At 59.7% G+C, this 57,671-nt stretch carries 52 protein-coding genes, 1 tRNA gene and 1 pseudogene (1 of these 54 running past the window's edge); 25 read left to right on the top strand and 29 right to left on the bottom strand.

The features are described 5' to 3' along the window. The 3 genes in view from sctC to AOA62_RS16750 are tightly spaced (each overlapping or abutting the next) and all read left to right on the top strand, a layout consistent with a single transcriptional unit that may run on beyond the window. On the top strand, positions 1 to 1,940 hold the 3' portion of the coding sequence (gene sctC, locus AOA62_RS16760; RefSeq protein ID WP_099549217.1) for a type III secretion system outer membrane ring subunit SctC. It extends 202 nt beyond the left edge of the window; 1,940 of the gene's 2,142 nt are visible here — the last part of the coding sequence; its start codon lies beyond the left edge, outside the window; its stop codon occupies positions 1,938 to 1,940. Next, positions 1,937 to 2,140 (top strand): HrpT family type III secretion system protein, encoded by a 204-nt coding sequence (gene hrpT, locus AOA62_RS16755; protein WP_017137653.1) that lies wholly within the window; start codon positions 1,937 to 1,939, stop codon positions 2,138 to 2,140. The genes sctC and hrpT overlap by 4 nt, the downstream gene beginning before the upstream one ends. Beyond that, a complete protein-coding gene (locus AOA62_RS16750; protein ID WP_017137654.1) occupies positions 2,137 to 2,508 on the top strand; it encodes a hypothetical protein in 372 nt (123 codons plus the stop codon). The genes hrpT and AOA62_RS16750 overlap by 4 nt, the downstream gene beginning before the upstream one ends. Here the strand turns inward: AOA62_RS16750 and sctU are convergent, their stop codons facing one another. From sctU to AOA62_RS16695, 11 genes are read right to left on the bottom strand one after another with little or no spacing between them, the layout of a single operon-like run. Next, positions 2,509 to 3,606, bottom strand: a complete 1,098-nt coding sequence (gene sctU, locus AOA62_RS16745) for a type III secretion system export apparatus subunit SctU (protein WP_099549216.1) — start codon at positions 3,604 to 3,606, stop codon at positions 2,509 to 2,511. Then, complete coding sequence (gene sctT / locus AOA62_RS16740; RefSeq protein ID WP_099549215.1) at positions 3,603 to 4,391, bottom strand: type III secretion system export apparatus subunit SctT; 789 nt, start codon at positions 4,389 to 4,391, stop codon at positions 3,603 to 3,605. The genes sctU and sctT overlap by 4 nt, the downstream gene beginning before the upstream one ends. Positions 4,392 to 4,401: 10 nt before the next feature. After that, positions 4,402 to 4,665 carry a type III secretion system export apparatus subunit SctS gene (gene sctS, locus AOA62_RS16735; RefSeq protein ID WP_099549214.1) on the bottom strand — a complete coding sequence of 88 codons (264 nt, stop codon included), beginning with the start codon at positions 4,663 to 4,665 and terminating at the stop codon, positions 4,402 to 4,404. 7 nt (positions 4,666 to 4,672) lie between these two features. Continuing rightward, positions 4,673 to 5,326, bottom strand: coding sequence for a type III secretion system export apparatus subunit SctR (gene sctR / locus AOA62_RS16730; protein WP_017137657.1), 654 nt, complete (start codon positions 5,324 to 5,326; stop codon positions 4,673 to 4,675). Next, on the bottom strand, positions 5,323 to 6,333 hold the full coding sequence (locus AOA62_RS16725; protein WP_099549242.1) for a FliM/FliN family flagellar motor switch protein: 1,011 nt from the start codon (positions 6,331 to 6,333) through the stop codon (positions 5,323 to 5,325). The genes sctR and AOA62_RS16725 overlap by 4 nt, the downstream gene beginning before the upstream one ends. Next, the gene (locus tag AOA62_RS16720) at positions 6,333 to 6,788 is read right to left on the bottom strand and encodes a type III secretion system HrpP C-terminal domain-containing protein (RefSeq protein WP_099549213.1); all 456 of its coding nucleotides are present in this window, start codon (positions 6,786 to 6,788) and stop codon (positions 6,333 to 6,335) included. Before AOA62_RS16720 ends, AOA62_RS16725 begins: the two co-directional genes overlap by 1 nt. Beyond that, positions 6,785 to 7,213, bottom strand: a complete 429-nt coding sequence (locus tag AOA62_RS16715; RefSeq protein ID WP_099549212.1) for a YscO family type III secretion system apparatus protein — start codon at positions 7,211 to 7,213, stop codon at positions 6,785 to 6,787. The genes AOA62_RS16720 and AOA62_RS16715 overlap by 4 nt, the downstream gene beginning before the upstream one ends. Then, positions 7,200 to 8,555: a FliI/YscN family ATPase gene (locus AOA62_RS16710; RefSeq protein ID WP_017137661.1), complete on the bottom strand. Its 1,356-nt coding sequence runs from the start codon at positions 8,553 to 8,555 to the stop codon at positions 7,200 to 7,202. The genes AOA62_RS16715 and AOA62_RS16710 overlap by 14 nt, the downstream gene beginning before the upstream one ends. Then, positions 8,552 to 9,463, bottom strand: a complete 912-nt coding sequence (locus tag AOA62_RS16705; RefSeq protein WP_026013747.1) for an FHA domain-containing protein — start codon at positions 9,461 to 9,463, stop codon at positions 8,552 to 8,554. The genes AOA62_RS16710 and AOA62_RS16705 overlap by 4 nt, the downstream gene beginning before the upstream one ends. A 37-nt stretch (positions 9,464 to 9,500) precedes the next feature. Further along, entirely contained in the window at positions 9,501 to 11,594 is a 2,094-nt protein-coding gene (sctV, locus tag AOA62_RS16700) for a type III secretion system export apparatus subunit SctV (protein ID WP_099549211.1), read from the bottom strand. After that, complete coding sequence (locus tag AOA62_RS16695) at positions 11,591 to 12,688, bottom strand: TyeA family type III secretion system gatekeeper subunit (RefSeq protein WP_026013748.1); 1,098 nt, start codon at positions 12,686 to 12,688, stop codon at positions 11,591 to 11,593. Before AOA62_RS16695 ends, sctV begins: the two co-directional genes overlap by 4 nt. A gap of 263 nt (positions 12,689 to 12,951) precedes the next feature. Between AOA62_RS16695 and AOA62_RS16690 the strand changes: the two genes are divergently transcribed. The 7 genes from AOA62_RS16690 (at position 12,952) to pgeF (ending at position 18,896) form a co-directional block, all read left to right on the top strand. After that, the gene (locus AOA62_RS16690) at positions 12,952 to 13,503 is read left to right on the top strand and encodes an RNA polymerase sigma factor (RefSeq protein WP_017137665.1); all 552 of its coding nucleotides are present in this window, start codon (positions 12,952 to 12,954) and stop codon (positions 13,501 to 13,503) included. 335 nt (positions 13,504 to 13,838) lie between these two features. Next, a tRNA-Met gene (locus tag AOA62_RS16685) sits at positions 13,839 to 13,915 on the top strand. Between the two features lie 95 nt (positions 13,916 to 14,010). Further along, entirely contained in the window at positions 14,011 to 14,577 is a 567-nt protein-coding gene (gene rimJ / locus AOA62_RS16680; RefSeq protein ID WP_176991527.1) for a ribosomal protein S5-alanine N-acetyltransferase, read from the top strand. Next, positions 14,574 to 15,407: an EamA family transporter gene (locus tag AOA62_RS16675; protein WP_099549210.1), complete on the top strand. Its 834-nt coding sequence runs from the start codon at positions 14,574 to 14,576 to the stop codon at positions 15,405 to 15,407. Before rimJ ends, AOA62_RS16675 begins: the two co-directional genes overlap by 4 nt. Before the next feature lie 96 nt (positions 15,408 to 15,503). Next, entirely contained in the window at positions 15,504 to 16,283 is a 780-nt protein-coding gene (locus AOA62_RS16670) for a PhzF family phenazine biosynthesis protein (RefSeq protein ID WP_099549209.1), read from the top strand. 35 nt (positions 16,284 to 16,318) lie between these two features. Next, positions 16,319 to 18,148, top strand: coding sequence for a gamma-glutamyltransferase (ggt, locus tag AOA62_RS16665; protein WP_099549208.1), 1,830 nt, complete (start codon positions 16,319 to 16,321; stop codon positions 18,146 to 18,148). Between the two features lie 25 nt (positions 18,149 to 18,173). After that, entirely contained in the window at positions 18,174 to 18,896 is a 723-nt protein-coding gene (gene pgeF / locus AOA62_RS16660; protein ID WP_017137669.1) for a peptidoglycan editing factor PgeF, read from the top strand. A 179-nt stretch (positions 18,897 to 19,075) separates the two neighbouring features. Here pgeF and ddlA read toward each other — a convergent pair whose 3' ends face one another. After that, complete coding sequence (ddlA, locus tag AOA62_RS16655) at positions 19,076 to 20,170, bottom strand: D-alanine--D-alanine ligase (protein WP_099549207.1); 1,095 nt, start codon at positions 20,168 to 20,170, stop codon at positions 19,076 to 19,078. 44 nt (positions 20,171 to 20,214) lie between these two features. Next, complete coding sequence (locus tag AOA62_RS16650; protein WP_017137671.1) at positions 20,215 to 20,853, bottom strand: LysE family translocator; 639 nt, start codon at positions 20,851 to 20,853, stop codon at positions 20,215 to 20,217. A gap of 136 nt (positions 20,854 to 20,989) precedes the next feature. On the opposite strand from AOA62_RS16650, the gene AOA62_RS16645 reads away from it, so the two are divergent. Beyond that, positions 20,990 to 21,799, top strand: a complete 810-nt coding sequence (locus tag AOA62_RS16645; protein ID WP_017137672.1) for an AraC family transcriptional regulator — start codon at positions 20,990 to 20,992, stop codon at positions 21,797 to 21,799. A 172-nt stretch (positions 21,800 to 21,971) separates the two neighbouring features. Here the strand turns inward: AOA62_RS16645 and AOA62_RS16640 are convergent, their stop codons facing one another. The 3 genes from AOA62_RS16640 to AOA62_RS16630 form a co-directional block, all read right to left on the bottom strand. Further along, entirely contained in the window at positions 21,972 to 22,547 is a 576-nt protein-coding gene (locus AOA62_RS16640; protein ID WP_017137673.1) for a flavin reductase family protein, read from the bottom strand. Between the two features lie 60 nt (positions 22,548 to 22,607). After that, positions 22,608 to 23,924, bottom strand: coding sequence for a PAS domain-containing methyl-accepting chemotaxis protein (locus AOA62_RS16635; protein ID WP_099549206.1), 1,317 nt, complete (start codon positions 23,922 to 23,924; stop codon positions 22,608 to 22,610). Positions 23,925 to 24,029: 105 nt separating this feature from the next. Then, complete coding sequence (locus AOA62_RS16630; protein WP_017137675.1) at positions 24,030 to 24,362, bottom strand: DUF2790 domain-containing protein; 333 nt, start codon at positions 24,360 to 24,362, stop codon at positions 24,030 to 24,032. A gap of 226 nt (positions 24,363 to 24,588) precedes the next feature. Here AOA62_RS16630 and AOA62_RS16625 point away from each other — a divergent pair, with 226 nt between their 5' ends. The 3 genes from AOA62_RS16625 (at position 24,589) to AOA62_RS16615 (ending at position 28,316) form a co-directional block, all read left to right on the top strand. Next, positions 24,589 to 25,908 carry an OprD family porin gene (locus tag AOA62_RS16625; protein WP_017137676.1) on the top strand — a complete coding sequence of 440 codons (1,320 nt, stop codon included), beginning with the start codon at positions 24,589 to 24,591 and terminating at the stop codon, positions 25,906 to 25,908. A gap of 342 nt (positions 25,909 to 26,250) precedes the next feature. After that, positions 26,251 to 26,925 (top strand): heavy metal response regulator transcription factor, encoded by a 675-nt coding sequence (locus AOA62_RS16620; RefSeq protein WP_017137677.1) that lies wholly within the window; start codon positions 26,251 to 26,253, stop codon positions 26,923 to 26,925. Next, positions 26,922 to 28,316, top strand: coding sequence for a heavy metal sensor histidine kinase (locus tag AOA62_RS16615; RefSeq protein WP_099549205.1), 1,395 nt, complete (start codon positions 26,922 to 26,924; stop codon positions 28,314 to 28,316). Before AOA62_RS16620 ends, AOA62_RS16615 begins: the two co-directional genes overlap by 4 nt. Before the next feature lie 651 nt (positions 28,317 to 28,967). Here AOA62_RS16615 and AOA62_RS16610 read toward each other — a convergent pair. The 4 genes from AOA62_RS16610 to AOA62_RS16595 all read right to left on the bottom strand — a co-directional run bounded on the left by AOA62_RS16610 (position 28,968) and on the right by AOA62_RS16595 (position 35,483). Continuing rightward, entirely contained in the window at positions 28,968 to 32,102 is a 3,135-nt protein-coding gene (locus AOA62_RS16610; RefSeq protein WP_017134519.1) for a CusA/CzcA family heavy metal efflux RND transporter, read from the bottom strand. Between the two features lie 18 nt (positions 32,103 to 32,120). Next, positions 32,121 to 33,227: an efflux RND transporter periplasmic adaptor subunit gene (locus AOA62_RS16605; protein ID WP_099549204.1), complete on the bottom strand. Its 1,107-nt coding sequence runs from the start codon at positions 33,225 to 33,227 to the stop codon at positions 32,121 to 32,123. A gap of 18 nt (positions 33,228 to 33,245) precedes the next feature. Next, positions 33,246 to 34,466: a TolC family protein gene (locus AOA62_RS16600; RefSeq protein ID WP_099549203.1), complete on the bottom strand. Its 1,221-nt coding sequence runs from the start codon at positions 34,464 to 34,466 to the stop codon at positions 33,246 to 33,248. A 111-nt stretch (positions 34,467 to 34,577) separates the two neighbouring features. Continuing rightward, positions 34,578 to 35,483, bottom strand: coding sequence for a cation diffusion facilitator family transporter (locus AOA62_RS16595; protein WP_017134522.1), 906 nt, complete (start codon positions 35,481 to 35,483; stop codon positions 34,578 to 34,580). A 216-nt stretch (positions 35,484 to 35,699) separates the two neighbouring features. On the opposite strand from AOA62_RS16595, the gene AOA62_RS16590 reads away from it, so the two are divergent. Both AOA62_RS16590 and AOA62_RS16585 read left to right on the top strand, forming a co-directional pair. Continuing rightward, on the top strand, positions 35,700 to 37,070 hold the full coding sequence (locus AOA62_RS16590; RefSeq protein ID WP_099549202.1) for a gluconate:H+ symporter: 1,371 nt from the start codon (positions 35,700 to 35,702) through the stop codon (positions 37,068 to 37,070). Between the two features lie 150 nt (positions 37,071 to 37,220). Then, positions 37,221 to 38,225: a DUF4917 family protein gene (locus tag AOA62_RS16585; protein WP_017134524.1), complete on the top strand. Its 1,005-nt coding sequence runs from the start codon at positions 37,221 to 37,223 to the stop codon at positions 38,223 to 38,225. A gap of 93 nt (positions 38,226 to 38,318) precedes the next feature. Here AOA62_RS16585 and AOA62_RS16580 read toward each other — a convergent pair whose 3' ends face one another. Then, positions 38,319 to 39,608 carry an MFS transporter gene (locus AOA62_RS16580; RefSeq protein ID WP_099549201.1) on the bottom strand — a complete coding sequence of 430 codons (1,290 nt, stop codon included), beginning with the start codon at positions 39,606 to 39,608 and terminating at the stop codon, positions 38,319 to 38,321. Positions 39,609 to 39,794: 186 nt separating this feature from the next. Between AOA62_RS16580 and AOA62_RS16575 the strand changes: the two genes are divergently transcribed. Beyond that, positions 39,795 to 41,213, top strand: coding sequence for a short-chain fatty acid transporter (locus AOA62_RS16575; RefSeq protein ID WP_099549200.1), 1,419 nt, complete (start codon positions 39,795 to 39,797; stop codon positions 41,211 to 41,213). Between the two features lie 33 nt (positions 41,214 to 41,246). Here the strand turns inward: AOA62_RS16575 and AOA62_RS16570 are convergent. Beyond that, positions 41,247 to 41,590, bottom strand: a pseudogene (locus AOA62_RS16570) (DUF86 domain-containing protein). Further along, positions 41,587 to 41,877: a nucleotidyltransferase family protein gene (locus AOA62_RS16565; RefSeq protein ID WP_017134527.1), complete on the bottom strand. Its 291-nt coding sequence runs from the start codon at positions 41,875 to 41,877 to the stop codon at positions 41,587 to 41,589. The pseudogene AOA62_RS16570 and the gene AOA62_RS16565 overlap by 4 nt, the downstream one beginning before the upstream one ends. Before the next feature lie 231 nt (positions 41,878 to 42,108). Between AOA62_RS16565 and AOA62_RS16560 the strand changes: the two genes are divergently transcribed. The 4 genes from AOA62_RS16560 to AOA62_RS16545 all read left to right on the top strand — a co-directional run bounded on the left by AOA62_RS16560 (position 42,109) and on the right by AOA62_RS16545 (position 46,194). Continuing rightward, the gene (locus tag AOA62_RS16560) at positions 42,109 to 42,429 is read left to right on the top strand and encodes a hypothetical protein (RefSeq protein WP_017134528.1); all 321 of its coding nucleotides are present in this window, start codon (positions 42,109 to 42,111) and stop codon (positions 42,427 to 42,429) included. 101 nt (positions 42,430 to 42,530) lie between these two features. Then, entirely contained in the window at positions 42,531 to 44,231 is a 1,701-nt protein-coding gene (gene acpA / locus AOA62_RS16555; RefSeq protein ID WP_099549199.1) for an acid phosphatase, read from the top strand. Positions 44,232 to 44,353: 122 nt separating this feature from the next. Beyond that, positions 44,354 to 45,523 (top strand): hypothetical protein, encoded by a 1,170-nt coding sequence (locus AOA62_RS16550; RefSeq protein ID WP_099549198.1) that lies wholly within the window; start codon positions 44,354 to 44,356, stop codon positions 45,521 to 45,523. A 146-nt stretch (positions 45,524 to 45,669) separates the two neighbouring features. After that, positions 45,670 to 46,194 (top strand): SET domain-containing protein-lysine N-methyltransferase, encoded by a 525-nt coding sequence (locus AOA62_RS16545; RefSeq protein WP_099549197.1) that lies wholly within the window; start codon positions 45,670 to 45,672, stop codon positions 46,192 to 46,194. On the opposite strand, the gene can is transcribed toward AOA62_RS16545, so the two are convergent. Then, positions 46,191 to 46,835, bottom strand: coding sequence for a carbonate dehydratase (gene can, locus AOA62_RS16540; protein WP_099549196.1), 645 nt, complete (start codon positions 46,833 to 46,835; stop codon positions 46,191 to 46,193). The two genes, AOA62_RS16545 and can, sit on opposite strands and share 4 nt — an antisense overlap. 139 nt (positions 46,836 to 46,974) lie before the next feature. Here can and AOA62_RS16535 point away from each other — a divergent pair, with 139 nt between their 5' ends. Continuing rightward, entirely contained in the window at positions 46,975 to 47,379 is a 405-nt protein-coding gene (locus AOA62_RS16535; RefSeq protein WP_099549195.1) for a serine kinase/phosphatase, read from the top strand. A 149-nt stretch (positions 47,380 to 47,528) separates the two neighbouring features. Here the strand turns inward: AOA62_RS16535 and rimI are convergent, their stop codons facing one another. Together rimI and AOA62_RS16520 are read right to left on the bottom strand one after the other, a co-directional pair. After that, complete coding sequence (gene rimI, locus AOA62_RS16525) at positions 47,529 to 47,981, bottom strand: ribosomal protein S18-alanine N-acetyltransferase (RefSeq protein WP_005784514.1); 453 nt, start codon at positions 47,979 to 47,981, stop codon at positions 47,529 to 47,531. Beyond that, positions 47,974 to 48,717 carry a hypothetical protein gene (locus AOA62_RS16520; RefSeq protein ID WP_026013484.1) on the bottom strand — a complete coding sequence of 248 codons (744 nt, stop codon included), beginning with the start codon at positions 48,715 to 48,717 and terminating at the stop codon, positions 47,974 to 47,976. The genes rimI and AOA62_RS16520 overlap by 8 nt, the downstream gene beginning before the upstream one ends. Positions 48,718 to 48,904: 187 nt before the next feature. Here AOA62_RS16520 and mksB point away from each other — a divergent pair, with 187 nt between their 5' ends. The 3 genes from mksB to mksF are packed head-to-tail and all read left to right on the top strand — an operon-like array spanning position 48,905 to position 53,716. After that, on the top strand, positions 48,905 to 50,182 hold the full coding sequence (gene mksB, locus AOA62_RS16515) for an Mks condensin complex protein MksB (RefSeq protein ID WP_017134535.1): 1,278 nt from the start codon (positions 48,905 to 48,907) through the stop codon (positions 50,180 to 50,182). Continuing rightward, positions 50,172 to 50,879 carry an Mks condensin complex protein MksE gene (gene mksE / locus AOA62_RS16510; protein ID WP_017134536.1) on the top strand — a complete coding sequence of 236 codons (708 nt, stop codon included), beginning with the start codon at positions 50,172 to 50,174 and terminating at the stop codon, positions 50,877 to 50,879. Before mksB ends, mksE begins: the two co-directional genes overlap by 11 nt. Then, on the top strand, positions 50,876 to 53,716 hold the full coding sequence (mksF, locus tag AOA62_RS16505) for an Mks condensin complex protein MksF (RefSeq protein ID WP_017134537.1): 2,841 nt from the start codon (positions 50,876 to 50,878) through the stop codon (positions 53,714 to 53,716). The genes mksE and mksF overlap by 4 nt, the downstream gene beginning before the upstream one ends. 171 nt (positions 53,717 to 53,887) lie before the next feature. Here the strand turns inward: mksF and AOA62_RS16500 are convergent, their stop codons facing one another. The 3 genes from AOA62_RS16500 to AOA62_RS16490 are packed head-to-tail and all read right to left on the bottom strand — an operon-like array spanning position 53,888 to position 57,453. After that, the gene (locus AOA62_RS16500; protein ID WP_099549194.1) at positions 53,888 to 56,191 is read right to left on the bottom strand and encodes a PqiB family protein; all 2,304 of its coding nucleotides are present in this window, start codon (positions 56,189 to 56,191) and stop codon (positions 53,888 to 53,890) included. Continuing rightward, positions 56,184 to 56,807 carry a paraquat-inducible protein A gene (locus tag AOA62_RS16495; protein WP_017134539.1) on the bottom strand — a complete coding sequence of 208 codons (624 nt, stop codon included), beginning with the start codon at positions 56,805 to 56,807 and terminating at the stop codon, positions 56,184 to 56,186. The genes AOA62_RS16500 and AOA62_RS16495 overlap by 8 nt, the downstream gene beginning before the upstream one ends. Next, positions 56,794 to 57,453, bottom strand: coding sequence for a paraquat-inducible protein A (locus AOA62_RS16490; RefSeq protein WP_017134540.1), 660 nt, complete (start codon positions 57,451 to 57,453; stop codon positions 56,794 to 56,796). Before AOA62_RS16490 ends, AOA62_RS16495 begins: the two co-directional genes overlap by 14 nt. Positions 57,454 to 57,671: the final 218 nt, after the last annotated feature.

Raw genomic sequence — 57,671 nt, 5'->3', positions numbered from 1 at the left:
AAGACTTCGCCCAGACCTTCGGCACCCAACTGCAAATCGAGGGCCTGCTGGAGGGCGTGGTCAATGGCAAAATACGCGCTAATACTCCCCAGTCCATGCTCGACAGGCTGGGGGTCGAACACCGCTTCCAGTGGTACCTGTACAACAACACCCTGTACATCAGCACGCTGGATCAGCAAGAGTCTGCGCGGCTGGAAGTTTCGTCGGAAACGATCGCAGACCTTAAAAAGGCCCTGACCGATATCGGCCTGCTCGACAGCCGATTTGGCTGGGGTGAATTGCCGGATGATGGCGTTGTACTCGTCTCCGGTCCTAAACGCTATATCGAGCAGATCAAACAGTTCAGCAGCCAACGCAGATCTCCGGATGAAAAACAGAGCGTGCTGACTTACCCGCTCAAGTACGCCAACGCGGCGGACCGGATCATCGATTATCGCGGAGAGAAGCTGACCATCGCGGGCGTGGCCAGCGTGCTGCGTGGGTTACTGGAGCCGCGCTCCACCTCCACAGTCGCCAACGCCACCCAATCTTCCGGCGCTTCTTCACCGTCGGCCCTGATTACGCCCAACGTCCCGCGGTTGAACAACCCTCTGCTGGAGCAGATGCTCGCCAACCCCACGAATGCAGGAGGGCTGTCGACGGGCGCCTCACTCGGCCCTCGCGCCCCACGCGCAACCAGCCGAATCCGGGTCGAAGCCGACGTGCGTAATAACGCGATTCTGATCTACGACCTGCCTGAGCGCCAAACGATGTACCGCGAGTTGATCACCCAACTCGACGTTGCACGCAAGTTGGTGGAGATAGACGCCATCATCCTCGACATCGAACGCACAAAGTTGCAAGAGTTCGGGGTTGAATGGGGCTTTCAAAACAGCCGCTGGCGCGGCGGCGTCAACGTGGCACCGGGCACGACTTCTCAGTTGTCGATTGGCAACCCCGGGCGCTTCTACGCTCACATACGTGCCCTGGAATCCCAAGGGCTGGCAACCCTGGTCTCCAACCCTTCCGTGCTCACCCTGGAGAACCAGCCGGCGGTCATCGATTTCAACCGCACGCGATACCTGAAGGCCGGCAGAGACTACGCAACCATTTTACCCGTGACCGTCGGCACCAGCTTTCAGGTGGTGCCACGGGTGATCACCAGCCGTGGTGGCCACCAGATCCATTTGGTGGTGGATATTGAAGACGGTAACTTCGACGAACTCAACCTACAGCCCGATGACCTCGATGTTCGCCGTGGCAAGGTGAGCACCCAGGCGGTAATGGCGGAAAAGCGCTCATTGGTGGTCGGTGGTTTCCATGTCACAGACAACAAGGACAAACAAAGCAAAGTACCGCTCCTGGGCGATATTCCTTTGCTGGGCAAGGCATTGTTCTCCTCGACTGAACGACAGAACAGTCGACGCGAGCGACTGTTCATCCTCACCCCACGGGTCATCGGCGACCAATCTGACCCTTCGCGTTACTTGCCCCAGGAGGACCAGGCCCAATTGCAGGCTGCCCTCAAGCCTCTGGCGCGCCGGCAAGCCGCCCATCAGCCACCCATAAACCGAAGCGATATCACCAGCACCCTGGCGCACCTGGTCAGCGGCGAAGTCCCAGACGGTTTCAAGGCAGGGCCAATGCCCCTGCAACTGGACACGTTGTGCGCCACGCGCGATCTGTTGGCGCTCAACAGCGAGCGCAGCCAGTGGTATACAGGCGCGCAGTTCAATGTGGCGGTGGTGGTCGTGCGCAACCAGATCAAACGCAACGTGCGCATCGATGAAAAAGAATGCAGCAACTCACAAACGCTGGCGGTCAGTGTCTGGCCACGCGCCTGGCTTAAACCGGGTGAAGAAGCTGAAGTGTTTATCGCCATGCGGCCCGTTGTGAAAGATGAACACATCGGCGTACCCCGCCCTTCACTTCTCACCGCCCCCTTGAAGACCACGCCATGAAGCACGGACTCCTGAGTATTATCCTGATCGGCGCAGCAATGATCGCCGCCGGCTGTACGCCAACCTGCAAGGGCGACTCCTGCACGCGCCCGCAATCGAGCAGTGACAAAATGGTGGTCTGGTGGCCACCAGAGATGCGCGTAGATTCCGGCCCCTCTGGGGAGCGGGCAGACTACCAGACCATTTCCCTGGAACGATGAGCCTCACGACACAGCCTGACGATGCATTGCATCGTCAGGTTTTTTTGGCCGACGTGCGCAGAGGCGTTGCCGCCCACCTGCAACTCCTCCCAGGTATCCACCTGTGTACGCTGCAAGCCGGCACCCGCCCGGGGTTAGCCTTGCACATCGCGCGCGAAGCATTGCAAGCCGGGCAGGTGCAGCGGGCACTGGAGCGACGTTTTGAACAAGCAGTGAGGTACGACGGTTGCTTTGTCTATCTCGACGCCCAAGGGACCCTGGTCATCTGGCGCTCGCTGCCTACGCACCACAACGCGCTTGATAGTGCCGTCAGCCGCTTGCTTTCACTGGCCAACCTTGATGCATTGGATGCCCGCGCCACGCGTTGATCAGCGTTGTTCCAGCTCAGGCAACTCCAGGGTTTCGCGCTTGGCTTCATCATCCAACTCACGCAAGGTGCGGTAGATCAGCGCGACAGCCTGCAGGGTTTCACGAGGGATACTGGCGCCGAGCTTATTGGTGTAGAGCGTGCGGGCCAGCCATACACACTGAATGACCGGCACGTCAGCCGCTTTAGCCCTTTTGATCAGTGCACGCGCGTCGGCATCCGTGCCTTTGTCCACCAGCAACGGCAGCGGTGTCTTGCCGGGGCGGTAATACAACGCGACGGCAAAGTGCGTCGGGTTGACGACCAACATGTCGGACTCTTCCAGCTTGGGCAACTTGACCTTTGGCTCCTCCTGAGCCAATTGCTGCGCCAGCGACCGTCGCTGGCCCTTCACATGGGGGTCGCCTTCCATGTCCTTGTATTCCTTGACCACCTCGACCTGGGTCATGCGCATGCGCTTGGCAAAGAAGTGTTTCTGCAGCGTCAGGTCGAGAAGTGCCAACACCAGCAACAGGCCCAGGCACACATGCAACAGGTAACGAAACAGATCAATCAGCGCCAGGATATAACTGGACAGGTCGCTGTTGGCCAAGTTGATCAAGGCCCCAAGGGAAGGACCGATCACCGCGTACAACACCACGCCTAACAACACCGCCTTGGCGACCCCCATCAGCAGGTTCATCAGCGACTGGGCGGAGAACATCTGTTTGAGCTGACTAAGGGGGTTGAGGCGCTTGAAATCCAACTTCAGGATTTCCGGCGCGAACAGCAAGCCGAACTGCATCCAGCTACTGAGCAGCTTGACGGCGATTGCCACTGAAGCCATCAGCAACGCAAAGGAAAAAAACACCACCATGGCGTCGAGCAGCACCTCTTCCAAGGCTGACACAAAGGGTCGGCTGATGCGGGATATCGGCAGCAGCATCATTTCCTGAAACCGCTGCAGGCTGCGGTCAGCGGTCCATAGCGCGATCTCGCTGATGGCTGTCAGCACCAGAAGCTTGCCGACATCCTGGCTTTGGGCAACCTGGCCTTTCTTGCGTTGATCACGCAGTTTCTTGGCACTGGCCGGGTGTTTTTTCTCACCGGAATCACTCATGGCATCGCCACCTTGAACATCAGCCCCAGGGCGTGCTTGAGCTCGCCCAGCAGGCTTAAGCGGCCGACGATCAGGTCCTGCAACAGTTCAAAATACAACAGCAAAATACCAATACCCGCCAGGCACTTGACCGGTGGGGCCAGCGTACTCACCTGCAACTGCGGGCTATAAAGTCCTAACAGGGCAACGCCAAACTCCAACAACAGCAGCACCGCGATAAAAGGTGCAGCGTAGAGCATCATGTGGGTGAACGTGTCGCCGAGCAGGTTGAGAAACATGCCAAACCCATTGGCGTGCGGAAGTGGAAACCAAACGGTAGGCGGCCAGACCGAGTAGCTGTCCCAGATCACCTGCGTCAGTGCTCCAAGCCCCAGGGTGGCCATCAACAAAAAAATCGCCAGCTCCTTGAACAGATGCCCGATGGGTGTGGCATCCGGGCCAAGCGAAGGGTTGAGCTGACCACCCGCCAAGGCTCCCCGCTGGTTATCCAGCAGCGCCCCCACCGCCTCGAACATCCAGAACGGCATCGACAGTAATACGCCCAGCAAGGTCCCCAGGGCCGCCTCCTTGAGCACCAACGCGCTGAGCATCAGCGTAGAGAGTTCCTGGTCGGCGAAGGTGGCATATATACCCGGTGCAGGCAGCAGTGCCAGTACTGCCACAATGGCGTGGCGCGGCATCCCGCGGATATGTTGAAAACAAAACGCCGCGACCAGAAAGGCACAAGGGTAGATTCGCGCCATGCCAATCAACAGGCTGGGCAGGTAGTCAAGATACTGCAGCACAGGCAAGACCTCAGTTCAGCGCAGAGCGAGAGATCATGTCGAATGTCAGATTGATCAGCTGAATCAACTCCACACCGATCCAACGCCCCGTCATGACCAGCGTGACACCCACTGCCACCAGCTTTATGCCAAACGGCAAGGTCTGGTCCTGTACCTGCATCAGCGCCTGTACAAGGGAGGTCAATACGCCGACCACCACCGCCACAATCAACGGCGGTGCCGACAACACCACGACCAGCAGCATGCCCTGCTTGAACAGCACGATCGGTTCCATACGCCACTCAGAGATAAGAAAAGAAGAGGCTGTCGAGCAGCCGTGACCACCCGGAAACCATCACGAACAACAACAGTTTGAGCGGCAAGGAAATGGTCATCGGCGAGACCATTTGCATGCCCAATGCCAGTAGCAAATTGGAGACAATCAGGTCGATCACAATGAACGGAATGTAGATGAGGAAGCCGATCTCGAACCCCGCCTGCAATTGCGACAGCACAAAGGCAGGCACCAACAGAATCAAGTCTTCTCGCTGGACTTCCTGCGCCATGGCTGCCGGCCACAGGCGCCCGGTGTTTTCCAGCAAGTGCGTCAACACATCCGGGTCAATATTGCGCAGCATGAATGCACGCAAGGGTTTGATTGCCTCACCGCCGGTGTGCAGAGCCATCTGCACACTGCTCAAATCCAGCGGCGAAACCTTGACGCTCTCGGCGATCTCGTAACCCACAGGCGCCATGATAAACAGCGTCGCCGCCAGCGCGATGCCATTGATAGCCATGCTGGGAGGCACTTGCTGCACGCCGATAGCGTTGCGGGTGATCATCAGTACAATGACAATCTTCAAGAACGCCGTACACACGATCAGCAGCATGGGCATCAGCGACAATGCCCCCAGGAACAGCGCAAGTACGAAGGGATCTATGCCCTGAATACTCATCGAGAAAAAACCACTCGCGTCACTTGCAGGCCCAAGCGCCCATCCACTTCCACCAACTGCCCCTGGCCGATCGGCCGATCGCCGTAGTACAGGCCGGCCATTCCCGGCGCATAACCGGTAATACCCAATACTGAACCCTCAACCAGGTTGCGCAGTTCGCCCAGGGTCAGGTTCAGCACACCGCAACGCACGCTCAGCGACATGCTCAGCTCATCGAACGGTTCATGCCCGAACACTTCCATCACTGGTTCGTCTTCCGGCTCAGCGTAATAGGCTGCTGAAAAGTCCTCGTCCACACTCGTGTCCTCTATAGAAGTCAGGGTCAGGCACAGCGGCCCGGTGTCGTCGTCAATGCAGCCATGAAGGCGCTGCCTGCCAACCTGCACGTAGCCATTGCCCTGGGGTTGAAAAAAAGCCTGCTCAAGCACCAACACATCGCCAGCCCGCAGGTTGCGCACTTGTGCCAGCGGTAACTGCACGCGCCCAAGGGGCACGGCAATGGCCAGCTTGAACGACGCCGGCATCGGCGCGGCGATAGAGCGCCAAGGTGCGGCATCGCACAACGCTAGAAAGCTCTGGTGAGCCAGCCACACATAACCTACGACCCGAGAGGCCCCCAACGTCACGCTCAACCTGCAGCCGAAACCTGCGGGACGCGCAGTCACCAGCAATCGCATATAGCCAAACAGCGCTTTGACTTGGGGACTGAGGTGCTGCTCAAACAGCGGCCAGAACCAAGAATGTGGATCGTTGCCTGCCTTGGCCAATGGCACAGGGCATTCGCCCAGCAGGCTCAACAGCGGCCCCGCTTCAGCGAGCGCCAATACACCGAGGGCGGTTTCGAAGCACAACGCCTCGCCGCCAACAGGGGCACGCCCGGGTTCAATGAGCAGTTCACCCTCTTGCCCGGCGACCTTAAACGGCAAGCGCAGCCCACGCCCCAGCCTTCGGCGCGCAGCGACCGTGCTGTGCTTGACCACAGGCAATGTCAAAAAGGGCACCTTCATCATGAACGGGTACCTGGCAGGTAGAACTTGACGGGCTGCCCCAAGGCTTGCGTGCATCGTTCCTGGCATTGCTGCCGCACGCCACGCAGCCAACGGTTGGTTGCCTCTTCCTCTGCGTCCAGCTCAATGGCCCAGGTGTTCTGCTCACGGTGTACAAGTGCGTTAACCCGCCCCAGGCGCGGCATGCACAGCACAAACTGCAGCGGCCACTGCCCACCGGCCTGTATAGGCGCCACCAATTGTTCGACCAACATATCGGCCCTGGCTGCCTCGACTGAGACCTTGATGTCCATGCGCGAATGTCCGAAACGTTTCTCTGCAGTACCGCCTGCAAGCAGATAAGCAAACAGTCGCCCTTGCTCCACGGGAACGTAGGCCGCCACGGAGGGTTCGCGCTCCTCCCGGAGTTCGCGCATGCGTCGCTGCTCAGGAGCGGCATTTGAAACCTGTTTCATATCGATTCCTGAGCGAGCAATTTGGACAGTTCCTGAAGTTTTTCCACCTGGCGCAAACACTCCGTGGCGTACTTCTGGGCACTGCCAACCTCTATTTCCTTTTCCGTGTGCTGCGCTCGCAGTGCTTGCACCTGGCCTTCGTCCCGCAGGGTGCTTGCCGACAATGAACGTTCTTGTAACCCCCAGGACTTCAGCGCTTTGAGCGTCAGCACCTGGCCCTGATGCTGGCTGAGCAACTGCGCACTTTGCCGAGCCTCCTCCTGGCGGGTTTGCTCAAGGGTTTGCTGGGCATCCTGGATATGTACCTGCAGGGTTTGCCGTGCTCGCTTGGCCTCACGCAATGCACGCTCAGCGCGGTCGGCCCGATGACGGCGCAGGCGCCGCAGGGTCTCGATTTCGGCCATCGACACGTCAGAATGGGACATAGGCCGTCAGCTCCTTGAGTTGCTCCAGTGTTTCCGCCATTGGCGAGGGTTCACGCAAGTCCTGGCGCAGAAAACTGTCCACTGCGCTGCGACTGTCTACCGCCAAGTCGGTCAATACATCGCTACCCGGCTGGTACTCGCCCAGCTTGAGCATCAGCTCGATCTGCTGGTACGCCGACAACAGCCGACGTAACGCCGTGCCAGCCTGGATATCCCCAGGCTCGGCGACGTTGCTCAAGATCCTCGAAAGGCTGGCCAATACGTCCACCGCCGGATAGTGCCCACGCTCGGCCAGCTTGCGAGACAGCACGATATGGCCGTCGAGCAGCGAGCGAACTTCATCGGCCACCGGGTCGCTCATGGAGTCCTGCTCGATCAGCACCGTGTAGATCGCCGTGATCACGCCTTCGCGCGTCAACCCGGCACGCTCGACCAACCGCGGCAGCAGGCTGTATACCGAAGGTGGCAGGCCACCACGGCCCAGAGGCTCGCCGGCGGCGAGGCCAATTTCTCGCTGGGCCCTGGCGAACCGTGTGAGGGAATCGATCAAAAGCAGCACGCGCTTGCCCTTGCTTCGGAAGCCTTCGGCCAAGGCTGTCGCCGTGAAGGCTGCGCGTGCCCGCTCCATGCTCGAACGATCAGAGGTGGCACACACCAACACCGCTTTGGCGCGCAGTTGATCATCGAGTTCATGATCAAGAAACTCGCGCAGCTCTCGGCCTCGCTCGCCGATCAGGCCGAACACAATCACGTCACACTCAACGTTGCGGGCTATCTCCGCCAGCAATGTGGTCTTGCCGCAGCCGGCCCCGGCAAACAGGCCGACACGCTGCCCCTCCCCCAGCGTCAACAGCCCATCGATCGAACGCACGCCGGTGGCCAGCGCGCGGTTGATTCGCGGCCTATCGGTGGGCAAAGGCGCTTCGCACAACACAGCGCTGGTATCCGGTGAGTCGACCAGTGCAAAAGCGCTGGCGCCTTCGCCGGTAATTGGCCGCCCAAATCCATCCAGTACCTGGCCCAGCAGCTTCTCGCTGACCTGTACCTGATGGGATATGCCCAGGCGCTCTACGCTGGCCCCCACACGCACACCTTCCAGGTTACCCAGCGCACTGAGCACGGCATCCTGCTGGTCGAAACCAATAATTTCGGCGAGCATGTAATCGCCTTGTTTTTCCACCTGGCACAAGTCGCCTATACGTGCCTGAGGCAGCCGACATTGCAGTAACATGCCGTTCACACGCTGCACGCGCCCGCGCATTGTCACCGGAGCAAAACCTGCCAACGTCTGGGTCTGGTGCCGCTGCCAAGTGTCGAGACGCGCCTGCAAATCCTTAATCACCAGCGCACCTCATAACGCTGCGCGCCTTCGAAAACCACCTTGCTGTTGTCAATCATCACCAGGCGCAAGTCGTCCACTTGGTCCCCCACAAACAGTCGGGTTCCGTCCTCCAGCACAACGTGACCGTTCGCCCCTCCGATAATCTGAACGATCTTGAACGGCAACTCATTGTTACGCGCACGCACCCGGCTGATCACCGGTACAACGCTGTCGAACTGCTCACCAAAGCGGTCGAGCATGCGCGTCACCAACGCCAGATCCTCCTCGGAAACATCGCCGTTGAGTGCAACCTGGCCATTGATGACCTGCAAACTGACCCGCTGGCTCAAATCACGCTCACTGAGCATATTCAGCAACTGCTGGCGCACCTCGAATGGCGAGGCCAGCTCGACTCTGTGGGGCACTGCCGGCATCAACGAGGCCTGGGGATCACGCTCGCCCGTGGAAGCAATACCCACCACCATGAGGATGACGGCAACCACCAGCACCACACTGATCAGGCGCTTTTGCTGCGAGTGTCCCAACGACGACAACGTCAACGGCGGGGACGTTTTCCTGGCCGTCACCTTGGCCGAAACCTTGGCCGGTGTGGCCGGGGCGGGTGCTTCGGGCCAGGGCTGATCCGCCACGGCGACATACAACCGTATGGCGCCCACGCCAAACTGTTCGCCCAGCGCCAGATTCGTGATCTGTGCCACTACCTGCTCTTTCGCATCCTGCAACAGCCCTGCCTGGGCCTGCACCGACCAACTGGATCCGACCAGCCGCAACAACGCATGCTGCTCGGCGATCCCCGGATCGCTGAGCACCAAGTCAGCCTCTGCATGAGCACCGATGCTCCACTGTTCACCAAACAGCGGCAGCGCAGCCCCTTGGTGCAGGCCATCGAGAACACGCAGCTCAAACATCATTGAGCGCTCTCCTGTGCAGAAACTGGCGCACTTCTCATGCCGCAGTACCACGCATCAGGTCAGTCTGACCGAGGTCAAAACGCCCCAACACTTTTACCTTTGAGGTGCTCCCCAATTCGGCAAAAGACATCACAGGTACATGGTTGAATTCTTCGAGCAAAAGAGTGCGCAAAGGGCTGCGTAAATCCTGTGCAACCAACATCACGCTTTTGCTTTTTGGCCGGGCCACGAAGGCTTGGTTGAGCAGGTTGATCAGTGAAGCACTGCTGTCATTATCAAGGGCGAAAAACACCCCGGTCTGGGTTTGGCGCAGCGATTCGCGCAGCACGTTTTCGGTCTGTGGGGACAGCAACCAGGCATGCAGCCCGTCGGCCTCACTGTATTGGTGAAAAATCTGCGCTTTAAGCGCAATGCGCGCGTAGTCCGCCAACGCGTCCGGCTCTCGCTCATGCTGGCCGTATTCAATCAGCGACTCGACGATCAGCCTCACAGCACGCAGCGGTACGCCTTCGCCTGCCAGGCGTTGCAGGACTGCCGAGAAACGCGACAGCGGCATGATTCGCTGCAGTTCCTGTACCAATTCCGGCTGGTTATGTTCAAGCCAACTGAGGATCGACTTACTCTCCTGGATTCCCAGAAACTGGGGGCCGGACAGCATCATCGCTTGCTTCATGCGTTCGACGATCAAGCTCGTCGCACTGAAGCGCTCCAGCAGGGGGTCATCGAGCAAAGGATCATCCTGCGCCAACCACACCCAATCTTGCTCATCGCGTTCAGCCAGGCCTGGTATTGCGTGCTCAGGCACCTGTGCCAAGGCTTTACGCTCTACGGCCACATTGGTGACAACCGAGGCCTTGATCATCGGCACCTCGTGTACGCAGAAGCGCATTTCGTCGTCCGCCAACGAGTCGTTGAGTTCGACTTCAAACGGCGGCAGCGTGAGCCCGATATTCGCAACGAGTGCATTACGCGTCTGACGAAGGCCATGAACCAGCTCGATCACCTCAGGCGTTCCGCGCAAGACGGGAGAAAATTGCAAGAGATAGGGGCGCGACGGGTCAAACCCGCGCAAGTCCTCGTCACCGTTTTCTTCCGGGCGCACGGCCTGCGTGGCCTCGGCCTCGGGCGCCTCTTGCCGTTGACGTTGGCGCGCAAGGTAATAGCCCAGGGAGCCGGTCATCAGTGAGATAAGAATAAATACCAGGGTCGGCATGCCGGGCAACGCCGCAAACGCGAGCATGCCCACTGACGCAATCATCCAGCTCTTGGGTTCGCTGGTCATCTGACGGGCAATTTCTGCGCCCATGTTAGTCACGCCCCGGCGCCCATCCGGTGCGGCGCGGGTGATGATCATGCCCGCCGTCAGCGAGATCAGCAGCGCAGGGATTTGCGCAATCAAACCATCACCGATGGTCAGCACCGAATACAACGCAATGGATTCGCTGGCGCTCATGCCATGCTGGAACATACCCGTGGAAAAACCGCCCAACAGGTTGATCAGCACGATCACAAGGCCTGCAACAGCGTCACCCTTGACGAACTTCATGGCGCCGTCCATGGCCCCGAACAACTGACTCTCGCGGGACAACTGGTCACGCTTGTCCCGCGCCTGATTGCCGTCGATCAGTCCCGCACGCAAGTCGCTGTCGATGGACATCTGCTTGCCGGGCATCGCGTCCAGGCTGAAGCGTGCGGCCACTTCGGCAACCCGCTCCGAGCCCTTGGTGATGACCAGGAAGTTGACCAGGGTGAGGATCATGAAGATCACCAACCCTACCGCCAGGTTGCCACCGACCACAAAGTTGCCGAACGCCTCGACGATGTCGCCGGCGTCCTGCTCCAGCAGGATCAGACGCGTGGTCGCGATAGACAGTGCCAGGCGAAACATCGTGGTCAACAGCAGAATCGAGGGGAACGACGAAAACGCCAAAGGCCCGGGCAGGTACAACGCCAGCACAATCAACAAGCAGGCAATACAGATATTGAGCGCAATGAGGATGTCCACCAGCCAGGTCGGCAGCGGCACGATGAAAATAAAGACGATGGCCAGTACCACCACAGCACCAAGGACTTCAGCACGTTGCGCAACCTTGAGCAGCCAGTGGTTGATAAACGCCAGCACCGTCACATCAACGCCCTCGGCTCAATCTGGCCCTTCTCCAGGCGCGTGAACTCATCCATCACCAGCAGGAAGTTATGCAAAGCCTCCTCGCGCCCCCGCGAGTCGCGCCATAAGGCCGCAGGCAAACCTTTGATCACGGGATAGAGCGCATTGAGAGAGGCCAGTTGGCGGGCCGCCGCATCCCCAGCCAATTCATCCGCCAGCAGTTGAACCTCGGAGGGGGCTATGCCATTGCCGGCATAACCCAACAGACGCTGCAACAGGTCAACGGCGTCGTGCTCAACGTTCAGACGCTGAACCAGGTCCTGGCAATTGGACAGTACCCCGCCCAATTGACCGCAGCTCTGTAACCCCAACAAAAGCGTGCGCAATTTGGCGGTGGGAATCGATGAGACGTACGCCGCAATATCATCCGCCAGGGCCCGGCGCATGAGGTTGAGCCCGACCGTAAACTGCTCGCCACCGTACTCTTTCAAAAGCGCCTGCATCATGCTGGCCAGGGATTGGCGCACGACCACATTGGCGTAGTAGAGCGTACGTATCGCCTGGCATTGCGCCGGATCGTCACTGCCTGACTGCAACGCCAGGGCAATATTAAGGCCCGCCTGTATTTCCCTCTTGTACTGAATCTCCAGCCTCGCCAGCGCTGCCCGAGCCAGCGCTGCCTCGCTCTTGACTTGCGCATCACGCGTCAACGCGGATTGTGTCTGGCGCACCTGCGCCTCGGCCTGCGCCGTAAGCTGACGAAGCACGACATAGGTACGTGCAGGGTCTCCACCCGTGAGGTCCACCAATTTTTCGAGACTAAGCTGGCGCTCCAGATACTGCCTGGCCACGATGACCATCTTTGCCAGGCTTTTCTGGGCGGGATGGCCCAGTCGATCATACAACTGCGCGAGCTGCTCGACCGGCGTGACAGGCCCCCCAATGGCACGTCGGGTCAACGCAGTGCCATGGGCCGCAGCTTCCTGGCTGAAGATGCCCGCGAGCGCATCAAAACCTGGCGCGGCATCCTGCGATGGGGTCGTGGCGACCTTCTCTGAAACGGATGGGTCCAAGCGCTGGATTCTGTGCAGATCGGGGTTGAATTCGACTTTCATGGGCATGCCAGGACAGGGAGTTTGTGTCTCTATGTGGCAACCCGGTGCCATACGGTTCCATAAAAACCACCCACACTCCCCGCTTTGAAAATACCTGCACAAAGCCGCCAATCGTTTTGCAAGTACCTGCGCAAAATCACACTATTTCAATTTATTTATATATATAAATCAGCAAGTTATAAGATTTTTTTGTTTGGCACAGCCAGTGCTAAAGGGGTTCCCGTCGAAATTATTTCGATAGCGTCTACCCTGAGGAAAAAATCGTGAATATTCCTATTGAAGCTTTAGCGCAGCTCGTTGGCGACTCGCCTCAATTCATGCTCCAACTGACGGACGACCAGCAAAAAAAACTCCGGCGTTTTATTCATAAACGCGTACTCAATCCCGAAGACGCCGACGACATCCTGCAACTGACCTACCTGGAGGCATGGCGTAACAGAGAGCGGTTCAGTGGCCAGGCTACCCTCAGTACCTGGATGTGCGGCATTGCGCAGAACCTGGTCCGCAACCATTTCCGGCGCCTGTATGCCAAACCGGTGCATTGCGAGTTCGATGAATCGCTGTGGCACGGCCAGGAAGAAAACAAGAATCTGGATTGGGAATTCGAGGTCAACCGCCGGCTGGAAAAAACCTTGAACGCCATCGATCATTTGCCGGCTGAGATGCGCAAGACGTTATATGCCTCCCTGGAAACCGATGGCAGTTACCAGGACACCGCCGACGTGCTGGACATCCCCATCGGTACCGTTCGCTCACGTCTGTCACGGGCGCGCGAACACCTGAAGCGCGTCACCCACACACCGCAGCATCCGTAAGCAAGCCCTGGGGGGCAAGCGTTGGGCGGCAGGGATATCTGCCCAACCGAATGACGCTTTACCGTGCGCAGAACAGGATCACAAGCCGCGCCGAATGGCACCTTGGGGATCATCGTCAAAGTGTTTACAGCGCCACACCCTTGCGACCACGCGTTGAATACCGTCAGCAGAACACCGCAAAACCCATGTGGGATCTTCGTGGCTGAAATACCCGTATCCGCCACACCACTCGTCGCCGTTTGGCCTTATTCTGTTTAAACAGTTGAAAGCGTAGATAAATTTTTAAAATAAACGCTTGACGCATATGCGTTCTACGCGAATAATGCGCGCCACTTGGCTACGTAGCTCAGTTGGTTAGAGCATAGCATTCATAATGCTGGGGTCCGGGGTTCAAGTCCCTGCGTAGCCACCAAGTACTAAAAACGGCTTACCGAAAGGTAGGCCGTTTTTTTATGCCTGCAGAAAAGCCCTCAGGCATACTCGCCCCCAACCACAAGGAGGCGATACGTGAACCCCCTCTTCCCCACCCATGGCATCACCACCGAACGGCTGACACTGCACGCAGCTCACCCTCGTCACGCTCAAGACTTGCAAACGCACCTGGTGCAAAACCGCGCCTACCTTCAACCCTGGGAACCGACTCGCGATGATGACTTCTTCGAACTCGGCGCCATTACCCAGCGCCTCGAAGCCATGGCCGAGAAAACCACCAGCGGCGAAGCCTTGCATCTGCTGATACTGCGCGACGACCGGATAATCGGCAGCTGCAACTTCAGCAACATCGTGCGCGGCGCATTCGAGGCCTGCCATCTGGGCTACGCCCTTGATGAGACGGCCCAAGGCCAAGGGTTGATGCGCCAAGCGCTGAGCGCCGCGATTGACTATGTGTTCGCAGAGATGAAACTGCACCGTATCATGGCCAACTACAGGCCAGAAAACCAACGCAGCGCACGCCTGCTTGAGCGGTTGGGCTTTGAGCGTGAGGGGCACGCGCGGGCCTACCTGAAGATCAATGGCGTGTGGGCGGACCATGTATTGACGTCGCTGATCAACCCCACGAACGGTGACGCATGAGCCTCAGCGTATTCGCAATCATCCTGCTGGGCGCCGCCCTCCACGCCACGTGGAATGCGATGGTCAAAGGCGGCGTCGACAAGCTGCTGACCACCTGCATGATTGCATCCGCCGCTTCATTGATTGCGCTGGCGGCCATCCCGTTTCTGGCGCTACCGGCCAGAGAAAGCTGGCCCTTCATCGGCGCATCGGTGGTTTTGCAGGTGTTGTATTTCGTACTGGTGGCCTCGACCTACCGCATTGCCGACATGAGCCAGACCTATCCGATCATGCGTGGCACTGCGCCGCTGCTGGTGGCGTTGGTGAGTGTGCTGGTGTTGCACGAGCCACTCTCGGCGTTTGCCTGGCTTGGCATTGGGGTGATCTGCCTGGGTATCTTGAGCATGGCCGCAGCGCCCTCGGCCGGTCATAAAAAAGGGCTGGTGCTCGCGCTGATAAACGCCTTGGTGATAGCCGGCTATACGCTGATTGATGGCCTTGGCGTGCGCAAGTCCGGCGCACCCGCGGCTTACACGCTGTGGATATTTTTGCTGACCGGCATCCCGCTCGCCGCGTGGGCCTTAGCCGCGCGGCGTGCAGCGTTCTGTCGCTACGTCGCCCGTAACTGGCAGCTTGGCGCCGTCGGGGGCGCAGGCACTGTGGCGTCATACGGCCTGGCGTTGTGGGCGATGACACACGCGCCCATAGCGACGGTTTCGGCCTTGCGTGAGACCTCGATCCTGTTCGGCGTAGTGATTTCGGCGTGGGTGCTCAAAGAGCATTTAACGCAGGCTCGCATCATTGCCGCCGGCATTATTGCCGTCGGGGCGATGGTGTTGCGCCTGGGCTGACCAGGACACATGCGCGCAAAAAAACTGAGGATCTGTACTTTGACGCTCCACGTAACCCACTGCTAGTGTCCTGCCTCCCTACATGGAGCACCTGTGATGAAACTGGATATCTATCAAGTCGACGCGTTCAGCCAACAGGTCTTCGGTGGTAACCCGGCGGCCGTCTGCCCGCTGACCGAGTGGTTGCCCACAGAGCAGCTGCACCACATCGCCGCCGAAAACAACCTTTCCGAAACCGCATTTTTCGTGCCTCGTGGCGAGGTGTATGAGCTGCGCTGGCTCACCCCCGAAGTCGAAGTGGACCTGTGTGGCCATGCGACGTTGGCCGCTGCCTGGGTGCTGATTCACAAACTCCCGAATCCCCCTGAGATCTTGCGTTTTGCCACCCGCAGCGGTGAGCTTCGCGTGACGCGCAATGGCGACGAACTGGCAATGGACTTTCCGACCAAACAGCCCGAGCGTTGCGAGCCGCCAGCCGGCATGTTGAGCGCGCTGGGGCTCGAACACGCCGAGGTGTATGCCACTGATGACTATATCGTTGTCGTTGATGACGAAGCCCAGGTCGCGGCACTCACGCCAGATTTTGCACGCCTCAAGGGCCTGCCCAAACGCGGGATAGCAGTGACGGCCAAAAGCACGCGCTTTGATTTTGTTTCCCGTTGGTTTGGCCCGAATGTGGGCGTCAATGAAGACCCGGTCACCGGCTCGGCACACACCTCGCTGGCACCGTTCTGGGCCGAGCGCCTGGGCAAGTCGCAGTTGAGCGCCGAACAGGGCGGCAGGCGCCGTGGGCAACTGCGGTGTGAACTCAAAGGTGACCGCGTGATCATCTCAGGCCATGCAGCACTCTACCTGCAAGGCACGATTTACCTGTAAAAGGGATTGCCCAAGGACAACAGATCATTCTCAAAATGAACGGAGTTCAGCGCGTGTTCACGATTTCCCGCCGTCAACTGTCGATGGTTGCCGCAGCCCTGGTGCTGGCCGGCTGCCACACACCTGTCAACGAACAGCCTCCGGCACCGGAACTGGGCTCGGGTTACCGCACCGACCTCACCACCCGCCACGCCGAACGCCATATGGCCGCCGCCGCCAACCCGCTGGCGGCCGAAGCCGGGCGGGAGATGTTGCGCCAGGGAGGTTCGGCGATTGACGCCGCGATAGCGATGCAGGCGGTGCTGACCCTGGTGGAACCGCAGTCTTCCGGCATCGGCGGCGGCGCGTTCATCATGCTGTGGGACGGCAAGAACGTACACGCCTATGACGGCCGTGAAACGGCACCCGCCGGCGCGACTGAGCGCTTGTTCCTGAAGGCCGACGGCACGCCGATGGCGTTTCCCGAAGCGCAGATTGGCGGACGTTCGGTCGGCACGCCGGGCGTCTTGCGGGCACTGCAGATGGCGCATCAAAAGACCGGGCACCTGCAATGGGCCAAGTTGTTTGAACCGGCGATCAGGCTGTCGGAGCAAGGCTTCGCGATTTCCCCACGCTTGCACGCACTGATTGCGGCCGACCGCTACATTCCCCAGTCGCCGGAAATGGCGGCTTACTTCCTGAACGCCGATGGCTCGCCTAAAGCCACCGGCACACTGTTGAAAAACCCGGCGCTGGCTGCTGTGTTCAAGCGCATCGCCAAGGAAGGCCCAGACGCGCTGTACCACGGGCCGATTGCCGATGAAATCGCGCGCAAGGTCCAGGGCAATCGCAATGCGGGCAGCCTCTCGCAGGCTGACCTTAAGGGCTACACCGCCAAGGAACGCACGCCGTTGTGCACCGACTACAAGCAATACCGGGTGTGCGGCATGCCGCCGCCGTCGTCGGGCGGGATAGCCGTCGCACAGATCCTCGGCACCTTGCAGGCAGTGGAGGCCCGTGACCCGCGCCTGGCCATCGCGCCGATGAAACCGGTGAAGAGTGCATCGCCTGCCGGCCTTGAGCCTGTGCCCGAAGCCGTACACCTGATCGCCGAAGCCGGCCGCCTGGCGTTTGCCGACCGTGCGCTGTATGTGGCCGACTCGGACTTCACCCCAGTACCGGTCGCGGGCCTTGTCGCCCCCAACTACCTGGCACAGCGCGCCACATTGATTGGCGAACGCAGCATGGGCATTGCCAAGCCGGGCACACCAGCGGGCATCCAGGTGGCCTACGCGCCGGACCGCTCGCCGCTGCGCATCTCCACCTCGCAAGTGGTGGCAGTGGATGACCAGGGCGGCGCGGTGTCGATGACCACCACGGTAGAAGCGGCGTTCGGCTCCCACGTGATGGTTCAGGGCTTTTTGCTCAACAACCAGATGACCGACTTTTCGTTTCTCCCTGAAGAAAACGGCCAGCCCGTGGCCAACCGCGTCGAACCCGGCAAGCGCCCTCGCTCAGCCATGGCGCCTACCCTGGTGTTCGACCGCAAGAGCGGCGAGCTGCTGGCGACGGTGGGTTCACCGGGCGGTTCGCAAATCATCGAATACGTGAGCAAATCCCTGGTGGCAATGCTCGACTGGAACCTCGACCCGCAAGCCGCCATCAGCCTGCCCAACTTTGGTAGCCGCAACGGCGCGACCGAGTTGGAGGCCGGCCTGTTCAGCCCTGCGTTGAAACAAGCGCTGCGTGACAAGGGCCACGCGTTGAGCGAAATCGATATGACCAGCGGCATCCAGGCCATTGTTCGCACGCGCGATGCTCAAGGCAAGGTAACCCTGAGCGGCGGCGCCGACCCTCGGCGTGAAGGCGAAGCGGTCGGTGACTGAATGTTCTACGAACGGAGAGCGTGCTGTGCAACAGGCCGATAACCTCGGCGCCCTTGGCGGCGTCGACCATGGTTTTTGCTCGATCAATGACCCGCAGCGCCCGGACGCAGTGTTCATCTGCAAGCAGGTACACAGCGCGACGGTGATTGAATGGCAGGCGCAGTTGGCAACCAACAGCGTGGCGGCGGATGGCGTGTTCACGCGCGAGCATCAGCCGATTGCGGTGATCACAGCCGATTGCCTGCCCATTCTTATCGCGGCTGAAGACGGTGCGACGGTCGCAGCGGTGCATGGCGGTTGGAAGGGGTTGCAAGGCGGGATCATCGCCAATGCCGTGCAGCAATTTGCCGACAAAGGCATCGCCGTGGAGCAGTTGCAGGTGGCAATCGGGCCGTCAATCAAACCGTGCTGCTATGAAGTGAGCGAGGACTTTATTGCGCAGTTTCAGGCGGATCAAGGCCATCTGTGGCCTGACGACCGGGCACCGTGGAGCTTCGTACAACCGGCGCCATTGCTGCCCCCCGAAATTGCCCCGCCCTATGCCAGGCAAACGGGAAGTGCCTGGTTTGATTTGAGCGGCTTCGGGGTAATGTTGCTGTTAGCAGCAGGGCTTAAGCGTGAGCAGATCGAAGTCAGTGAAGTGTGTACGTATTGCACATCCTCCACTTTCGCCAGCTATCGCAGGCGCACGCATCACCCTGAAGAAGCAAAGACGTTGATCTATTCGTGGATTGCTCGCAACCCCTGATCAGTGCCAAGGGCGCTTTTGTGGCGAGCGGGCTTGCCCCGCGTTGGGCTGCGCAGCAGCCCCGATTTAGCCACTACGTTATTTCAGGGTAGAACCATGCTGTCTGGTTTTGGGGCCGCTTCGCGCCCCAACGGGAGCAAGCTCCCTCGCCACAGAGGCCACATGTTACTCGAGTCATTTCATCGGCTGATCTTAAGCCCCTTACGCCCGGCATGCCGCTCCAGCGCCAGCTCGATCAACCGGCTCACCAGCTCGCTGTAACTCATCCCCGCCGCCTGCCACAGCTTCGGGTACATGCTGATACGTGTGAAGCCTGGCAGTGAGTTGATCTCGTTGATCAGCACTTCACCGTCATCGGTGAGGAACACATCAACCCGCGCCAGGCCGGCGCAGCCCAGCACCTCAAACGCCTCAATGGCGAGGTGGCGAATACGCTCGCGGGCTTCGACGCTGATATCGGCCGGCACCACCACTTGGGCCGCCTGGCCGTCGATGTATTTGCTGTCGTAGGAATAGAAGCCGTTGCTCACCACAATCTCGCCACAGCCACTGGCGATGGGGTTGTCGTTGCCCAATACGGCGCATTCGATTTCACGGCCCTGGACCGCGGACTCCACCAGCACTTTTTCATCGAAGCCCAAGGCCAGTTCAACAGCGGCGTGGTACTCGGCCTCGTTGCCAACCTTACTCACACCCACCGAAGAACCCTGGTTGGCGGGTTTGACGAACATCGGCAAACCGAGCTTGTTCACAGCCGCTTCAAACGAGGTACGCGCCGCGTTGCGGCGAGTCAGGGTGATAAACGGTGTGACAGCAATACCGGCATCGCGCAGCAGACGCTTGCTGATGTCTTTGTCCATGCAGACCGCCGAACCCAGCACGTCGGAGCCGACGAAAGGCAGGTCGGCCATGCGCAGCAGGCCTTGCAGGCAGCCGTCTTCGCCGAGGGTGCCGTGGACGATGGGGAAGATCACGTCGATATGTTCCAGCAGGCCCTGACCGGAGGTTTCCACCACTTGCTGGTTGGCCTTGCCCGGCACCACTGCAAGTTCACGGTTGGATTGGTTAAGAGCGATGAGCGCCGGGTTTTCCTGGTTGATCAGAAAGTTCGACGTGTCGTTGAGGTGCCAGTGGCCGGCCTTGTCGATGCCGATCAAGACCGGCTCAAAGCGCGAACGGTCCAGCGCATCGACGATATTGCGCGCCGACTGCAACGAGACTTCGTGCTCGGCCGAACGGCCACCAAAAATAATACCTACACGCACCTTGCTCATGACCCGGCCTCACTGTTGAAAGTAAGGCTTCTTACCATGAGCGGTCAGCGATTCGCTACCAGATGTGCGCCGAACAGCAGGTAGCAACCACCGGCAAAGCGGTCGAGCCATTTGCGTGAACGCGCGTAAAGGCTGGCCATGCGCTCGCTGGAAAACACCAGGGCAACACTGGAATACCAACTGAACGACAAGGTGGCCATGGTGATGACGGCCAGGGTAAGCAGCGCGGGCGAAGGAGATGGCGGCATGGTCGAGGCAAAGGCCGTCGCGACGAACAGCGCAGCCTTGGGGTTGGACAAGTTGCCCAGTAACCCGAACCGCCAGGCAGAGAACAATGAGCGGCGCGGTGCGTCGGGCAGAACCGTCTGGCCCGCAGCCGGAGCCGAGCGTTTGAACAACTTGAGCCCAAGGTAGATCAGGTAGCAACCGCCGATGATCTTGAATGCCAGGTAGAGCATCGGCGCGGCGGTAAACAGCGACTTGATGCCCAAGCCGCCCGCCAAGCCCCAAATGATCGTGCCGCTGGCTACACCCGCCGACGCCACAACGCCATGGCGCCTGGAGCAGCTGGCAGCCAACTGCGCGGTGTTGAAAAAGTTCGGCCCAGGCGTTACGACAGCGACTGTCCACAGCAGCGCCAGCGAGACCAGCGGGGCCACATAGGCAGGGTTGATAACGTCCATGGGCAGCTCCGTCAGCGCAGTACACGAACCCGGATCATAGGCCTCGCCCAACGCCTGCACAATCGTACAAGACCTCGGCAGACAACCGATGCAGACTCGGTTAACGTGTTTCCACCTCTACATGTGACAAGTCATCATGGGCCAACCCACTTCCACCCTCGACTGGCTGCACCGCGCCCCGCACGCCAGCGGCCTGGACCGTATCGAGGCGTACTTTGCAGGCTTTGCGTTTGACCCGCATCGCCACGACACCTACGCCATCGGCCGCACCTTGTTTGGCGTGCAAAGCTACCACTACCGTGGCTGCATGACCCATAGCCTGCCGGGCAGGACCATGGTGATTCACCCCGATGAATCCCATGACGGCCGCGCCAGCAGCGTGGAGGGGTTCAAGTACCGGATGATTTATGTGGAGCCGGCGCTGATCCAGCAGATTCTCGGTGGTCGGCCACTGCCGTTTATCCACAACGGTTTGTCGACTGACCCACGCCTTTTCCGCGCCAGCGAAGTGTTGCTGCAAAACCTCGACTGCCCGGTTGACCCGATGCAGGAACAGGACGCCCTGTTCGACCTGGCACACGCGCTGAACGCGGCATCCGGCGCGATCATCAGCCGCAAGTCGTTCGATTATGTGGCTGCCGAGCGCGCCCGCGAGTTTATCCACAGCGCCCTGGGCCGCAGCATCACCCTGGATGAAATGGCCGACCACTGCGGTCGCGATCGCTGGGCGCTGTCGCGAGATTTTCGTTTGTTGTTCGGCACCAGCCCCTACCGCTACCTGACCATGCGCCGGCTGGACTTGGTGCGCAGCTTGCTGGCCCAGGGCCAATCGCTGGTGGACGCGGCCCTGACCGCAGGTTTCACCGACCAGAGCCATATGACCCGGCAATTTCGCAGCACCTACGGCATGCCGCCGTCGCGATGGGTGAAGATGCTAGGGCGCTGATTGGCCCACCTGAAATGCGATTAAACCTGTGGGAGCTGGCTTGCCTGCGATGGCGGTGCATCAGTCAATATATTGGGTGCCTGACACACGCTATCGCAGGCAAGCCAGCTCCCACAATGCGGGGTCGCCGGCAAAAACACTCACCCGGCCTGCAGCACGCTGCAGCCGTGGCTTACAGCTGGCGCCCGACAACCGGCGCACCGATGCTGAGGAAATTTCCGCCGGCGATATGGTGCAAGGTGCGCAATTCGTCATGCCCTTCGAAGTGCCAATGCCCGTCGCTGAACACGCGCTCGTCGGCATAGGCGCCGATCACTTCGCCGAGAAACAGGTCGTAGGTCTGCTGGTTGTGCGGCTCGGGCAGCAAGCGGCACTCCAGCCAGGCCACGCAGCCTTCCAGCAGCGGCGCCTGGGTGTGCTCGCCACTGAAGGTGTGCAGGCCGTAGGCGGCGAACTTGTCGGTCTCGGAACCGCTGGTATTGCCGACCGTCTGCACCAGATCGGCCTGCGCCACACAGGGTACTTGCAACACAAACGTGCCGGCGCCTTCCAGCAGTTGCCGGGTCCAGGTGGACTTGTCCAACACCACGGCGACTTTGGGCGGTTCAAAATCCAGCGGCATCGCCCAGGCGGCGGCCATGATGTTGCGTTTGCCATCGTGGGCTGCGCTGACCAGCACAGTCGGGCCGTGGTTGAGCAAGCGGTAGGCCTTGGACAGCGGAACGGGGCGACGGTGGGTCGGGCTCATGGAGGGTCGGCTCTTCAAGCAAGAAAAAACCTACGATACCTCAAGCACACGCCCTACGGGTCAGCTCGACAGCTGATTGGCGAACTGGCCCACCGCGCTGACGACTTTTTGCGCGCCGTCCTGGATCTCCACGATCACCGTGCCCGCCTCGGCCGCCAGGGCCAGGCCTTGTTCGGCCTGCAGGCGGCCATCGTTCATCAAGGTCACTGCATCGCGGGCCATGTCCTGGTTCTGGCGGACTACGCCGACAATCTCTTCCGTGGCTTTGCTGGTACGCGAGGCCAACTGACGTACCTCATCGGCCACCACCGCAAAGCCACGGCCCTGTTCACCGGCACGTGCCGCTTCAATGGCTGCGTTGAGCGCCAGCAGGTTGGTCTGTTCGGCGATACCGCTGATGGTCTTGACGATAGTGCCGATCACTTGGGATTGGGCATTCAGCGCCTCGATGCCGTCACCGGCCTGTTGCATATGCTTGGCCAGATCACGCATCACATCCACCGCCTGGGTTACCACGGTGGTGCCGCGCTGGGCGCTGTTGTCGGTTTGCAGCGAGGTGCTGTAGGCGATATTGGCAGCCTCGGCCACGGCTTGTTCCTGATTGACCTGATCGGTAATCACCGTGGCGAACTTGACCACTTTGTACAGGCGGTCATTGGCGTCCAGCACCGGGTTGTACGTGGCTTCCAGCCAAACCGTGCGGCCATGGCTGTCGACCCGTTTGAAGCGTGCCGCAACAAATTCACCGGCGTTCAGGCGCTTCCAGAACTGTTGGTATTGGGCACTGTTGTACTCCTGCGGTTCGCAGAACATGCGGTGATGTTTGCCCTGGATCTGCGCCAGGCTGTAACCCATGCCGCCGAGAAAGCGATCGTTGGCCGTAAGTACATGCCCGTCGAGGTCGAATTCGATCACCGCCGTGGAACGCACCAGCGCGGTGATCAGGTTTTCATGCTCGCGCGACGCCTCGATGGTGCGGGTGAGGTCGCTTGAGTAAATCGAAAAATGCTTGATGCGCCCCTCCGAGTTGCGCACCGGCTGCACAATCGAGCGCAGCCACGCTTCCTTGCCGTTGCCACGCATCAGGCGTACGGTGCCGGCGAAGTGTTCGCCGCGCACCAGGGCATTTTTAAAGCGCAGCTGGAATTCGTCCTGGCGCACATGCGGCGGCACCAGCTCATCAATGAGACGCCCCATGATGTTGCTGGCCTGGTAAATCAGTTCTTGCAGGAAGTTGGCATTGGCCCACTCCACCCGGCCGTCGGCATCCAGCGTCAGGCACAGCATTTCACTTTCCAGGCTCTCCTTGACCTGCTGCAAGCTCGACAATTCTTCGCGAAGAGCAGACAGCTCTTGCTTCAGGCGGGTATTGAACATGAGGCACCGATGGCATTGGGTGAGGTGTATCTGACCTGCATCGGCGCTGCGGGCGTTTTCTGAAGCGTTTTTTTCGCCGCAGCCAGCTGTCTTTTTTTGGATCCATTAACCGCCGTTGTTTCGACACACACCCATCACTTGGTATTCCAGGGTATTGAGCTTGCCGGTGGAGTCTTCATAGGTCATGCGTGACGGCACCGCTTCGCAGGAGCGGATCGGCGGCGTTACGTTGACCACCCTCTCAATGTCCAGCTTCATGCCATAGCGGTAGGCCTGCACCTCGGGTGCGGGCTTGCCCTTCTTTTCGGCGTAAGCAGCCATGGCTTTTTCATTGCGCTCCATCATCAGGGCAAAGGTGCGGTCCCCGCCGCCTTCGGCCAACGCGCCAAAAGACAGGACCGCGACCAATACACCCAGGGCAACTTTATAAGCGTTCATCATTAGTTCCTCGTCAGAAAAGTTCAGTGACGAGATTAATCAACCAACCCTGACGCAATGTTCACCAAAACATTACTTATTTGTTAGGTGGCCGTGAGTTTCCAGAATTGTAATGTTCACGCCATGAGTTCGTTATCCACGGTTTGCAACTATCGGCCCGGGCCAGATCAATAAGAACGCCCGCCTCTATAAGAAGCTGAAAACTGCCACTACCCAGGAGCGAACCATGCGCATTACTAACCATATCCTTCCCTTTTCCTTGCTCGCCGCACTGCCCCTGGCGGCCGTGGCCTTAGAGGACAAGCCCGACGGTTTTATCGAAGGCAGCAGCGTGAACGTGCTGGCGCGCACGTTTTACTTCAACCGCGATGACCGCAAGGGCCAGTCCAGCCCTACCGGCAACGGTTACTCTGAAGCCCTGGCGCAGGGCTTGATCGGCAAATTCGAATCCGGGTTTACCCAAGGCACCGTTGGCTTCGGCCTGGATGCGTTCGTCATGTACGGCCTCAAGCTCGACTCGGGCACCGGTCGCAGCGGCGGCAAGGGGTCGTTCGGCGTGCTGCCGGTAGACAGCGACAACCACCCCGAAAGCAGCTACAGCAAATTCGGCGGTGCGGCGAAACTACGGGTGCTGGATACGGTGATAAAAGCTGGCGATGTGTTCCCCGCCACGCCGGTGGTGGCCGCTGGCGATTCGCGCCTGTTGCCGGAAAGCTTTCGCGGCGTCACCGCTCACAACACCAGCTTTGAGGGCCTGAGCCTGCAAGGCGGGCGCTTGAGCGGCATGAGCCAGCCGAGTGAAAGCGGCATGAACAAGGGCTTTGCGACCTTCTATGCAGGTAAGGTCGACTCGCCCTGGATCGGCTATTTCGGCGGCGACTACGCGGTGAACAAACACCTCAGTGTCAGTGCGTACAGCAGCCGCCTGAAGGACGCCTGGGACCAATACTACGTCGGCACCAACGCCAGTTACCCATTGAGTGAAAACGTGTCCTTGTTCGGTGACGTGAACTATTACAAGGCCGTGGACGAAGGCAAAAAACTGCTGGGCGAATTCAACAACAACATCTGGAGCGCCAGGCTCGGGGTCAAGGTCGGCGCCCACAGCCTGGCCCTCTCGCACCAGCGCAACAATGGCAATGACGACTTCGACTACCTGCGCCAGTCGGACTCGATCTTCCTCAATAACTCGATCCAGTACAGCGACTTCAACTCGCCCAAGGAGCGCTCATGGATGGCCCGCTACGACCTCGACATGCAGGCCTTCGGCATTCCCGGCCTCTCATTCATGACCCGCTACGCCAAAGGCACCGGCGCCGACTACAGCAATGCCAACGCGGTGTACATGCGCCGCGATGCAGCCGGTAACCCGCTGACCGATCAACGCCGATGGGAACGGGATATCGAGGCCAAGTACGTGGTGCAAAGTGGCAGCCTCAAGGATTTGTCCTTGCGTTTACGCCAGGCCACGGTGCGCTCCAGTGCGTTCGAGTCAGACCTGGAGGAAGTTCGCTTGATTGCCGAGTATCCACTGGTTGCACTGTGAGCCCTTACATTCGTTTGCCGTTAACTAACATCTGTTCACAAATAGCCAGGTATCAAAACTGTAATATTGAGCTCAGCTTCCCGTTAAGTTGAAGTTCCTATACTCGCATCAACTTATTTGCACCGAGCAACATTCGTCTCTAGAAGCTTTTTTGTAGCTCCTTTGGAAAGAGATGAATTTTTAACGCCCCTCGGGGCGTTTTTTTTTGCGGGCAGGTTTAGCAGCGACCAATGGTCACAGTTGACCCTGAAGCTACTTCACGGTTCAGACTTTTCCTACTCCAAAAACACCTGATTCCATAAGGAAATGGAGCCCTTATCCCTCAGTAAAAGGTAACCCCCCATGCGTATCCTTGTGGTTGAGGACGAGCAAAAAACCGCCGACTACCTGCAACAGGGCCTGAATGAAAGCGGCTATGTGGTGGACTGCGCGTCCAATGGCATCGACGGCCTGCACCTGGCCGGGCAGCACGCCTATGAGCTGGTCATCCTCGACGTCAACCTGCCGGGCAAGGATGGCTGGGAAGTGCTGGAGCAATTGCGCCGCAATGGCACACAACGGGTGATGATGCTGACTGCCCGTGGCCGCCTGGCCGACAAGATCAAGGGCCTGGACATGGGCGCCGATGATTACCTGGTCAAACCCTTCGAGTTTCCCGAGCTGCTGGCGCGGGTGCGTACCCTGTTGCGGCGCAGTGAGCATATCCCCCAGCCGGACGTGTTCCGCGTTTTGGACCTGGAACTGGACCCGCGTCGCCATCGCGCCTATCGCGGCACCCGGCGTATCGACCTGACCACCAAGGAGTTTGCGCTGCTGCAGGTGCTGATGCGCCAGACCGGCGAAGTACTGACCCGCACGCAGATTATTTCGCTGGTGTGGGACATGAATTTCGACTGCGACACCAATGTGGTGGAAGTCTCCATCAGCCGCCTGCGGGCCAAGGTCGATGACCAGAGCGAAGTGAAACTGATCCACACCATTCGCGGCGTGGGTTATGTGCTGGAGGCACGTGGATGAGAACCGGGAGTTTGTCGATGCGCCTCGGCTTGACGGTCAGCCTGATGGGCGCAGGCCTGGTGTTGTTGCTGGCGACCCTGGCGTACGTGGCCCTGACCCACGAGTTGGAAAAGCTGGCGCGCAAGAACCTGGAAAGCAAGATGGAGCAGATCCAGCACAGCCTGGCCCAAGGCCTGGATGCCAACCGCATCCGCGCCCGCCCGCACTCATTGATGGACCTGGTGATCGGCCACGACAACTTCTACCTGACCATCGTCGGCACCGCACCGGATGAAAGCGTCTTGCTGAGCATCGGCGCCAAGCCCCAAGAGCCTTTGTTGACGGACTTCACCCCCAGGGAAACCCTCGGCTATCTCAATTGGGCCGACAGCAATGGCAACCAGGTGCTCAGCGCCTCCAGCCTGATGCGCCTGGCCAATGGCGAACGGGTGCGCGTGCTGCTATCGCTGGACCGCATGGACGACCAGGCGTTGCTCAGTGCCTACCTGCGCGCCACGTTGATTGCCTTGCCGATGCTGCTGATCCTGATCGGCATGGGCGCCTGGTGGCTGGTGCAACGCGGGCTCGCGCCACTGAAGCAGTTCAGTCATGTGGCGGCCAAGGTCACCACCCAGGACCTGACCCACCGTTTATCCATCGACAACCTGCCCCAGGAACTGGGCGAACTGGCCCATGGCTTCAACGTGATGCTCGACCGCCTGGACGCGGGCGTGCAACAGCTGTCGCAGTTCTCCGATGACCTTGCCCACGAAATGCGCGCGCCACTGACCAACCTGATGGGCAAGGCCCAGGTGACGCTGTCCCGCCAGCGGCCACCGGAGGAATACAAAGCAGTGCTGGAGTCCAACACCGAAGAGCTCGAACGCCTGGCGCGCATCGTCTCCGACATGCTGTTTCTGGCCCAGGTCAGCCATCCGGCCGCGCGAGGCTCATTTACCCAAGTGTCGCTGGCAGAAGAGGCCCATCGAGTGATGGATTTATTCGCCTTGAGTGCCGAAGACAAACAACTGACCCTGACCCTCAGCGGCGATGCCCAGGTACAGGGCGATCGCCTGATGATTCAACGTGCCCTGTCCAACCTGCTGTCCAATGCCATCCGCCACAGCCCGGCGCAGTCGCATATTTCAATGCTGGTGGAGGCCTATGGCAATCAGGTTGCGCTGTCGGTCAGCAACCCCGGCCCGGGGATTGAGGCGCAGCACCTGCCGCACCTGTTCGAACGTTTCTACCGCGTGGACAGCAGCCGCGCCCGTACCGAAGGCGGCACCGGGCTGGGCCTGGCCATCGTGCAATCAATCATGGCCCTGCACCAGGGGCAGGTTGATGTGCGCAGCCTGCCCGGTGGCTTTACCTTGTTTCGCCTGGTGTTTCCTCGGGTATTGCCTGAATAGGGAATGCGGACTTCAAACCAAAGCCGATCCCCTGTGGGAGCTGTCGAGCTTTAGCAAGGCTGCGAACGCGGTGGGTCAGGCACCCTATATATCGCCTGTGCCGCCGCCTTCGCAGCCTCGCTGGGGCTCGACAGCTCCCACAGTTGAGCTTTGTTGCTGGTGGAATCTGCGTTCGACGCGATGGCCCTGCTGACCAAGACCCAAGCAACAAAGCCGATCCACTGTGGGAGCTGTCGAGCTTTAGCGAGGCTGCGAAAGCGGTGGGTCAGGCAACTTATATGTCGCCTATGCCGCCGTCTTCGCAGCCTCGCTGGGGCTCGACAGCTCCCACAGTTGAGCTTTGTTGCTGGTGGAATCTGCGTTCGACGCGATGGCCCTGCTGACCAAGACCCAAGCAACAAAGCCGATCCCCTGTGGGAGCTGTCGAGCTTTAGCGAGGCTGCGAAAGCGGTGGGTCAGGCACCTTATATCTCGCCTGTACCGCCGCCTTCGCAGCCTCGCTGGGGCTCGACAGCTCCCACAGTTGAGCTTTGTTGCTGGTGGAGTCTGCGTTCGACACGATGGCCCTGCAAACCGAAACCGCAGCAACAAAGCCGATCCACTGTGGGAGCGTTGGTGATTTCAGTATCAAGCCCGCTCAGCTCATACGCATCATTCCTCCTTGCGATGCGCCCACTGGTACAGCGCCGGCAGCACCAGCAAGGTCAGCAACGTAGAGGAAATAATTCCGCCGATCACCACCGTCGCCAGCGGCCGCTGCACTTCGGCGCCGGTGCCGGTGGCGAGTGCCATGGGGATAAATCCAAGTGACGCTACCAGCGCCGTCATCAACACGGGGCGCAAGCGCGTCAGCGCGCCTTCGTTGACCGCCAGCGCTAACGAGCGGCCTTCTTCACGCAGGTTGCGGATAAAGGCAATCATCACCAGGCCGTTCAGCACCGCCACACCGGACAACGCGATAAAGCCCACGCCTGCCGAGATCGATAGCGGAATATCGCGCAGCCACAACGCCATGATGCCACCGGTCAAGGCGAACGGAATCCCGGTAAACACCAGTAAGCCGTCCTTGAGGTTGTTGAACATCATAAACAGCAACCCGAACACCAGCAGCAACGCCACCGGCACCACGATGCGCAAACGCTCGGAGGCTTCCTTCAACTGTTCGAACTGGCCGCCCCAGGTGGTCCAGTAACCGGCGGGCACCTTCACCTGGGTGCTGATGGCCGTCTCGGCCTCTTCGACAAACGAGCCGATATCACGCCCGCGCACGTTGGCGCTGACAATTACCAGACGCTTGCCATTCTCGCGGCTGATCTGGTTCGGGCCGAGCACCAGGTCCAGGCTGGCGACCTGAGACAACGCAATAAATCCCAACTGCCCCGCCGCACTCCCGGCCAACGCCGGCACCGGAATCAACAGCCGCGACAAGCCTTCGATATCGGTGCGCAACGCGTCGGATAACCGCACCACCATGTCAAAACGCCGGTCGCCTTCGTACAACGTACCGGCCTGGCGTCCACCCACGGCCACGGCAATGGTGTCCTGCACATCACCCACGTTCAGGCCAAAACGTGCGGCCTTGTCACGGTCGATATTGATCGTCAGCACCGGCAGGCCGGAGGTCTGCTCCACCTTCACCTCCGAGGCACCATCAAGCTTTTGCAAGGTCTCGGCGATTTCCCCGGCGGTCTTGTTGAGCACCGCCATGTCATCGCCAAATACTTTCACCGCCACATCGCTGCGCACCCCGGAAATCAGCTCGTTGAACCGCAGCTGAATCGGTTGCGACAGTTCATACGCACTGCCCGGCACAATCGCACTGGCGCGCTGGATATCGGCAATCAGCGCCTCGCGGGACTTCTTCGGGTCTGGCCATTGGTCCTTCGGTTTAAGCATCACGTAGCTGTCGGAAATGTTCGGCGGCATCGGGTCGGAAGCGATTTCCGCCGTGCCCGTGCGCGCAAACACGCGCTCGATTTCCGGCACTTGGGCGATCAGTATTTTTTCCAGCTGCTGCTGCATCTGCACCGATTGCGACAGGCTGGTGCCGGGTACGCGCAAAGCCTGTTGGGCGAAGTCGCCTTCACTGAGGCTGGGGATAAACTCGCTGCCCATGCGACTCGCTACCGCGCCCGAGGCGACGATGGTCAACACCGCCAAACCGAACACCAATGAACGGCGCGTCATGACCCAATCCAGCACCGGCGCATAGACCCGACGCGCAGTGCGCATCACCAGGTTTTCTTCTTCCTTGACCTTGCCGGTCACGAACAGCGCAATCGCGGCGGGCACGAACGTCACCGACAGAATCATCGCGCCCAGCAGCGCAATCACCACGGTAAACGCCATGGGATGGAACATCTTCCCGGCCACGCCAGTGAGGGCGAAAATCGGCAGGTAAACCACCATGATGATCAACTGCCCGAAGATCAGCGCACGCCGTGCTTCCTTGGCCGCCGCGAACACTTCATGCAGGCGCTCGCTGCGCGTCAATAACCGCCCATGTCGCTGCTGCGCATGGGCCAGACGGCGGATCGCGTTTTCGACGATCACCACCGCGCCGTCGACGATAATACCGAAGTCCAGCGCGCCGAGGCTCATCAGGTTGGCGCTGACTTTGTTGGTGAACATGCCGGTAAAGGTGAACAACATTGCCAGCGGAATCACCATCGCCGTGATCAGCGCCGCGCGGATATTGCCCAGGAACAGAAACAACACCGCGACCACCAACAGCGCGCCTTCGAAGAGGTTTTTCTTCACCGTGGCGATGGCTTTTTCCACCAGGTTGGTGCGGTCGTAGACCGTCACGGCGACCACACCGGCGGGCAGCGAACGGTTGATTTCCTCGAGTTTCTTCGCCACCGCCTGGGACACGGTGCGGCTGTTTTCGCCGATCAACATGAACACCGTGCCCAGCACCACTTCACGGCCGTTTTCGGTGGCCGCGCCGGTGCGCAGCTCGCGGCCGATTTCGACTTGCGCCACATTGCGCACGCGGATCGGCGTGCCGTCCGAGGTCGTGATCACAATGTTGGCAATATCATCAATCGACGCCACTTGCCCCGGCGCACGGATCAGCAATTGCTCGCCACTGCGCTCGATGTAACCGGCGCCGACGTTGGCATTGTTGCGCTCCAGCGCCGTGACCAGATCACCCAAGGTCAGGTTGTAGGCCGCCAGGCGCTTGGGATCCGGGGCTATCTGGTATTCCTTGGCGAAACCACCGATGGTGTTGATCTCGGCCACGCCCGGCACATTGCGCAGTTGCGGCTTGATGATCCAGTCCTGGATCACGCGCAGGTCGGTCGGCGTATAGGGCGTGCCGTCGTCCTTGCGCGCGCCGTCTTCGGCCTCGACGGTCCACAGGAAAATTTCGCCAAGGCCGGTGGAGATCGGCCCCATCGCGGTTTCGATGCCCAACGGCAGTTGCCCGCGTGCCACTTGCAGGCGCTCATTGACCAATTGCCGGGCGAAAAACAGGTCGGTGCCGTCTTTGAAAATCACCGTCACCTGGGACAACCCCGAACGCGACAGCGAACGCGTCTGCTGCAAACCCGGCAGCCCGGCCATGGCGGTTTCAATCGGAAAGGTAATGCGCTGCTCGGTTTCCAGCGGCGAAAAACCGGCCGCCGCCGAGTTGATCTGTACCTGCACGTTGGTAATGTCAGGCACCGCGTCGATGGGCAACTTCTGATAGCTGGCGATGCCGACACCGGCCATCAACAGCACCGCCAGCAGCACAATGATGCGCTGCTCGATGGCGAATTGGATAAGGCGCTCAAACATGGGGAATCACTCGCAGGATCAATGGGCGTGCTCGGCCGAGCCTTTACCCAGTTCGGACTTGAGGATGAAGCTGCCGACAGTGGCCACCTGCGCCCCGGCCTCAAGGCCCTGGCGCACTTCGACGTAGCCGTTTTCGCTCACACCGAGTTCGAGGTGACGGGTGATAAAGCCTTGCGCAGTGCGCACAAACACTGAGGGTTTGTCCTCGACGGTCTGGATCGCGGTTTCTGGCACGGTGACCTTGGCCTGGTAGGTATCGGTGGCCAATTGCACCGTCACAAACAGGCCCGGGCGCCAGGCGTCATCGGGGTTGGGCACGGTCACGCGCACGGTGGCGGTACGCGTCTGCTCGCCAAGCAGGTTGCCCACATAGGCCACGGTGCCCTGCACCTGCGTGCCCATTTCCGTGGAGGTGACCTTCACCGGTTTGCCGACCCGGACCTTGTTCAAATCCTTGGGAAACACACCGAAGGTGATCCACACCTGGGACAGGTCCGAGAGCGTGAAGGCGTTGCTGGTCTCGCCGACCACCTCGCCGACGCCGAGGTGTTTTTCCACCACTACGCCGGCGAACGGCGCACGCAGTTCATAACGATTGCCACCGACCAGGACCGCGCTGCCGCTGAGGGCAGTCATCTTCTGGCGCGCATTGTTCAGGGCGATTTCGGCCTCTTGCAAGGTCTGACGCGCCAGCAGGTAATCCTGTTCGGCGGAGATTTCGTCCTTCCACAATTGGCGCTCGCGTTGGAACGTAGTTCGCGCCAATTCGACCCGGCGCTCGCTGGCCGCCAGCTCGCTGCGCTGGTCGGAAATCTGCTGGCTGGAGATGACCGCCAACAGCTCGCCTTTCTTCACCGACTGGCCAAGGTTGACCTTCACCGCCTCCACCACACCGGCCGCACGCGGGACGATGTGCGAGGTACGGTCCTCGTCGAAACGCACTTCCCCCGGCAGCGTCAGCACTGTACTGATCGAGCGCGGTTGCGCCTGGGCGAGTTGGATACCGGCGGCCTGGATCTGCTGTTCAGTGAGTTCAAGCGCGCCTTCTTCTTCATCGGCGGCGGCAAAACCAGAAAGCATCAGGCCCAGGGCGACAGCGAGCGCCACGCCATGTGTATGTTTCATAAAGGACTCCAGAAGAAATCAAAACCGGGCGAGGTCGCCGTAAATTCGTTCGATGCGCACCCAGGCATCGGTGGCCTGGGCGGTCGCCGTGAGGTATTGGGTGCGTGCGGCGATCAAGGTGCGCTGGGCGTCGAGCACGTCGAGGAAGTTGAACTTGCCCATCTCGAAGCCACGGGTGGCGCTGTCCACCGCGCTTTGGGCGGCGGGCAGGATCTGTTGGTTGAAGGCGCGCACTTCGGTATCGGCGGTTTGCCACAGGTCCAGGGCCTGGCGGGTCTCGGTGCGCAGGCGCAGTTCGACAGCGTTACGCAGGTCGCGGGCCTGGTCGGCGCGGCGGCTGGCGGCAAGCACATTGCCCTGGTTACGGTTGAACAACGGGATCGGCATGGACACACCCACCACGTTCACACGTTCACGCACGCTGGCGTCGTACTGGCTGCCAATCGACACATCGAGGTCTGGAATCCGCTGGGCTTTTTCCAGCCCTACGCTGGCTTCGCTTTGCTGGATGTGCAGTTCGGCCAGGCGCAACTCAGTGGTTTGCTCCAGGCGCGCCAGCAAGGGTGCGGAGGGCGGCAACGGTGGTGCGGATTGGCTTTGCGTGGCGACCGCCTGGAAGTCAGGGTTGGCGCTGCCGGTGCTGGCGGCGAGGCGGCGGTAGGCATCCGTGAGGCCGATCTGTGCGCGGTTGAGTTCCAGGCGGATCTCCGACAACTGCACCTGGGCGCGAGTGGCTTCTACCGGCGACGATTTGCCGGCTTTGACGCGGCCATTGGCGACCACCAGGCCGCGCTCGGCCAAGGCCATTGAGCGTTGCGCCAGGTCGAGGCGCTCCTGGGCACGCAGGGCGCCGTAGTAGCTGTCGATCACATCGGCGCGCAGGCCATTGCGCCGCTGCTCAAGGGTCAACGCGGCGGCATCCTGAGCGCGTGTTGCCACATCAATGCGCGCACCGCGTTTGCCGCCCAGCTCCAAGGTCTGGCTGAGTTTGATGGTGGTGGTGCGCGAGTTGCGGCGGGTGTCTTCGGCATCCCAGGAAGCCACTGGGTTGGGGATCAAGCCCGCCTGCTGGCGGCCGCCTTGGGCAATGTCGATTTCCCATTGCGCGGCGGCCAGGTCGGGGTTGTTGGCGAAGGCGGTTTGCAGGGCTGAATCAAGAGTCAGGGTTTGCGCCTGGGCAGCGTTCGCCGCTACCCACAACGCTGCGCCCCCCAAAAATGTTCTAAACGAAAGTGCCATAACGAGAGTTCCACGCCCATGAATTCGCTGAGGTTTACCAGCGGGGGCAATGTAGCTTTCGCGACTTATCAGAGCGGTGGAGCAAAGATTACAAATCCGAAAGGCACAGCCTCAAGCGTGCACCTCGTCGGGGTCGTCGTGATGAAAACCTTCGCCTTCGACCTGCAAGGTGACGTGGGAAATATCGAACTGTTCGTGCAGCAATTCCGTCACCCTTGTGAGGATTTGTTGCTCAGTGCCTTGGGACGGATCCGCGACCAAATGCGTGCTGAGCACATTCTTGCCGCTGGTCAGCGCCCAGATATGCAGGTCGTGTACGTCCTTGACTCCAGGCACGCTGCGAATGGCCTGCTCAACCTGATCGATATCCATGCCGTCCGGCACGCCTTGCAGCAGTACGTTCATGCTTTCCTTGAGCAGCGTCCAGGTGCGTGGCAACACCCAGAAACCAATCGCCGCCGCCACCACGGAGTCGACCCAGCCCCAGCCGGTAAACATGATGACCACCGCCGCGATGATCACGCCGATAGAACCGAGCATGTCGCTCCAGACTTCCAGGTAAGCGCCCTTCACATTCAGGCTTTCACCGCTGGCAGCACTGAGCAGGCGCATGGAGATCAGGTTGACGATCAGCCCCAGCACCGCAATCACCAGCATGCCGGTGGACTGGATTTCGGCTGGCGCCTGCAGTCGTTGATAAGCCTCGTAAAGGATGTAAAACGCCACGGCGAACAGCAGCAGCGCATTAAAGGCCGCCGCCAGGATTTCGAAACGCGCATAACCAAAAGTGCGCTTGCGGTCGGCCGCACGCTTGGCGACCTGAATGGCCACCAGGGAAATCGCCAGGGCCAGGGCGTCGGTCATCATGTGCGCGGCGTCGGACAACAACGCCAGGCTGCCGGTGACAAAAGCGCCAATAACCTCGGCAATCATGAAGCTGCCGGTCAGCCCCAGGGCCATCCATAACTTGCGTTCGTGGCCGGCGCGTACTTGGGCGTGGCTGTGTCCTGCGCTCATGGCATGTCCTCGTGGTGTGTAGTCCGTTGATCATAGAGCTATAGGCCAAATTCCCGCGCATACCTTGCAAACTTGTCACTCGCCCGTCAGCTCATCGTTAGATTGAGCGCACCAAAATCGCCCATGCATGCGCTGCGGCATTTCTATCAGGTATGCTTTTCGAGCAGGAAACAAAAAGAAACAAATTAGCCAACCTGTTCGATAAGGAGTCCCGTTTTGGAGTTATCGACTGCCGCGTGGATGGTTCACGACCCCCGCCTCATGTTTTGTGTTCTGCTGGCCATCGCCAGCATCATTGTGTTGATCAGCGCCACCAAACTGCCGCCGTTCCTGTCGATCCTGATCGGTACGTTCATCGCCGGTGTGGGCGCCGGGCTGCCGCCGGAAGAAGTCGCCAAAGCCTTCAGCAAAGGCGCCGGGGCGATCCTCGGTGAAGCCGGGATCATCATCGCCCTGGGCTCGATGCTCGGCGCGCTGATGGCCGAATCCGGCGCGGCCGACCGCATCGCCACCACCTTGCTTGGGTTGGGCAAAGGCAAGTCACTGCCGTGGGTGATGGCGCTGGTGGCCATGGTGATTGGGTTGCCGCTGTTCTTCGAAGTCGGCCTGGTGATGATGGTGCCGATCATCTTCGTGATGGCCAAGCGTTCGAACCAGCCACTGCTGAAAATCGCCATCCCGGCGCTGGCGGGCATGACCACCCTGCACGCCCTGATGCCACCGCATCCGGGGCCGTTGATTGCGGTGGGCGCGTTGCACGCCGACCTGGGCCTGACCATGCTGCTGGGCTTCTGCCTGGCGGTGCCGGCAGTGATTCTCGCTGGCCCGCTCTATGGCAACTGGCTGTCCAAGCGCCTGCACGTGGATGAGCCGGCCGACATCGGCGCGCTGTTCAGCGCACCGCCCAAGGCGCCGCGCCAGCCGAGCTTCGGTGTGTCGCTGCTGATCATTTTGTTACCGGTGATTTTAATGCTCGGCAGCACCTTGGCCAAAGTCGCGTTGCCACCCGAAAGCACCGTCGGCCTGACCTTGAAGTTCCTCGGTGAACCGCTGATTGCCCTCGGCCTGGCCGTGATCGCTGCCGTCATCTGCCTGGGCTGGGCCGCCGGCATGCCGCGTGCCGAAGTCGGCAACACCCTGCGCAAAGCCCTCGCGCCCATCGCCGTGTTACTACTGACCATCGGCGCCGGCGGCGGCCTCAAGCAAACCCTGCTGGACGCCGGCGTCAGCCAGACCATCAGCAAGGTCGCCGAAGGCGCGCACATGCCGTATCTGCTGCTGGCCTGGCTGATCGCCGTGGCCCTGCGCCAGGCTACCGGCTCGGCGACAGTTGCTACCACCACTACGGCGGGCATCCTCGCGCCGATGATGGCCGGGCTGGCCGCGACCCAGAGTTCCTTGGTTGCACTGGCGATTGGCGCGGGCTCGGTGTTCTTTTGCCACGTCAACGACGCTGGGTTCTGGATGGTGCGTGAGTATTTTGGTTTGCAGCTGAAGCAGACGATTTGGGTGTGGTCGGTGTTGCAGACGATTGTTTCGGTGGTCGGGCTGGTCGGTACGCTGCTGCTCTGGCACTTTCTTACGTAATCCCCTACTGAAATCGTTCTCGATATTGTGCATACGAGAACGATTTCATTGCGTTTCAAACAATTACCAACCTTGCTTTGAATGGCCAGCAGTGGCATAAAGTCATCACTCAATATACCGTTTTGAATATTACTCACAAGGAGCGTGACGGTGATTACCTATAACGACGCGATAATATCGATTCCGCAGGGCCAAAAACCCTCGATTCTACTGGCTAATGGGTTCTCCCAAGCGTGGGATCACACCATTTTCAACTACAAGTACCTGCTTCAAGCTGCTGACTTTGGAGACCGCTCAACTCCCATTAAGGAACTCTTCAAAAGACTCAACACCTACGACTTTGAAAAGGTCATGAAGAGGCTAGTTTCCACACAGCTCGTCCTTGAAATTTACGACGCAGACCCACAACTTATTGCAAAAGTAAAACAAGACCAAGAAGTATTAAAATCCGCACTTATCAGTGCAATCTCCAACACTCACCCGCCGCTACCCAATAACGTTACCGACGAACAGTATATAAGCGCACGAACTTTCCTTTCTCAGTTCACTCAGATATTCACCTTAAACTATGATTTACTGCTTTACTGGGCAAGAAACAAAAACAACTTACCTCCGGAGTACTATTCAACCAATGATGGGTTCGGTGGATATCCATTGCAATGGCGAGGAAACGGGAGCGGTCAACAGGTCCACTTTCTGCATGGCGGACTACACCTCTATGACACAGTGTCCGGGGTAAAAAAACACAAATGTACTGAGGACGGCGTGCCGATAATCGATCAAGTCAGAAACAACTTGGAGAATGGAAAATTCCCTCTATTCGTAGCTGAGCCCACCTATGAGAAAAAACGTGCTCGGATAGAGCACAACCCATACCTAAACTATTGCTTTCGCAAACTTAGAAGTTTGCGGGACACGCTTTTTATATATGGCCACTCTATAGCAGATAATGACAGCCACATTTTCGAAGAAATAAAACATAGTCAAGTGGAAAAGGTGTTTATCAGCATCTACGGGGACGCCGAAAGCAAGGAAAACCAAATGACGATGATGAGAGCAAAAAACCAGCTATTTGGATTCGACATCGAATTTTTCCAGGCAGAGACAACCCCTATATGGGCAGCAGTAGAAGCTGAAAGCCCTCACATCCCGTAACTTAAAACCACGTTTAATATAATATTCGTCGGTTACCTCTTTCAGTCACACCTGACTAGAAGAGACTTTCTCGATATCCACTCATCAAATTAGTTAATTGCCCAAGGTGTGGCGCTTGCCAAACAGCGCCACACTCGCCACGCCCACCGCGCCCATCACCACGCAATACCCCACGCAAATCCACGGGCTGGTCGGCATCAACGCGATCAGCAACAGTGGCGTTGTACTCGCCCACAACGCATAGGCAATGTTGTAGGTAAACGAAATCCCCGACACCCGCACCTGCGCGGGGAACAGGCCGACCATCACCGACGGCACCGCGCCCACCACGCCGCAACTCAAGCCCGCCACGGCATACGCCGCGCCCAGCCACACGCCGCCACTGATCAGGCTGGCATACAGCACCGCAATGCCCACCGGCAGCAACAGGCTGTAGACCAGCACTGCGCGCCAGGCGCCGATGCGGTCGACCAGCAAACCGGCAAGCACGCAGCCGATATTCAGGAAGACGATGCCCAGCGCACTTAGGGCGAAGGTATGGCTGGGGCTCATGCCAAAGGTTTTTTGCATCATGGTGGGCGTGATGACCACCAACACCACGACTGCCGAGGTCAGGACACAGGTGAGAATCATCGCCGGCAGCAACACCGCGCGATGGTCGCGCAACACCGTGCGCAACGGCATTTCAGCGGCGGCCTGGCGGCGAGCCTGCATTTCGAGGAACACCGGGGTTTCGCTGAGCCAGCGGCGCAGCCACACGCCGATCACACCGAACACGCCGCCGAGCAGGAACGGGAAGCGCCAGGCGTAGTCGAGGATTTCGGCGGGGGTGAAGATTTGCGCCAGCAAGGTGGCCGTGAGTGCGCCGAGCAGGTAGCCGAAGGTCAGCCCCGCTTGCAGGAAGCCCAGCGCGTAGCCTCGGTGGTGGCGCGGTGCGTGTTCGGCGACGAAGGTCCAGGCACTCGGCACTTCGCCGCCCACTGCGGCGCCTTGCAGCACGCGCAGGGCCAACAGAATCAGCGGGGCGAAATAACCGATTTGCGCGTAGGTGGGCATGATCCCGATCAGCAGGCACGGCAAGGCCATCATCAGGATGCTCAGGCTGAACACGCGTTTGCGCCCCAGGTGATCGGCGAAGTGCGCCATCAGAATGCCGCCCAGCGGGCGCGCCAGGTAACCGGTGACGAAGATGCCGAAGCTTTGCAGCAGGCGCAGCCATTCGGGCATTTCCGGCGGGAAGAACAATTGGCTGAGGGTCAGCGCAAAGAACACGAAGATAATGAAGTCGTAGATTTCCAGGGCGCCGCCGAGGGCGGCCAGGCCCAGGGTTTTGTAGTCGGAGCGGGAAAAACGCTGCGCCTGTGGGGAAAAGGTGGCAGTCATGTAAAGGCTCGGCAGACAAACAAAATGGCGTGCAGGTTATGAGCTGCGCCCAGTGATGGCAATCGCGACAGATATATTTGTTTTCCTCATGGATCGATGAAGATAACTGCATTCCCATATCAATGCCCGTAGCGGAACATGCCGTAAAACTGCCAACACCCATAATAAATACAAGAGGAAAGACTCGTGGCCGATGCTATCGAAGAAAGCCGCTATGCCCGATTTGCCCTGCGCTGTTCCAACTTCGCCGAACGCTGGTTTCCGGATTCCTGGGTGTTTGCCGCACTGGCGGTGATCATTGTTGCCGTGGCGACCCTGGGCATGGGTGCCGCGCCGACCGAAGCCGCCAAGGCCTTTGGCGACGGGTTCTGGAGCCTGATCCCGTTCACCATGCAGATGGCCTTTGTGGTGATCGGCGGGTATGTGGTGGCCAGTTCGCCTCCCGCCGTAAAGCTGATCGACCGTCTGGCACGTGTCCCCAAGAATGGCCGCTCGGCCGTGGCGTGGGTCGCGTTGATTTCCATGGTCGCCTCTTTGCTCAACTGGGGCTTGTCCCTGGTGTTTGGCGGTTTGCTGGTACGCGCCCTGGCCCGTCGCACGGATTTGCGCATGGATTACCGCGCCGCCGGGGCTGCGGCTTATTTGGGTTTGGGCGCAGTGTGGGCACTGGGGCTGTCGTCGTCGGCGGCGCAGTTGCAGGCCAACCCGGCCAGCTTGCCGCCGTCGATCCTGTCGATTACCGGGATGATCCCGTTCACCGAGACCATCTTCCTGTGGCAATCGGGCGTGTTGTTACTGGCGCTGATCGTGGTGTCGCTGATCATCGCCTATGCCACCGCACCCGGCCCCAATAGTGCGCGTGATGCCAAGGCCTGTGGTGTCGACCCGGCCTTCAATATGCCTAAACCACAACCGCCGACGCGTCCGGGCGAATGGCTGGAACACAGCCCGCTGCTGACCATCCTGCTGGCCTTGCTGGCGGCTGGCTGGTTGTTCCATGAGTTCTCGACCAAACCTGCGATCAGTGCGATTTCGGGGCTGAACACCTATAACTTCCTGTTCATCATGGTCGGCGCGCTGCTGCACTGGCGCCCGCGCAGCTTCCTGGATGCGGTGGCGCGTGCCGTGCCGACCACCACGGGCGTGTTGATCCAGTTCCCGCTGTATGGCTCGATCGCCGCGTTGATGACCGTGGTGAAAGGCGGTGACGGCCAGACCCTGGCGCACCATATCTCGTTGTTCTTCACCTCCATCGCCTCCCACGACACTTACGCGCTGTTGATGGGCGTGTACTCGGCGGTGCTGGGCTTCTTTATCCCGTCGGGCGGTGGCAAGTGGATTATTGAAGCGCCTTACGTGATGCAAGTGGCCAATGACCTGCAATACCACCTGGGCTGGGCGGTGCAGATCTATAACGCGGCTGAGGCACTGCCGAACTTGATCAACCCGTTTTATATGCTGCCGCTGCTGGGCGTGCTGGGGCTGAAGGCACGGGATCTGATCGGGTTTTCATTTGTGCAGTTGCTGGTGCACACGCCGCTGGTGTTGTTTCTGTTGTGGGCGCTGGGGACGACGTTGAAGTATTTGCCGCCGGTGATGCCTTAAACGACCCTGACTGCGCTTGTTGCACAGGCGCAGTCAGGCTGGAACCACAGGAAGGCGATGCAATAGATCAGGCAACGCCTCCTGGATCGTGTCCCAAACCACATCGAGGTTGATATCGAAATAACCGTGGGCAATCCGGTTGCGCATCCCGCGCATGCTACGCCAAGGGATCTGCGGGTGACTCGCAGCGAAATCTGGATGCTGATCCATGATTTTTGTTGATGCCTCACCAATGATGATCAGACTCATGACAACTGCTTGTTGAGTACGTCTGTCTTCCAGAAACTCTTCTTTGTTCAGCCGTCAACAAATGTGATCGCATCAGCGGTGGCTTGCCTTATGTGATCCAAATAGTCCCCGAGGCGATTTACTGTCATACCGGGCGTGCCTCAGCCAACACTTTTGCGCGAAACTTCAGTGGTAAATCGCCAGGCGTCAGCAGGTCCACATTGACCCCGAGCAGATCCTCCAGCTCTACCTGCAATCCACCAAGATCAAAAAGCGTGGTCCCCGGCGGAGCATCTACCAGCAGATCAAGGTCGCTACCTTCTTGATCGGTACCCAGCAAGACAGACCCAAACACCCTTGGATTTGAGATACGGAAACGCCCCACCACCTCTCTGACGGCGGCCCGTTTTAGATCAAGGGCGATTGAAGGTTTCACGGTTCACCTCGGTGGCATCCATTATTGACGCAGTTTAGCAGTGCCAGGGTGTGTGTATACATGCCCGATTTCTTACATCAACCTCGTCATTGCGTCACATTGCATTGCTAATTCCCTGGCCAGATGTATCGGGCTTTCCCACTTATTGCAGTGACAGCCTCTGACTTCCCTCCCTCGCGCCTTTGATTAACCTGCCTTGGATTACCACCCACAAACACCAAGGAAAATCCGATGACGCCCCTGTCCAAATCACTGGAAGAGTTGATCAATGATATTTACAAGGACGACCACGTGTCGTTCGTCGAGTACACGGCTCTGCGAGACGATGCCGATCGGCGTATGGCTGCCGTCGTCAATGAGTTTGGCCTGCACAATAACGTCACAGCCTTCCAAAAAGTGATGGACGTGGCCATGCAGCTTTTGCAAACCACGGTCATCGATGCAAAAAAAGCCAAGCTGACCGACACGGGTGAGGCAATCGTCAAGGATGCGCTGACGGCTCAAGTGGAGTACTTGCGCGCGGGCAGCCAACTGGCACTGCACTTGCTGTGACCACCCTTTAGCTTTCTAACCGCTGTCTTCGTTCCGTCACATTGCATTGCTACCGTCCTGCGAAATATCTTGCAACAATCAGCCAGCAGGAACGCCCAGCAATGAGTGACGAGCACGAAGACCGCCCTTCTCCCGATTCCGTAACCCAACCGCCCGTGGACACCAGCCGTCGGCGTTTCCTCGGGGGCGCGGCGGTGCTGGGGGTTGGTGCGACCTTGAGTGCTTGCGGCAATACCAGCGAGCCTGCGGGCAAGCCAGAGGTGCGGCCGCTTACACCGCAAGAGCTGGACAAGGCCTTGCACGAGCAGGTGAAGACAGTCGTGGTGATCTACGCCGAGAACCGCAGTTTCAATAACCTGTTCGCAGACTTCCCTGGCGTGGAGAAACCACTGTCGGCGCTCTCCGCAGCCGACGTGCAGCAACGTGACCGTGATGGCAGCCTGCTTAGCACCCTGCCACCGGCCTGGGGCGGCGTGTTGCAAGTCGGCCCGCAAAGTGTGGACGGGGTGACTTACCCCAGCGAAGTGCAATTCCAGGAAAACCTGCCCAACGCGCCATTCGCCCTCAAAGGCCCGAATGCCGAGGACCTGCCTTTGAGCCTGGTCACTCGTGATTTGTGGCATGTGTTCTACCAGAACCAGATGCAGATCAACGGCGGCAAGAACGACAACTTTGTCGCCTGGGCCGATTCCGGTGGCCTGGTGATGGGGTACTACGCCCAGAGTCGATATTCCCTGCGCTTGTGGGACGTGGCCAAGGAGTTTGTGCTGTGCGACAACTTCTTCCAGGGCGCTTTCGGTGGCTCGTTCCTCAACCACCAGTACCTGATCAGCGCCACCGCGCCGTTTTATCCGAATGCCGCACAATCGGTGGCCAAGGCGCAAATAGCCACGCTGCAAAGCGATGACCCCACCGACCCGCGCCTCAAGCCGCTGGACAAGTCCCCGGCCAGCGCCATGACCGGCCCGCCGCAGTTCGGCCCCAGCGCCTTGACGCCGGACGGTTACGGCGTGAACACCCTGGCACCGCCATACTGGCCGACCTGGATCCGCGACCCGCAAAACCCGGACTATTCCAAGCCCGATCTGCCCAACGTGCTGGTGCCGCAAACCCACGAACACATTGGCGACAAACTGTCGAAAAAGAACGTCGATTGGGCCTGGTACGCCGGGGCCTGGCAAGCGACGCTGGACCAGTTCAAGGACTCGGGCGGTATCCCGAAGATTCCGAACTTCCAGTACCACCACCAGCCGTTCAACTACTTCAAGCAACAAGGCCCGCAAAACCGTGCTGAGCGCGACAAACGCTTGCGTGACGGCGGTTTGGGCGATGATTCCGGCACCAACAAGTTCTTCGCCGATGCCCAGGCCGGCAAGCTGCCCGCCGTGACGTTCTATAAGCCCCAGGGCAACCTGAACATGCACGCCGGCTACGCCGATGTGGCCTCGGGCGACCGTCATATCGCCCGCGCCTTGAAAGTGCTGCAAGAAAGCCCGCAGTGGAAAAACATGGTGGTGGTGGTCACTGTCGATGAAAACGGCGGCTGGTGGGACCACGTGGCACCGCCCAAAGGCGATCGCTGGGGCCCGGGCACGCGGGTTCCGGCGTTGGTGGTGTCGCCGTTTGCACGCAAAGGCACGGTGGACCATACGGTTTACGACACCGCGTCGATCCTGCGTTTGATCACCCGCGTGTTCCAGTTGGAGACACTGGACGGCCTCAAGCAGCGCGATGACGCGATGATCGCCCGCGGCCAGAAGCCCATGGGCGATTTGAGCAACGCCTTGCAGTTCAACCGGTAGGTTTTCTTATCCAATAGCGACATGCCTGGCGATTTAGCACGCGGTTTTCCTGGTCAACCGCTACTGTGTGCAAGTGGGCTTTCACCCCGCGCAGACGGGCTTTCGCTGACAAGGAACCAACTATGTTTAAACCGACCAGGCTGTCCTTCACACTGGCCGCACTGCTGGCCAGTGCGGTCGTACAGGCCGACATCGAAGTACCACTGGGCAGCACGCAACGCGTCACCCAACTGTTCGCGTTCCCCAATAACTGCAACGTAATCTGCTTTCGGCCATGGACGCTGGAGCAGACCGCCGAGCACTATTTGAACCAGAGCTTGCAACGCGATGGGTACAGCCGTGCCAAGGTCAGTGTGAAAACCCACGACGGCCAGGTTTCAGCTACCTTCAGCGGCGTGCCCGAGCACTATGGCCAGCCCCTGACCACGCTGCTCAACACCGCCGACCTGGCCTACCAGGGCGCCAGCAAACTTAACAGCGACGGCAAGTGGGCCTACAACTGGTACTTGTTCCTGCCGCTGGGCATGGCCCTGGAAAACCGCAAGAGCATCGAACTGCTGCACTTCCCGCCCGACTACTCGCTGACCCAGGCCCAGGATTACCTGGAATCGGCTACCACTGACCGCTGGGCCACTTTGCTCACGGACAATGGCATCCCGGCCACGGAAACACCGGCCTACCAGACCATCATCGATATTGCGCCGATCGCCGCGCCGTCCAATGCGGGCAAGGACCTGGAAAACGTCTACAGCTACTTTGCCGACTACCAGACGCGCATGGTCAAGGAGCTGAGCCTGCACGCCAACGGCTCATTGCCGATGGTGGCATTCGGCGCACCGGTGCGTAACTGGATCAAACAACAGTACGGCCAAACCGTCGCCGTGCTGGGGCTGGCGCAGATCAGCCCGGTTGCCGGTAAAACCGTGTCGGTACTGGGCTCCAACCACCCGAGCTACATCTGGTATGCGGCGGATCCGGCCAGCTATGACGGCAATGAACAAAAAGCCGATGAGGCTGGTTTGAAAGTGATGGGGCAAGACTTGAGCGCCGCCTGCTGGCAAGCCGGCATGGGCCAGAAACCCGCCAGTGACCCGAATGTGTTGCTCAAGGCGTGCATGAACACCTGGCAAGTCACGCGCAAGGAGCAGACCTGTGAGCTGTTCTACACCTCGGTGCGCAACCTGACCCCGGAGCAAGCCAACGCCAAATGCGCCACCCCGCCCATCAAGGCGCAGTTGAAACAGCTGAAAGACGCCGCCCCAATCCCTGCTGTTACTGCCCCTGCGCTGTAAATCGTACAAAATATAACCGGTTTCTACTGTCAGATCTGACAGTAGAAATCGCCTACAACTTCAGCGAGTCTTGAACGGCACCCATCCGCTGCAAGACTGGAAGTCAGACCCCATCGCAGGTCGATGCAGCCTAGCCCAGGAGAGTTATGAAAACTCAAGCCATGGATAAGGCTAAAACTGCTGTGAGTGACTGCCTTTACCCCTTCAAAACGGTGCTCGTTGAACAGGGTTACCCTTCGAGTGAACACTTCCAGGTCGTACACGATGCCAATGGCATTGGCGCCGCGCTCAAAGCATGCGTCGCCTTTGACAGCCGCGTGCGCATTGCCAGAGTGTCCGGCTATGCGTTGAGCGAACGACGTGCCCACACCTTGCAGCTCTCGTCACGCATCCACCTCTATGACCCGTGGTTCAGCCGCCTGATGTTGCACTCCTGCAATCCGAACGTGTTTTTCGATGCCACGTACCTGGAAGTCTGGACCGTGCAACCCATTGCGGCCGGCACCTTGCTGACGATGGATTACGCCACCACCGAAGATGCGCTGTTCCGGCAGTTCGCTTGCCAATGCGGCGAGCTGAACTGCCGGGGCTGGATCACCGGCGCCAAGGAGCCATTGAGCGCCGAAGGCCAGGCGTTCATGACCCACTGGCGCCTGCGCAAACGGCCTTAGGCTTCGCCCAGTGGGCGCAGGCGATATTGCGGCGGCAGTTGCTCGAAGCCACTGATGGTGGTGTTCAAGCTCTTCCAGCGGCCATCCTTGATGCCGTAGATGCAGCCGTGAATCGACAGGCTCTGCCCGCGGTGCCAGGCGTTTTGCACAATGCTGGTGTGGCCGACGTTGGCGACTTGCTGAATCACGTTCAGCTCGCACATGCGGTCCACCCGCTCCTCCTCGGTGGACAGTTGGGCCAGCACCTCGCGGTTTTCGTAATAAAGGTCGCGAATAGTGCGCAGCCAGCCGTCGATCAGGCCGAACTGGCGGTCCTGCATCGAAGCGCGCACGCCGCCGCAGCCGTAGTGGCCGGTGACGAGGATGTGTTTGACCTTGAGCACGTCCACCGCGTACTGGATCACCGACAGGCAATTGAGGTCGGTGTGCAGCACCACGTTGGCCACGTTGCGGTGCACAAACAGGTCGCCGGGCAGCATGCCGACGATTTCGTTGGCCGGTACACGGGCGTCGGAGCAGCCGATCCACAGGTATTCCGGGGTTTGCTGGCGGGCGAGCTTGGCGAAGAATTCGGGATCTTCCTGTTTGATCGCATCCGCCCAGCGTTCGTTGTTATCAAGCAGGTCTTGTAGTTCGTTCATCAGGGAAAGCCTCAGGAATGATGCGCAGCTTTGTGACAGACAACCGCTCGTCCGGGTCACGCCCGGGCGCAATTAGCTTGAATCTTTGGGGCGCCGTGCCTGTCCACACACTATAAGCCCCACAGTATGAGGATTGGCCATGACTGAATCACGACGTCCCTACGGCGCTACACAGCCCGAACCGATTGATGACAACGAAGACCGCATGGGTGAGATGCGCGAGCTGGATTTTGACGAGCAAGAGCCGACCGCAGAAATTGGTGATGAGCTGCCGCGCCGTGAGCGCGAACAGCTGATGCCCGACGAACGGGTACGTGAAGCCGGCATGACTGGAGCTTCGACCGATGATCATGAGCCCACGGATGATGACATGAGCCCGGAAACGCTGATCCATGAGGATGGCGCCCGGGATGCTCGCGAGGCGGGAGAAGATGAACCCGCCGACTGGGACCTGAGCATTGTGGATGAGGACCAGATTGGCGGTGGCAATGGCCTGGATGAGGCCGAGCTGGCGGATATTGACCCGATAGACGGTAACCGCTGACACAACGCAGTTGAGCCTGTGAATACTTCCCCTGTGGGAGCCGGGCTTGCCCGCGATGCAGGCGCCTCGGTGTTTCAGCCAGACCGAGGTGATGCTATCGCAGGCAAGCCAGCTCCCACAGGGGCCGGCTTGTACATCGGGTTTATGTCTTAGTCGACCAGCGTACAAGCCATTACGACGGCATCCTCGCGCCCACCCACGGCCGGGTAGTAATCCCGGCGACGGCCGATTTCGTTGAAGCCGTAGCGCTCATACAAGCGAAACGCGCCAGTATTGCTGTCGCGCACTTCCAGGAAGCACTCCCGCGCACTGGCGGCATAAGCGCGCGACATCAGGTGTTCCAGCAGCGCCAACCCCAGGCCACGGCCCTGGTTTTCCGGTTTGACGGTGATATTCAGCAAGTGCGCTTCATCGAGGATGATCTGCACCACACCGTGGCCCACCTGCTGCTCACCTTCAAACATCAGCCAGATCTGGTACTTGCCCAGCCCATCAAGAAAAATCCCACGGGTCCAGGGATGGCTGAACGCCGCGTATTCAATCTTCAGTACGGCGTCGAGGTCCGCCTCGGTCATCGGGCGGAACGATAAAGCTTCACTCATCGGTACTTTTCCAGCGCGCCATCAGCCGGCGCATGGCTTGCCAGACATCAGCCTTACGCTGTGGCTCTTCCATTAATAATTCCAGGCCCGGCAAGGCCCATACCGAGCCCAGGCCTTCGACCTGCAGCTCGCGATACCAGGCTTCGGCATTCGCCTCACCGGCAAAACGCACGGCGGGCAGGCCGATCAGCCACAGGCACACGCAGGGTTCGTCTTCCAGGCGCGCCGAGACAAAACCTTGGACAAAATCCCGTGCAGCGTCCGGGCCCTGGTCCATGTTGCCGCGCACCAGCAGCGGCCAGCGCACGGGGTCGCCGACGATTTGCGGGCTGTCGGGCAGGCCGGCGGCGCGCAGCATGTCTTTTAGCAGCATGTAGGCCGGGTCGCGGGTCTGAAAACGTTCGCCGGTGGGCAGTTCCACCAACAGCAGGCAACGCCCGGCCCGCAGTAATTGCAGGGCGAAACGTGGCGGTGGCACCACTGCAGCCTTGGCCACCGGCGCTGGCGTTTCGGCCGCCACGGGCTTGGCCACGGGTGACGGGCGCGGCACTTCAACTTTCACGCGTTCGACAGCGGGGCGAGCCTCTGGCGTGGGTTTGACCACCGCCACCGGCGCAGCAGCCTCCTCGCCCGACACCTCGAACGCCTCATAAGGCTCAAGCGCCTGCAGCAGCTCGGGCCGCGATGGGGCGGCAAACGGCAGTTCGGTGCGGGGCAGCCAGTTGACCACCTGCATGGCAGTCAAGTAAGCGCGACGTCGGGACTCGATAAGCACAGCTCGGCCACTTGTGGATAACTAAAGAGCGGGGATTCTACCGCTGTTCGGTAACAATCGCCCACTGCGCACTGACCGGCTGTGGATAAATCCCGCGCCTGATGCAGTACAATCGCGACTTTTATTCGCCAACCAGCCGGCCATTCCGATGATCGAACCCAAGCGCGTCTTGCGCGCCCTCGCCGAACACTGGGCCTTGCTTGAGCCACTGTGCGAACACTTCGACCAAGGCACCTTGAGCCTGGGCGAGCTGCGCGCACAACTGGCGGCCCAACAACTGGACAGCACGCCACAGGACATCACCAGCCTGTTGGACGTGTGGATTCGCCTGGATATCCTGGTGCCTGTCGCCAAGAGCCCGAACCGTTTCGAGCTCAATGCACAGATCCACGACTTCCTCGCCTATCTTCGCAAGGAGCACCGGCTTGGCCTGTGCCTGGAAATCGAAGCCTACCTGCGCCACCTTGAGCGTCTGGCCGGCTACATCCAGGACGCCTTTGACATCCGTGATGGCCACGACCTGGCCCGCCAACTGCGCTTGCTGGATATGCGTGTGCGGGACGTGCTGAAAAAACTCGCCAACGACGAACAAGCCCTGGCGGCCGTGGCCGACCGCGCCAAGACCAGCGACCGGCAAATCCCGTTGCGCCAGCGTTACGCCGAGGTACTCGCGACCTGGGACGAATACGTCGAACCCATGATCCAACTGGTGAACGCCGACGGCGCCTTCGAGCAAGGCGTGCGCAAGGTCGAGAATGTGCTGCTGCGCATGCTCACCGAGCAGCAACGCCTCGGCCATCTGGTCGACGACGATATGCTGCTGCGTACTCACGCGCGCATCCTCGAAATGCAAACCAGCGCCCAGCTCACCTTGCGCCATGCCCGCGAACTGCTGCTACCGCTGCGCGAAGAAGCGCGCCGCCACAACGCCGTGACCCGTGGCGCGGCGCTGGCCTTGTCGGCCATTCGCCGTAAAGGCCTGGACGCGGTGCCGCAAGCGGCGATGCCGATGTTTACCCGGCCTCAAAGTACCTTCCTGGGCAGTGCCAGCCAGGTCGAAGCGTACGTGTATGCCCTGGCCAATTTCGAGCCGAAACCGGCGCGTTTCCCCAAGGCGCACAAATCCCACAAGGGCGAAGCCCAGCGTGCGCCGCGCACGGTCAAGGAAATGCTCGAGCGCTGCGAAGACGCGCTACCGATGCCGGACCTGATGACCTGGCTGCTGGAGCAGGAACCGGACGGCGCCACCGATGAATTGCTGTACTGGTTCTCACGGCTCTCGCGGGAAAAACGCTTCAAGCGCGAACGCCTGGAACGCCGCGACTACCACACACACGAGCACCAGGTCAGCCTGCGCTCATTCGCCCTGCTCCCGGCTGGCACCGATGCCACCGAGAATTCTGCGAGCACGCCTTATGCATCTTGATCTATCCGAACTGTCCCAGCTGGCACCGATCTTTCGCGAGCTGTTCAAGGGTTACCACGTCAGCCGCCGCGACCCGGAGCTGTACGCACAACTGTCGAACTTCCAGGACCAGTACCGCACACTGTTCAAGGCCCTGGGCTTTGAGCTGGTGTGTGACACACGCGGTTTCTATTACTTCGTGCCGGACACTGCCGTGGCTGCGGCGCAGGTCAACAAGACCGCGCAACGTCTGGCGCTGTTCACCTTCATCATCGTCGAGCACCTGGCCGACCAGGGCCGCGACCCGGTCGCCGTGCTCGATGGCGGCAGCCTGGGCCGCGATGAGTTGCCGTCGTTGCTGGAAAAGTACCGCGACCTGTTTATCCAGGCCGAAGTGCAGACCCAGGAAGAGCTCGAAGAAAAGATCATGCGCCGCATGACCCAACTGGGTTTTGCCAGCGAAGACAACGGCATCTATCGCTTCCTGCCGCCGATGCACCGCTTCCTTGATGTGTGCCTGTCCGTGCAGCAGGACCGTGACCTGGCCGCCAGCGTGCACAGTGTGTTGCCATTGCCGGCGCCGGTAATCATCGACGAAGACAGCGATGAAAAACTGCTGAAAACCGATGACCCGCTGGACCTCAGCGACTTCGCAGAAGAAAGCGAAGAAGACGCCCTGGCCCGCGCCATTGCCGAAGAACAGGAGACCGACGCATGAGTAAGGAACGTTACGGCATCCGCCGCTTCGCCCTATTGAACACCGCGGGTTACAGCCTGGGCTTGTTCCCGCTGGAGGAACCGTTGTCGGTGTACGGCGCGAATAACCTGGGTAAATCTGCGTCGATCAACGCCTTGCAGTTCCCGATCCTGGCGCGTATGTCGGACATGAGTTTCGGCAAGTACACCCTGGAACAATCGCGGCGCTTCTACTTTGCCACCGACACCAGCTACATCCTCGTGGAAGTCTCGCTGCCCCACGGCCCGCACGTAATCGGCGTGGTCGGGCGCGGCCCGGGCGGTGGTTTCGGTCACCAGTTCTTTGCCTATGCCGGCAAGCTGGACTTGGCCCACTACCAGAAGAACGACACCTGCCTGCGTCAAAAAGAGCTGTTCACCAACCTTGAGCGCGAAGGCCTTAAAGCCTACGAACTCAAACCGGATGAACTGCGCCGTTTGCTGGTCGGTGGCCACACGTCAATCCCACTGGACCTGACCCTGATTCCGCTGCGTTCCACCAGCGAACAGAGCCTGAAGACCTTCCGCGCGCTGTTTATCAACCTGCTGCACATGCGCGAAATCACCGCGGCCAAGCTCAAGCAATTGTTCCTGGATGCGTTCGAACACAGCCTGCGTTCCGGCAGCGTGGACTACATCGCTGCGTGCGAAGAAGCCTTCCGTGATGTAAGGCGCATGGAGCAGGACTACAACTCGCTGGTGGCTGCCGGGCCGTTGGTTGAAGCGCTCGCCAATGGCGTGCGCTTGCGCGATGTATTGCGCGGCAAATTGCATCGCCTGTCGCCCTTGCTGGATTCGTTGCTCGGCACCTGGTCAGACTACGCCAGTGCGCGCAAGGAAGAGCTGACCATCCAGGCCGAGCACTACCGTAACGAGCAGGACGCGCTGCAAAACGATCAGCGTGGCGGTACCCAGGAGCTGATGCGCCTGGAGCGCGAGATCAGTGGCATCCAGCGTTGGTTGGGCGAGCTGTCGGTGCTTAAGCATCGCTTTGCGCTGGTGGATGACGTCAAGGTGCTGGAGCAGCAACTGTTGGCGGCCAAGGATGCCCACGATGAATTGGCGGGCGCCCTGGCGCAATCCCGTCAGTTCAGCGCTGAGGACCTGGATGAGCGCTTGCGTGACCTGGAGAAACGCCTGAAGTCGGTCAAGCAACAGCTCGACCATGCCGACAACAACAGTTACGCCAAACTGCGTGAAGAATTCTCACAACAGGACGTCGAGCGTCTGATGCGCCTGTTCAACAGTTCGTTGTTCAGTTTGCCGCTGGGCGAGCATGGCATCACGCTGGATGAGGATGGCCAGTGGGTTAAATCCCTGGAGCAGATCCTTGATGGCTTCAAGGGTGAAAAATTTGAAGTGCCGGGGCTGTCGATCGACATCTCCAATATCGAACCACCGGCATTGCAGGCGCTGGCCGATCGCGCGGCATTGCGCGACCAGAAAGAGCGCCTGGAAAAAGAACTCAAGCAGCTCAAGACGCAGCAGGCCGTAGCCTCTGACCGTGCGGCGAGCAAGACCCAGACCGAAGCCCTGTACCAGCAAGTGCTGGATGCGCAGAAGGCGCTGGAAGACTTCCGTCGCGCGCAAACCCTGAGCGCGGAAGAAGGCGAGAAGCTCGAAAACCTGGCGCAGATGGAAGCCGCGCAAGATGAGTTGAAGCGCTCCAGTGATGCCTTCACCGAGCGTGTCCAGCAGTTGTCGGCCAAGCTGCAACTGGTCGGCCGTCAGATCGGCGATATGGAAGCCAAGCAACGCACGCTGGATGACGCCCTGCGCCGCCGTCAGTTGTTGCCGGCCGACTTGCCGTTCGGCACACCGTTCATGGACCCGGTCGACGACTCGATGGACAACCTGTTGCCATTGCTCAATGACTATCAGGACAGCTGGCAAGGTTTGCTGCGCGCTGATGGCCAGATTGAGGCGCTGTATGCACAGGTGCGCCTCAAGGGCGTGGCCAAGTTCGACAGCGAGGATGACGTAGAGCGTCGTCTGCAATTGCTGATCAACGCTTATGCGCACCGCACCGATGAAGCCCTGACCCTAGGCAAGGCGCGCCGTGCAGCCGTCACCGATATTGCGCGGACCTTGCGCAATATCCGCAGCGACTACGACAGCCTTGAGCACCAGTTGGCCTTGTTTAACCGCGAGATCAACAAGCGTCAGGTGTCCAACCTGCAAAGCTTCCGTATCGTGCTTGCACCGAACAAGGAAGCCCTCAAGCATATCGACCAGATCATCCACAGTGCCGGTCAGTATGAAGAAGGCGAAACCCTGTCGGTGTTCGACCTGAGCCAGAGCGCCGAACAGGACAACAAGAACGAAGAGGCCAAGGAATACCTGGCCCGTCTTGTGGCCGCCAACCATAACCAGTTGGGCCTCAAGGACTTGTTCGAGCTGGCATTTGAAATCACCAAGGTGCATGGCCAGCCGGTGATTCACACCGACATCGACGGCGCGGCGTCCAACGGCACCACCATGACCATCAAGGCGCTGACCAACATGTACTTGTTGCTGCACTTGATGGACCGTGACCAGGCCGGGCGCGTGCGTTTACCGTACTACCTCGATGAGGCAGCGGACATCGATGAGAAGAACCAGGCGGCGTTGCTGGAAACCAGTTTGCAGCTGGGCTTTGTGCCGATTTTGGCCAGTGTGAAGCCGCAGGTGTCCGCCCAAGTGGCGATCGACCTGGAAGGCGGCAGCGGGCCGAATGGTATCTACATTGATGAGGCGGACTGGAAGTACATCCGTCGTCATGATGTGGTGAAGGCGACGGTGAATGTGCAGGCGGATGAGCCGGAGTTGGATGAGGTTTAAGCCACTGCGCTGAAATGTAAAAAGGCCGCGATCTGTATGGATCGCGGCCTTTTTTATGGGCTGGGGTTTTGCAGTGATGTTGAGGGCCTCATCGCGGGCAGGCCCGGCTCCCACAGGAGATATGCATTCCCATGTGGGAGCCGGGCTTGCCCGCGATGGCCGCGCCTCGGCCTATTTGCCCAATGGAATCTTAGGCGCCCAGGTCAGCCACTCATCCTCAAACTTATCAAACAACGGGAACGTCTGCTGCGGTCGCGCTGCATTGCCCATGCGCTCGCCATCCGGCGTGGCAAAGGCGATACCACCGGCCACCAACGTCTCCAGAGATTCCGTGCGCACCGTCGCCCCCTTGAATAAGCCGAAGTCCAAACCAAACCCACTGCTATTCCAGAAGCGGCTGCCACTGCGCACCAGTGGTGCGTATTTAGGTTCGATCAAAATGTGGATCAGCACCCGGTCGGCGGTCTGGCCCAATTCGTAGCCGGTGACTTTGCCTACAGTGACTTCACGGTAAGTGACGGGCACGCCTTCCTTCAACGAACCACGGCGTGCGGCGCTGAGGACCAGGCTCAGGCCTTCTTGCTGGTGAACAGCCTCTGGTGGCTTGTCCAACGCGACGAAGCTCTTTTGCGGCCCGGCGTTTTTCACGGCGGGCTGCACTTCGATGTATTGGCCGGTGACCAGGGTCTCCAGGTTCGCGGTTTTCATCAGGCCCAGCTCAGGCTTGACCACCCAGAACTGGCTGCCGCTGCGCGCAATAAGATCAGCCACTTGGGTGATCCGGGCGCTGAGCAGTACCGACTGCATGTCGGCGCTGAGGTCGACGTTCTCGATCTTGCCCACGTCGAGGCCTTTGAAGCGTACGGGCGTGCCGGGGCGCAGGCCGTCGGCGCGATCAACCTTGATGGTCACCAGGGTCCCGTGCTGGTTGGCCGCGTCGCGATCGGCAAACAGGCGGAAACGCGGGATACGTTTTTTCAACGGTACATTCTGTTCCGGGGTTTCGAAGGCGATACCGCCAGCCATCAGACTGGCCAGGGATTCACTCTTCACCTGGATGCCGCCGGTGAGGCCGCCAGTCAAGGTGACGCCGCTGGCGTTCCAGAAACGCGTTGAACCGTTGACCAGGTTTTCGTATTCCTTATCGATGTGGACGCCGATCACCAGTTGCTTGTTCTTGCGCGAGAACTGGTAGCTCTGCACCGAACCGACCTTGACCTGTTTGTAGAGAATCGGGCTGCCCACATCCAGGGAGCCTAGGTTGTCGGTGAAGAGCACCATGTGCAGGCCGGGGGAGCGCAGATCCAGTGGGGGCGCCTTGGCGCGGGCGACGTACTCACGTTGCGGTGCGCTGCCTTTGTCGCCGGGGCGGATGGCAATGTAGTTACCTTTTACCAACGCCTCCAGACCGGTAATGCCGGCCAGGGAGATGGACGGCTTGACCACCCAGAACTGCGTGTCTTGCACCAGGTAATCTTCGGCGAGCGGGTCGAGGGTCAGCTCGGCATGGGCGCTGGACAGGTCCGGGTCAATCTTCAGGGTTTTCAGGCTACCAACCTGGATGCCCTTGTACATGACCGGGGTGCGCCCAGCCTGCAGGCCTTCGAAGTCGGTGAGCTTGACCTTGACCTTGATGCCGGCGGCGGCGGCGTCGAAATCCTCATAAAGACGGAAAGGCAGACTCGGATCGGTCGGCGGGCTGTCCTTGCGATTTTCAGGGGTGGCGAACGCGATACCGCCGGCGACGATGCTGGACAGCGATTCGCTACGCACTTTTACGCCGGACAGGTTAGCGTCGATGCTGATGCCGCTGGCGTTCCAGAAACGCGTGTGTTTGCGCACCAGGCTGGCGTAAGTCGGCTCGATGTAGACCTTGATCTCGACGGTGCTCTGGTCCTCGGACAGCAAGTAGCTTTTGACCTGGCCAACCTGGATCTGTTTGTAGAACACCGGGCTGCCGCGGTTCAGTGAGCCGAGGCGATCGGCTTTAAGGGTCAGGTGCAGGCCAGGCTTGGCGTCAGATAACGGCGGCTCTTCGGAGAGCGCCTTGAATTTGCGCGTGGGCTCGCCATCGCCAGGGCTGGCGGCAATGTAGTTACCCGAGACCAGGGTTTCCAGGCCGGTGATACCGGCGAGGCTGACGCTGGGCTTTACCAGCCAGAAGCGTGTGTTGGTCTTGAGGTATTGCTCGACGTCCTTGTTCATCTCGATGGTGGCGATCACCCCGCGATTGCTGCCTTCGTCATCCAGGGCCAAGGCTTTGACCTTGCCCACCGTCATGCCTTTGTAGACCACTTCGGTTTTGTTGACCTGGATGCCCTCGCCACTTTCAAAGCGCACCTGGATCTCGATGCCCTGTTGGGAATAGGCACGCCATCCCAGCCAGCCGCCGATGATCAGCGCAATCAGGGGAAGCACCCAAATGGCCGACCAGTTAGAGGCCGGGCGGGTTTTAGCTTTAGGCAAATCACTCATGGTCGTCGTCCGACTCCGTGTTATCCCAAATCAGTCGGGGATCAAAAGTTACTGCGGCAAGCATCGTCAAGATCACCACACTGGCGAACGCTGCAGCACCAAGGTTGGCCTCGACACTGGCAAGTCGCCCAAAGTTAACAACCGCCACCAGGATGGCGATCACGAAGATATCCAGCATGGACCAGCGGCCAATGAATTCGATAAAGCGGTACATGATAATGCGTTGTTGTGCGGACAACGGTTGGTGACGTTGCACCGAGAACAGCAACAGGCCAATGCCCACCAGCTTGAACGTCGGCACCAGAATACTGGCGATAAACACCACCGCAGCGATGGGGAACATTCCGTGCTGCACCAGCTGAATCACGCCCGCCATGATCGTACTGGGATCACCCTGGCCGAGAGAGTTGATGGTCATGATTGGCAAAAGATTGGCCGGGATATACAGGATCGCTGCAGTGATCAGCAACGCCCAGGTACGCACAAGGCTGTTGGGGCGACGCGCATGGATCAGCGCACCGCAACGGGTGCACAGCTGCTCATCGGTATCCGCCTCTTGCTTGTTCAGCTCGTGGCATTCGGTACAAATCAGAATGCCCGCATCAATCGCCCGCATGATCATCCTCTCCTGAAAGCGCTTGCCAGATCTGGTGGGGCGACATCACCACCTCCAGCAGTACTTGAACCACTAATAGGCTGACGAAGCAGACAAGCCCCAGGCCAATGGTGATGGAGGCCATGTCCGCGAGCTTGACGATCGCGACCAGCACGCCCATCAGGTAAACCTCCAACATTCCCCAATCCTTCAGGTGATGGTAAATGCGGTAAAGCAACAGCCCATAACTGCGGCCGATGTTCCAACGGATACTGAGCAACACCGCCAATTGGCAGAGCAGCTTGAGCAGGGGAATGCCCATGCTGCACAGGAACACCACGGCTGCGACACCTTGCATGCCAGTATCGAACAGACCTACCACGCCGCTCCATACGGTGTCCTGCGAAGACTGCCCGAGAAGATTGAGCTGCATGATGGGTAAAAAGTTCGCGGGGATGTACAGCAACAGTGCAGCCAGCACCAAAGCGAGGCTTCGCTCAACCACGTTGTGGCGGTGAGCGTAAAGCTCGTAACCGCAACGTGGGCATTGGGCTTTTTCACCGAGGGCGAGTGCGGGTTTGCGCATCAGCAAGTCGCACTCATGGCATGCCACCAGATCCTCAAGTGGTAACTGCGACACCTCGACGGTATCAACCGGATCGGGCATAGATAGGGCTCGAACTCTAAAAAAGGTTAGGTGCCTATTCTAATGGTCTGGTTCAGAAATAACTGTGCAAATTTGTCGGCAGCTTTGGACCGGTTTGGGTTTTCGACCGCCCAAAACAAAACCCCATCTGCTTTCGCAAATGGGGTTTCGGAATTTAATCTTGACGATGACCTACTCTCACATGGGGAAACCCCACACTACCATCGGCGATGCATCGT

The sequence above is a fragment of the Pseudomonas sp. 2995-3 genome (assembly GCF_002742565.1).
Lineage (GTDB): Bacteria > Pseudomonadota > Gammaproteobacteria > Pseudomonadales > Pseudomonadaceae > Aquipseudomonas > Aquipseudomonas edaphica.
The sequence above is the reverse complement of the archived record's forward strand: the minus strand, read 5'-3'. Positions and strand labels throughout refer to the sequence as shown.

Coding starts and splice junctions, on each gene's coding strand:
- AOA62_RS16645 (WP_017137672.1), top strand. CDS start 20,990: ATGGGCCAACCCACTTCCACCCTCGACTGGCTGCACCGCGCCCCGCAC.
- AOA62_RS16670 (WP_099549209.1), top strand. CDS start 15,504: ATGAAACTGGATATCTATCAAGTCGACGCGTTCAGCCAACAGGTCTTC.
- mksE (WP_017134536.1), top strand. CDS start 50,172: ATGCATCTTGATCTATCCGAACTGTCCCAGCTGGCACCGATCTTTCGC.
- AOA62_RS16750 (WP_017137654.1), top strand. CDS start 2,137: ATGAGCCTCACGACACAGCCTGACGATGCATTGCATCGTCAGGTTTTT.
- AOA62_RS16705 (WP_026013747.1), bottom strand. CDS start 9,463: ATGTTTGAGCTGCGTGTTCTCGATGGCCTGCACCAAGGGGCTGCGCTG.
- AOA62_RS16550 (WP_099549198.1), top strand. CDS start 44,354: ATGTTTAAACCGACCAGGCTGTCCTTCACACTGGCCGCACTGCTGGCC.
- AOA62_RS16640 (WP_017137673.1), bottom strand. CDS start 22,547: ATGAGCCCGACCCACCGTCGCCCCGTTCCGCTGTCCAAGGCCTACCGC.
- AOA62_RS16490 (WP_017134540.1), bottom strand. CDS start 57,453: ATGCCCGATCCGGTTGATACCGTCGAGGTGTCGCAGTTACCACTTGAG.
- sctU (WP_099549216.1), bottom strand. CDS start 3,606: ATGAGTGATTCCGGTGAGAAAAAACACCCGGCCAGTGCCAAGAAACTG.
- mksB (WP_017134535.1), top strand. CDS start 48,905: ATGATCGAACCCAAGCGCGTCTTGCGCGCCCTCGCCGAACACTGGGCC.
- AOA62_RS16620 (WP_017137677.1), top strand. CDS start 26,251: ATGCGTATCCTTGTGGTTGAGGACGAGCAAAAAACCGCCGACTACCTG.
- AOA62_RS16545 (WP_099549197.1), top strand. CDS start 45,670: ATGAAAACTCAAGCCATGGATAAGGCTAAAACTGCTGTGAGTGACTGC.
- AOA62_RS16495 (WP_017134539.1), bottom strand. CDS start 56,807: ATGCGGGCGATTGATGCGGGCATTCTGATTTGTACCGAATGCCACGAG.
- AOA62_RS16605 (WP_099549204.1), bottom strand. CDS start 33,227: ATGAAACATACACATGGCGTGGCGCTCGCTGTCGCCCTGGGCCTGATG.
- AOA62_RS16595 (WP_017134522.1), bottom strand. CDS start 35,483: ATGAGCGCAGGACACAGCCACGCCCAAGTACGCGCCGGCCACGAACGC.
- AOA62_RS16715 (WP_099549212.1), bottom strand. CDS start 7,213: ATGTCCCATTCTGACGTGTCGATGGCCGAAATCGAGACCCTGCGGCGC.
- AOA62_RS16675 (WP_099549210.1), top strand. CDS start 14,574: ATGAGCCTCAGCGTATTCGCAATCATCCTGCTGGGCGCCGCCCTCCAC.
- AOA62_RS16500 (WP_099549194.1), bottom strand. CDS start 56,191: ATGAGTGATTTGCCTAAAGCTAAAACCCGCCCGGCCTCTAACTGGTCG.
- rimI (WP_005784514.1), bottom strand. CDS start 47,981: ATGAGTGAAGCTTTATCGTTCCGCCCGATGACCGAGGCGGACCTCGAC.
- sctS (WP_099549214.1), bottom strand. CDS start 4,665: ATGGAACCGATCGTGCTGTTCAAGCAGGGCATGCTGCTGGTCGTGGTG.
- AOA62_RS16520 (WP_026013484.1), bottom strand. CDS start 48,717: ATGCAGGTGGTCAACTGGCTGCCCCGCACCGAACTGCCGTTTGCCGCC.
- ggt (WP_099549208.1), top strand. CDS start 16,319: ATGAACGGAGTTCAGCGCGTGTTCACGATTTCCCGCCGTCAACTGTCG.
- AOA62_RS16580 (WP_099549201.1), bottom strand. CDS start 39,608: ATGACTGCCACCTTTTCCCCACAGGCGCAGCGTTTTTCCCGCTCCGAC.
- mksF (WP_017134537.1), top strand. CDS start 50,876: ATGAGTAAGGAACGTTACGGCATCCGCCGCTTCGCCCTATTGAACACC.
- can (WP_099549196.1), bottom strand. CDS start 46,835: ATGAACGAACTACAAGACCTGCTTGATAACAACGAACGCTGGGCGGAT.
- AOA62_RS16610 (WP_017134519.1), bottom strand. CDS start 32,102: ATGTTTGAGCGCCTTATCCAATTCGCCATCGAGCAGCGCATCATTGTG.
- AOA62_RS16635 (WP_099549206.1), bottom strand. CDS start 23,924: ATGTTCAATACCCGCCTGAAGCAAGAGCTGTCTGCTCTTCGCGAAGAA.
- AOA62_RS16630 (WP_017137675.1), bottom strand. CDS start 24,362: ATGAACGCTTATAAAGTTGCCCTGGGTGTATTGGTCGCGGTCCTGTCT.
- AOA62_RS16695 (WP_026013748.1), bottom strand. CDS start 12,688: ATGAAAGTCGAATTCAACCCCGATCTGCACAGAATCCAGCGCTTGGAC.
- AOA62_RS16650 (WP_017137671.1), bottom strand. CDS start 20,853: ATGGACGTTATCAACCCTGCCTATGTGGCCCCGCTGGTCTCGCTGGCG.
- AOA62_RS16600 (WP_099549203.1), bottom strand. CDS start 34,466: ATGGCACTTTCGTTTAGAACATTTTTGGGGGGCGCAGCGTTGTGGGTA.
- AOA62_RS16535 (WP_099549195.1), top strand. CDS start 46,975: ATGACTGAATCACGACGTCCCTACGGCGCTACACAGCCCGAACCGATT.
- acpA (WP_099549199.1), top strand. CDS start 42,531: ATGAGTGACGAGCACGAAGACCGCCCTTCTCCCGATTCCGTAACCCAA.
- hrpT (WP_017137653.1), top strand. CDS start 1,937: ATGAAGCACGGACTCCTGAGTATTATCCTGATCGGCGCAGCAATGATC.
- AOA62_RS16720 (WP_099549213.1), bottom strand. CDS start 6,788: ATGAAACAGGTTTCAAATGCCGCTCCTGAGCAGCGACGCATGCGCGAA.
- AOA62_RS16560 (WP_017134528.1), top strand. CDS start 42,109: ATGACGCCCCTGTCCAAATCACTGGAAGAGTTGATCAATGATATTTAC.
- AOA62_RS16725 (WP_099549242.1), bottom strand. CDS start 6,333: ATGAAGGTGCCCTTTTTGACATTGCCTGTGGTCAAGCACAGCACGGTC.
- AOA62_RS16625 (WP_017137676.1), top strand. CDS start 24,589: ATGCGCATTACTAACCATATCCTTCCCTTTTCCTTGCTCGCCGCACTG.
- ddlA (WP_099549207.1), bottom strand. CDS start 20,170: ATGAGCAAGGTGCGTGTAGGTATTATTTTTGGTGGCCGTTCGGCCGAG.
- sctR (WP_017137657.1), bottom strand. CDS start 5,326: ATGAGTATTCAGGGCATAGATCCCTTCGTACTTGCGCTGTTCCTGGGG.
- AOA62_RS16615 (WP_099549205.1), top strand. CDS start 26,922: ATGAGAACCGGGAGTTTGTCGATGCGCCTCGGCTTGACGGTCAGCCTG.